54 protein-coding genes and 5 tRNA genes (2 of these 59 only partly in view) are annotated in these 55,837 nt (G+C 70.2%); 25 read left to right on the top strand and 34 right to left on the bottom strand.

Translation table 11 applies throughout. From position 1 onward, the window contains the following. Positions 1-983, top strand: partial view of an MFS transporter gene (locus WBK31_RS38510; protein ID WP_406673999.1) — the 3' portion only. The gene continues 487 nt to the left of window position 1, outside the view; only the last 983 of its 1,470 coding nucleotides appear in the window; its start codon lies off the left edge, out of view; it ends in the stop codon at positions 981-983. On the opposite strand, the gene WBK31_RS38505 is transcribed toward WBK31_RS38510, so the two are convergent. Together WBK31_RS38505 and WBK31_RS38500 are read right to left on the bottom strand one after the other, a co-directional pair. Further along, positions 944-1,690, bottom strand: a complete 747-nt coding sequence (locus tag WBK31_RS38505; protein ID WP_378785529.1) for a methylenetetrahydrofolate reductase — start codon at positions 1,688-1,690, stop codon at positions 944-946. The genes WBK31_RS38510 and WBK31_RS38505 overlap by 40 nt on opposite strands. Positions 1,691-1,700: 10 nt before the next feature. Further along, positions 1,701-2,354, bottom strand: coding sequence for a TetR family transcriptional regulator (locus WBK31_RS38500; RefSeq protein WP_364064729.1), 654 nt, complete (start codon positions 2,352-2,354; stop codon positions 1,701-1,703). Positions 2,355-2,425: 71 nt separating this feature from the next. Between WBK31_RS38500 and WBK31_RS38495 the strand changes: the two genes are divergently transcribed. Then, a complete protein-coding gene (locus WBK31_RS38495) occupies positions 2,426-3,841 on the top strand; it encodes a DHA2 family efflux MFS transporter permease subunit (protein WP_364063353.1) in 1,416 nt (471 codons plus the stop codon). Here WBK31_RS38495 and WBK31_RS38490 read toward each other — a convergent pair. Beyond that, positions 3,802-5,682, bottom strand: coding sequence for an ABC transporter ATP-binding protein (locus tag WBK31_RS38490; protein WP_364063356.1), 1,881 nt, complete (start codon positions 5,680-5,682; stop codon positions 3,802-3,804). The genes WBK31_RS38495 and WBK31_RS38490 overlap by 40 nt on opposite strands. A gap of 34 nt (positions 5,683-5,716) precedes the next feature. Then, positions 5,717-7,798, bottom strand: a complete 2,082-nt coding sequence (locus WBK31_RS38485) for a PhoX family phosphatase (RefSeq protein WP_364063359.1) — start codon at positions 7,796-7,798, stop codon at positions 5,717-5,719. Between the two features lie 185 nt (positions 7,799-7,983). On the opposite strand from WBK31_RS38485, the gene WBK31_RS38480 reads away from it, so the two are divergent. Further along, positions 7,984-8,421 (top strand): sterol carrier family protein, encoded by a 438-nt coding sequence (locus WBK31_RS38480; RefSeq protein WP_364063362.1) that lies wholly within the window; start codon positions 7,984-7,986, stop codon positions 8,419-8,421. Positions 8,422-8,796: 375 nt separating this feature from the next. Here WBK31_RS38480 and WBK31_RS38475 read toward each other — a convergent pair whose 3' ends face one another. Continuing rightward, positions 8,797-10,668: a hypothetical protein gene (locus tag WBK31_RS38475; RefSeq protein ID WP_406673998.1), complete on the bottom strand. Its 1,872-nt coding sequence runs from the start codon at positions 10,666-10,668 to the stop codon at positions 8,797-8,799. A gap of 259 nt (positions 10,669-10,927) precedes the next feature. On the opposite strand from WBK31_RS38475, the gene purF reads away from it, so the two are divergent. Next, positions 10,928-12,364 carry an amidophosphoribosyltransferase gene (gene purF / locus WBK31_RS38470; protein WP_364063368.1) on the top strand — a complete coding sequence of 479 codons (1,437 nt, stop codon included), beginning with the start codon at positions 10,928-10,930 and terminating at the stop codon, positions 12,362-12,364. Continuing rightward, positions 12,361-13,386, top strand: coding sequence for a phosphoribosylformylglycinamidine cyclo-ligase (purM, locus tag WBK31_RS38465; protein ID WP_406673997.1), 1,026 nt, complete (start codon positions 12,361-12,363; stop codon positions 13,384-13,386). Before purF ends, purM begins: the two co-directional genes overlap by 4 nt. A 212-nt stretch (positions 13,387-13,598) precedes the next feature. Here the strand turns inward: purM and WBK31_RS38460 are convergent, their stop codons facing one another. Both WBK31_RS38460 and WBK31_RS38455 read right to left on the bottom strand, forming a co-directional pair. After that, positions 13,599-13,829, bottom strand: a complete 231-nt coding sequence (locus WBK31_RS38460) for a DUF3073 domain-containing protein (protein WP_364063374.1) — start codon at positions 13,827-13,829, stop codon at positions 13,599-13,601. A gap of 151 nt (positions 13,830-13,980) precedes the next feature. Next, complete coding sequence (locus tag WBK31_RS38455) at positions 13,981-15,060, bottom strand: Glu/Leu/Phe/Val dehydrogenase dimerization domain-containing protein (RefSeq protein WP_364063377.1); 1,080 nt, start codon at positions 15,058-15,060, stop codon at positions 13,981-13,983. Positions 15,061-15,169: 109 nt separating this feature from the next. On the opposite strand from WBK31_RS38455, the gene WBK31_RS38450 reads away from it, so the two are divergent. Both WBK31_RS38450 and bldC read left to right on the top strand, forming a co-directional pair. Continuing rightward, complete coding sequence (locus WBK31_RS38450; RefSeq protein ID WP_364063380.1) at positions 15,170-16,033, top strand: hypothetical protein; 864 nt, start codon at positions 15,170-15,172, stop codon at positions 16,031-16,033. Positions 16,034-16,354: 321 nt separating this feature from the next. Beyond that, the gene (bldC, locus tag WBK31_RS38445; RefSeq protein ID WP_013133571.1) at positions 16,355-16,558 is read left to right on the top strand and encodes a developmental transcriptional regulator BldC; all 204 of its coding nucleotides are present in this window, start codon (positions 16,355-16,357) and stop codon (positions 16,556-16,558) included. Positions 16,559-16,818: 260 nt separating this feature from the next. On the opposite strand, the gene WBK31_RS38440 is transcribed toward bldC, so the two are convergent. After that, entirely contained in the window at positions 16,819-17,415 is a 597-nt protein-coding gene (locus WBK31_RS38440; protein ID WP_364063383.1) for a TetR/AcrR family transcriptional regulator, read from the bottom strand. A 220-nt stretch (positions 17,416-17,635) separates the two neighbouring features. On the opposite strand from WBK31_RS38440, the gene WBK31_RS38435 reads away from it, so the two are divergent. The 4 genes from WBK31_RS38435 to WBK31_RS38420 all read left to right on the top strand — a co-directional run bounded on the left by WBK31_RS38435 (position 17,636) and on the right by WBK31_RS38420 (position 21,629). Then, positions 17,636-18,685: a LacI family DNA-binding transcriptional regulator gene (locus WBK31_RS38435; protein ID WP_364063385.1), complete on the top strand. Its 1,050-nt coding sequence runs from the start codon at positions 17,636-17,638 to the stop codon at positions 18,683-18,685. 118 nt (positions 18,686-18,803) lie between these two features. Then, positions 18,804-19,052, top strand: coding sequence for a hypothetical protein (locus WBK31_RS38430; RefSeq protein WP_364063388.1), 249 nt, complete (start codon positions 18,804-18,806; stop codon positions 19,050-19,052). 88 nt (positions 19,053-19,140) lie between these two features. After that, positions 19,141-20,040: an N-acetylmuramoyl-L-alanine amidase gene (locus WBK31_RS38425; RefSeq protein WP_364063391.1), complete on the top strand. Its 900-nt coding sequence runs from the start codon at positions 19,141-19,143 to the stop codon at positions 20,038-20,040. Further along, the gene (locus WBK31_RS38420; RefSeq protein WP_406673996.1) at positions 20,037-21,629 is read left to right on the top strand and encodes a beta-N-acetylhexosaminidase; all 1,593 of its coding nucleotides are present in this window, start codon (positions 20,037-20,039) and stop codon (positions 21,627-21,629) included. Before WBK31_RS38425 ends, WBK31_RS38420 begins: the two co-directional genes overlap by 4 nt. 14 nt (positions 21,630-21,643) lie before the next feature. Here the strand turns inward: WBK31_RS38420 and WBK31_RS38415 are convergent, their stop codons facing one another. The 3 genes from WBK31_RS38415 to WBK31_RS38405 form a co-directional block, all read right to left on the bottom strand. Further along, positions 21,644-22,204 (bottom strand): GNAT family N-acetyltransferase, encoded by a 561-nt coding sequence (locus WBK31_RS38415; RefSeq protein WP_364063396.1) that lies wholly within the window; start codon positions 22,202-22,204, stop codon positions 21,644-21,646. Between the two features lie 115 nt (positions 22,205-22,319). Then, positions 22,320-23,372: a quinone-dependent dihydroorotate dehydrogenase gene (locus WBK31_RS38410; protein WP_378785544.1), complete on the bottom strand. Its 1,053-nt coding sequence runs from the start codon at positions 23,370-23,372 to the stop codon at positions 22,320-22,322. Between the two features lie 6 nt (positions 23,373-23,378). Beyond that, entirely contained in the window at positions 23,379-24,029 is a 651-nt protein-coding gene (locus WBK31_RS38405; protein WP_364063401.1) for a response regulator transcription factor, read from the bottom strand. Between the two features lie 18 nt (positions 24,030-24,047). Between WBK31_RS38405 and WBK31_RS38400 the strand changes: the two genes are divergently transcribed. From WBK31_RS38400 to WBK31_RS38385, 4 genes are all read left to right on the top strand, one after another. After that, entirely contained in the window at positions 24,048-24,422 is a 375-nt protein-coding gene (locus WBK31_RS38400) for a tautomerase family protein (RefSeq protein ID WP_364063403.1), read from the top strand. 39 nt (positions 24,423-24,461) lie between these two features. Then, entirely contained in the window at positions 24,462-25,841 is a 1,380-nt protein-coding gene (gene lpdA, locus WBK31_RS38395; protein WP_406673995.1) for a dihydrolipoyl dehydrogenase, read from the top strand. Between the two features lie 303 nt (positions 25,842-26,144). Next, the gene (locus WBK31_RS38390) at positions 26,145-26,675 is read left to right on the top strand and encodes a TetR/AcrR family transcriptional regulator (RefSeq protein WP_406673994.1); all 531 of its coding nucleotides are present in this window, start codon (positions 26,145-26,147) and stop codon (positions 26,673-26,675) included. Positions 26,676-26,963: 288 nt separating this feature from the next. Further along, positions 26,964-27,458: a hypothetical protein gene (locus WBK31_RS38385; protein WP_378785551.1), complete on the top strand. Its 495-nt coding sequence runs from the start codon at positions 26,964-26,966 to the stop codon at positions 27,456-27,458. A gap of 100 nt (positions 27,459-27,558) precedes the next feature. Here the strand turns inward: WBK31_RS38385 and WBK31_RS38380 are convergent, their stop codons facing one another. Then, positions 27,559-28,272 carry an HAD family hydrolase gene (locus WBK31_RS38380; protein ID WP_364063415.1) on the bottom strand — a complete coding sequence of 238 codons (714 nt, stop codon included), beginning with the start codon at positions 28,270-28,272 and terminating at the stop codon, positions 27,559-27,561. Between the two features lie 151 nt (positions 28,273-28,423). Between WBK31_RS38380 and WBK31_RS38375 the strand changes: the two genes are divergently transcribed. Further along, positions 28,424-30,106, top strand: a complete 1,683-nt coding sequence (locus WBK31_RS38375) for a S8 family serine peptidase (protein ID WP_378785554.1) — start codon at positions 28,424-28,426, stop codon at positions 30,104-30,106. A gap of 70 nt (positions 30,107-30,176) precedes the next feature. Next, entirely contained in the window at positions 30,177-32,018 is a 1,842-nt protein-coding gene (locus WBK31_RS38370; RefSeq protein ID WP_406673993.1) for a PA domain-containing protein, read from the top strand. Positions 32,019-32,022: 4 nt separating this feature from the next. Here WBK31_RS38370 and WBK31_RS38365 read toward each other — a convergent pair whose 3' ends face one another. Then, positions 32,023-33,000 (bottom strand): helix-turn-helix domain-containing protein, encoded by a 978-nt coding sequence (locus tag WBK31_RS38365; RefSeq protein WP_364063420.1) that lies wholly within the window; start codon positions 32,998-33,000, stop codon positions 32,023-32,025. A gap of 156 nt (positions 33,001-33,156) precedes the next feature. Here WBK31_RS38365 and WBK31_RS38360 point away from each other — a divergent pair, with 156 nt between their 5' ends. Next, positions 33,157-35,205: a cellulose binding domain-containing protein gene (locus tag WBK31_RS38360; RefSeq protein ID WP_406673992.1), complete on the top strand. Its 2,049-nt coding sequence runs from the start codon at positions 33,157-33,159 to the stop codon at positions 35,203-35,205. 149 nt (positions 35,206-35,354) lie between these two features. Here the strand turns inward: WBK31_RS38360 and WBK31_RS38355 are convergent, their stop codons facing one another. From WBK31_RS38355 to WBK31_RS38335, 5 genes are all read right to left on the bottom strand, one after another. Continuing rightward, positions 35,355-36,053 carry a hypothetical protein gene (locus WBK31_RS38355; RefSeq protein ID WP_364063425.1) on the bottom strand — a complete coding sequence of 233 codons (699 nt, stop codon included), beginning with the start codon at positions 36,051-36,053 and terminating at the stop codon, positions 35,355-35,357. 1 nt (position 36,054) lies between these two features. Further along, on the bottom strand, positions 36,055-38,127 hold the full coding sequence (locus WBK31_RS38350; RefSeq protein WP_406673991.1) for a hypothetical protein: 2,073 nt from the start codon (positions 38,125-38,127) through the stop codon (positions 36,055-36,057). Then, the gene (locus WBK31_RS38345) at positions 38,061-40,406 is read right to left on the bottom strand and encodes a hypothetical protein (protein WP_406673990.1); all 2,346 of its coding nucleotides are present in this window, start codon (positions 40,404-40,406) and stop codon (positions 38,061-38,063) included. Before WBK31_RS38345 ends, WBK31_RS38350 begins: the two co-directional genes overlap by 67 nt. A 59-nt stretch (positions 40,407-40,465) precedes the next feature. Further along, positions 40,466-40,846 carry a YbaB/EbfC family nucleoid-associated protein gene (locus tag WBK31_RS38340; protein WP_364063431.1) on the bottom strand — a complete coding sequence of 127 codons (381 nt, stop codon included), beginning with the start codon at positions 40,844-40,846 and terminating at the stop codon, positions 40,466-40,468. Between the two features lie 123 nt (positions 40,847-40,969). Continuing rightward, positions 40,970-41,479 carry a hypothetical protein gene (locus tag WBK31_RS38335; RefSeq protein ID WP_406673989.1) on the bottom strand — a complete coding sequence of 170 codons (510 nt, stop codon included), beginning with the start codon at positions 41,477-41,479 and terminating at the stop codon, positions 40,970-40,972. A gap of 128 nt (positions 41,480-41,607) precedes the next feature. Here WBK31_RS38335 and WBK31_RS38330 point away from each other — a divergent pair, with 128 nt between their 5' ends. Beyond that, complete coding sequence (locus WBK31_RS38330; RefSeq protein ID WP_406673988.1) at positions 41,608-41,928, top strand: hypothetical protein; 321 nt, start codon at positions 41,608-41,610, stop codon at positions 41,926-41,928. Positions 41,929-41,944: 16 nt separating this feature from the next. Here the strand turns inward: WBK31_RS38330 and WBK31_RS38325 are convergent, their stop codons facing one another. From WBK31_RS38325 to WBK31_RS38295, 7 genes are all read right to left on the bottom strand, one after another. Next, on the bottom strand, positions 41,945-42,118 hold the full coding sequence (locus WBK31_RS38325; RefSeq protein WP_364063437.1) for a hypothetical protein: 174 nt from the start codon (positions 42,116-42,118) through the stop codon (positions 41,945-41,947). A gap of 553 nt (positions 42,119-42,671) precedes the next feature. Continuing rightward, the gene (locus WBK31_RS38320; protein WP_406673987.1) at positions 42,672-43,592 is read right to left on the bottom strand and encodes a hypothetical protein; all 921 of its coding nucleotides are present in this window, start codon (positions 43,590-43,592) and stop codon (positions 42,672-42,674) included. Beyond that, complete coding sequence (locus tag WBK31_RS38315; protein ID WP_364063443.1) at positions 43,589-44,128, bottom strand: sigma-70 family RNA polymerase sigma factor; 540 nt, start codon at positions 44,126-44,128, stop codon at positions 43,589-43,591. Before WBK31_RS38315 ends, WBK31_RS38320 begins: the two co-directional genes overlap by 4 nt. A gap of 643 nt (positions 44,129-44,771) precedes the next feature. Continuing rightward, positions 44,772-44,845, bottom strand: a tRNA-Phe gene (locus WBK31_RS38310). Positions 44,846-44,850: 5 nt separating this feature from the next. After that, positions 44,851-44,925, bottom strand: a tRNA-Asp gene (locus WBK31_RS38305). A gap of 90 nt (positions 44,926-45,015) precedes the next feature. Beyond that, positions 45,016-45,088 (bottom strand) — tRNA-Glu (locus WBK31_RS38300). Continuing rightward, positions 45,089-46,594: a metallophosphoesterase gene (locus WBK31_RS38295; RefSeq protein WP_364063446.1), complete on the bottom strand. Its 1,506-nt coding sequence runs from the start codon at positions 46,592-46,594 to the stop codon at positions 45,089-45,091. 87 nt (positions 46,595-46,681) lie between these two features. Between WBK31_RS38295 and WBK31_RS38290 the strand changes: the two genes are divergently transcribed. Further along, positions 46,682-47,032, top strand: coding sequence for a metallopeptidase family protein (locus WBK31_RS38290; protein ID WP_378785567.1), 351 nt, complete (start codon positions 46,682-46,684; stop codon positions 47,030-47,032). Positions 47,033-47,142: 110 nt separating this feature from the next. Beyond that, entirely contained in the window at positions 47,143-48,426 is a 1,284-nt protein-coding gene (locus WBK31_RS38285) for an MFS transporter (RefSeq protein ID WP_364063452.1), read from the top strand. Here WBK31_RS38285 and WBK31_RS38280 read toward each other — a convergent pair whose 3' ends face one another. Beyond that, complete coding sequence (locus WBK31_RS38280) at positions 48,427-48,711, bottom strand: PspC domain-containing protein (RefSeq protein WP_364063454.1); 285 nt, start codon at positions 48,709-48,711, stop codon at positions 48,427-48,429. A 92-nt stretch (positions 48,712-48,803) separates the two neighbouring features. Here WBK31_RS38280 and WBK31_RS38275 point away from each other — a divergent pair, with 92 nt between their 5' ends. Together WBK31_RS38275 and WBK31_RS38270 are read left to right on the top strand one after the other, a co-directional pair. Beyond that, complete coding sequence (locus WBK31_RS38275; RefSeq protein ID WP_364063457.1) at positions 48,804-49,958, top strand: acyl-CoA dehydrogenase family protein; 1,155 nt, start codon at positions 48,804-48,806, stop codon at positions 49,956-49,958. 49 nt (positions 49,959-50,007) lie between these two features. Beyond that, positions 50,008-50,080: transfer RNA gene (locus tag WBK31_RS38270), tRNA-Lys, on the top strand. Between the two features lie 238 nt (positions 50,081-50,318). Here WBK31_RS38270 and WBK31_RS38265 read toward each other — a convergent pair. After that, a complete protein-coding gene (locus tag WBK31_RS38265) occupies positions 50,319-50,723 on the bottom strand; it encodes a hypothetical protein (RefSeq protein WP_406673986.1) in 405 nt (134 codons plus the stop codon). 282 nt (positions 50,724-51,005) lie between these two features. Continuing rightward, positions 51,006-51,167: a hypothetical protein gene (locus tag WBK31_RS38260; RefSeq protein ID WP_378785572.1), complete on the bottom strand. Its 162-nt coding sequence runs from the start codon at positions 51,165-51,167 to the stop codon at positions 51,006-51,008. Between the two features lie 25 nt (positions 51,168-51,192). On the opposite strand from WBK31_RS38260, the gene WBK31_RS38255 reads away from it, so the two are divergent. Then, complete coding sequence (locus tag WBK31_RS38255) at positions 51,193-52,368, top strand: hypothetical protein (RefSeq protein ID WP_378785574.1); 1,176 nt, start codon at positions 51,193-51,195, stop codon at positions 52,366-52,368. 233 nt (positions 52,369-52,601) lie between these two features. Next, a tRNA-OTHER gene (locus WBK31_RS38250) sits at positions 52,602-52,716 on the top strand. Positions 52,717-53,227: 511 nt separating this feature from the next. Here WBK31_RS38250 and WBK31_RS38245 read toward each other — a convergent pair. The 6 genes from WBK31_RS38245 to WBK31_RS38220 form a co-directional block, all read right to left on the bottom strand. Then, on the bottom strand, positions 53,228-53,371 hold the full coding sequence (locus WBK31_RS38245) for a hypothetical protein (protein WP_364063466.1): 144 nt from the start codon (positions 53,369-53,371) through the stop codon (positions 53,228-53,230). A 470-nt stretch (positions 53,372-53,841) separates the two neighbouring features. Further along, positions 53,842-54,153, bottom strand: a complete 312-nt coding sequence (locus tag WBK31_RS38240) for an antibiotic biosynthesis monooxygenase (RefSeq protein ID WP_364063469.1) — start codon at positions 54,151-54,153, stop codon at positions 53,842-53,844. A 72-nt stretch (positions 54,154-54,225) separates the two neighbouring features. Next, positions 54,226-54,576, bottom strand: a complete 351-nt coding sequence (locus tag WBK31_RS38235) for a hypothetical protein (protein WP_406673985.1) — start codon at positions 54,574-54,576, stop codon at positions 54,226-54,228. Continuing rightward, complete coding sequence (locus WBK31_RS38230) at positions 54,528-54,815, bottom strand: TetR/AcrR family transcriptional regulator (protein ID WP_406673984.1); 288 nt, start codon at positions 54,813-54,815, stop codon at positions 54,528-54,530. The genes WBK31_RS38235 and WBK31_RS38230 overlap by 49 nt, the downstream gene beginning before the upstream one ends. Positions 54,816-54,836: 21 nt before the next feature. Beyond that, positions 54,837-55,562 (bottom strand): ABC transporter ATP-binding protein, encoded by a 726-nt coding sequence (locus WBK31_RS38225; protein WP_364063475.1) that lies wholly within the window; start codon positions 55,560-55,562, stop codon positions 54,837-54,839. Next, on the bottom strand, positions 55,559-55,837 hold the 3' portion of the coding sequence (locus WBK31_RS38220; protein WP_364063478.1) for an ABC transporter permease. The gene runs 864 nt beyond the window's last position; the window shows 279 of its 1,143 coding nt (coding positions 865-1,143); its start codon lies off the right edge, out of view — the gene reads right to left on this strand; its stop codon occupies positions 55,559-55,561. Before WBK31_RS38220 ends, WBK31_RS38225 begins: the two co-directional genes overlap by 4 nt.

Here is a 55,837-nt window from a genome sequence, read left to right as displayed (position 1 = left end):
TCATCGCGGAGACGGCCGGCTGGCAGTGGATCTTCTGGGTGAACGTGCCCGCCGGGCTGCTCGCGCTCGGCGTCGGCGCGGCGGTCCTGCGCAGGATGCCCCGGCGGCCCAGGCAGCCGGTGGACGCGCTGGGCAACGTGCTGGTGTTCGCCGCGTTGTCGGCACTGCTGCTGGCGCTGTCGGAGGCGGGCTCGCGGGGTGTCTCCAGCCCGGTCGTGCTCGCGGGGGCGGCGGCGTTCGCCGTGCTGGTGCCGCTGATCGTGTGGGCCGCGCGGCGGTCGGAGAACCCGGTGCTCGACCTGCGGCTGTTCGGCGGGCGGCTGCTGGCGTGCGCGAACCTGGCCTCGTTCTGCAACGCGCTGGCCCGCTCGGCGCTGATCCTGGTCGTCGCGCTGTACTTCCAGGCGGCGCGGGGCGTGGACGCGTTCGAGGCGGGGCTGAGCGTGCTGCCCGTGCCGGTGGGGATCGGGCTGGCCTCGCCGATCGTGGGCATGCTGGGGCGGAAGGTGTCGCCGTACGCGCTGTCCGTCGGCGGCGCGCTGCTGAGCACGGCGGGCCTCGGCACGCTGGTGCTGACGGCCGGCGCGCGCACGCCGTACTGGGTGATCGGGATCGGGCTGTTCGTGGCCGGCTGCGGCAGCGGAACGTTCCTGACCGGCAACACCACCCAGGTGATGAGCGAGCTGCCGGCCGGCAGCCTGGGCGTGGTGAACGGGCTGCGGGTGATGGTGATGAACGTCGGCATCGTGCTCAGCGTCGGCCTGTCGCTCAGCGTGCTGACCTCGTCGGTGGGGCCCGAGCTGCGCGCCCAGGTGTACGCGGGCACGCTGTCGGCGCTCTCGCCGGTGGCCGTGGGGCAGCTCATGGACGGCTTCCAGCGGGCGTACGCGGTGCTGGCCGCCGTGGCCCTGGCGGGGGCCGTGCTCGCCGCCCTGGCGCGGCCTCAGAGCGCGGCGGCCAGCCGCGCCTCCACCTCGCGGTAGCGGGCGACCGGGATAAGGTGCACCCCGGCGAACGCCCCGCTCTCGCGCAGCGCCAGCACCTGCTCGCACGCGGCCTCGACCCCCGCCATCCGGTCGGCCGCCACCGCGCTCACAAGCTCGTCGGGGATGGCGATCTCGGGGATGGCGGCGGCCAGGGTGCGGGCGTGCCGCTCGCTGGCCAGCACCATCACGCCCGCGTAGACCGGCAGATCGACGGGGTGCTCATCGCGCCAGCGGAGCTGGGCCTCCACCGAGAAGCTGACCTGCGAGAACAGGAAGTCGGCTGTGCGCTTCCAGGCCGGCAGCGGGCGCAGCGCCGCCGCCGCGCCCACCTGGAAGCCGGGCGAGAACTCCCGCGCCTCCTCGATCATCGAGCGCACGGTGAGATCGCTCGTACGGTTGCCGCTCGCGGGCTTGTCGCCGTAGACGAACAGGAAGCGCTCGACGCCGTACGCGGCGGCCGTCAGCAGGTCGCGGCGGAACCCGAGGAGGTTGCGGTCGCGCGAGTTGAGGCAGGCGATGCCGCGCCCGCCCATCGCCTCGACCTCGTGCGCCACGGCCACGCTGGAGACGGTGGCGCGGCCGATGTGGTTGTCGGGGATGAGGAAGGCGTGGGCGATCGTGCTCAGCGTGCCGATCTGATGCCTGACGTGCTTCAGATCGGGGCGGGTCGGCGGTTCGATCTCACAGATCAGCTCGAAGGCCATGATCGGGACTCTAACGTCTGGCCGCCAGCGCCTCTATGCCGCTGATGACGAGGTCGACGCCGAAGGTGTCGTACAGGCGGGCGTCGAGCGGGGTCACCAGGAGGTGGGCCATCTCGACCAGGTGGGGGTAGGCGTCGGCGTTCAGCGCCTGCAGCCCGGCCCGCTTGGTCCTGCCGATCTCCTCCACCTCTTCTGGCGTGCGGCCCGCGCGGTGGCGCACGGGCGCGCCGGCGAAGGAGATGGCCGAGTCCAGCAGGTATTTGGTGATGAGGCAGCTCTCCTCGACGCCGAAGCCGGCCAGCCGGGTCAGCCGCAGCGCCGCCTCCCAGACGGTCAGGAAGCTCGGCACCGTGATGGGGTCGATCTGCTCCAGGATGGTCTTCGCGCACGGGTAGGAGCGCAGGGTCCTGACCAGGCCGAGGATGAGCTCGCGGAGCTGCTCCTGCCAGGGCCGCTCGTCGGCCTCCTTGGGGGCGAAGCCGCCGATCAGGTGGTCGGCCATGCCGATGAGCAGCTGCTCTTTGTTCTTGTAGTGCCAGTAGAGGGCCATCGGGGTGACGCCCAGGTCGGCGGCGAGGCGCCGGATGGTCACGGCCTCGATGCCCTCGGCGTCGCCGATCTGCAGCGCCCGCTCCGCGATCGCCTGCGCGGTCAGCTTTCCCATCACGGTTGACAACTATACGGCGTACAAGTTACCTATACGCCGTACAAGTACGGTGTATAGGAGGATTTATCGTGAAGTGGTGGGCGCTGGCCGCCGTGACGCTGGGCGGCTTCATGACCTTCCTGGACAACAACGTGGGCAACGTCGCGTTGCCCACCATCCAGCGGGACTTAGAGCTGACGATCTCGGGGCTCGAATGGATCGTGAGCTCGTACGTCCTGGTGTTCGCCGGGCTCATGCTGGCCGGCGGGCGGCTCGCGGACGTGCTCGGCGCCCGCCGGGTCTTCCTCACCGGGCTGGCGATCTTCACGCTGGCCTCGCTGGTGGCCGGGCTCGCCGTCTCCGGCGGAATGCTCATCGCCGCCCGCGCCGCGCAGGGCGCCGGCGCGGCCCTGCTCGCGCCGGCCACGCTCACGCTGATCCGGCAGACCTTCACCGACCCCGGCGAGCGCGCCAAGGCGGTGGGCATCTGGGGCGCGGCGATGCCGCTGTCCATGGCGATCGGGCCCGCCGCGGGCGGATTCATCAGCGAGCACCTGCACTGGAGCTGGATCTACCTGATCAACGTGCCCATCGGCGTGGTGACGGCCGCGCTCGCGCTGTGGGCGATCGCGCCGGCCGGTGACCGGGTGCGGCACAGCCTCGACCTGCCCGGCCTGGTCACCTCCGCACTCGCGCTGTTCGCTTTGACGTACGCGCTCATCGAGGGCGAAAGCGCCGGCTGGACTTCGGCCCCGATCCTGGCCTGCCTCGGCCTGGCCGTGCTCGCGTCGGCGGCGTTCCTCCTGGCCGAGCGGCGGGCGGCCGAGCCGATGATCGTGATGTCGCTGTTCCGCTCGCGGGTGTTCTCCGGCGGCCTGCTCATCACCGGCGTCTGGACGTTCGGCGTGTTCGGCGTCTACTTCTTCAGCGCCCTGTGGCTGCAGAACGTGCTCGGCTTCTCCCCCACCGCCGCGGGCGCGTCGTTCGTGCCGATGGCGGTGGTGATGGGCGTGCTGTCGGTGCTGTCACAGCGGATCGCGGCGCGCTTCGGCGTCGCGCGCACGGTCGCGCTCGGCATGACGTTCATGGCGGTCGCGATCTTCATGCTCTCCCGCGTCGGCGCGGGCGCCGGCTACGCCGACGTGGCCCCCTGGTTCATCCTGTACGGCCTCGGCGGCGGCCTGCTCGTCCCCCTGACGGCCGCCATCCTCGACGGCATGCCCGGCGAGCGCGCCGGCATCGCCTCCGGCGCGCTCAACGTCTTCCGCCAGGTCTTCGGGCTGCTCGGCATCACCGTGCTCGGCGCGATCCTGAACGCCAGGCAGGGCGCGAGCGGACTGCCGCCGGTCGCCGCCTTCCTCGACGGCTACCGGTTCACGCTGGTCATCGCGGCCGTGGTGGTGCTGACCGGTGTACCGATCGCGCTCTACGCGCTGCGGCGCGACCGGTCCGCCACCGGCGACGCTCAGGCGGCGGCCCCCGTGGCCGTCGGGTCCTCGAACTGAGTGCGGTACAGCTCCTCGTAGCGGCCGCCCGCCGCCAGCAGCTCGGCGTGCGTGCCGCGCTCGACCACCCGCCCGTCCTCGATCACCAGGATCAGGTCGGCCGCCCGCACCGTGGACAGCCGATGCGCGATCACCACGGCGGTCCTGCCCTCGAGCGCCTCGCCGAGCACCGCCTGCACCGCCGCCTCCGACGTCGAGTCCAGCGCGGCCGTCGCCTCGTCCAGGATCACCACGCGCGGCCTGGCCAGCAGCAGCCGGGCGATCGTGAGCCGCTGCCGCTCGCCGCCCGACAGCCGGTAGCCGCGCTCGCCCACCACCGTGTCCAGCCCGTCCGGCAGCGACCTGATGAGCTGGGCGAGGCGGGCGCGGGTGAGCGCGTCCCACAGCTCCTCCTCGCTCGCCTCCGGCCTGGCCAGCAGCAGGTTGGCGCGGATGGTGTCGTGGAACAGGTGGCCGTCCTGGGTGACCATGCCGAGCGTGTCGCGGATGGAGTCGGCGGTCAGGTCGCGTACGTCCACGCCGCCGATCCGCACCGCGCCCGAGTCCACGTCGTACAGGCGCGGGAGAAGCTGGGCGATCGTGGACTTGCCCGCCCCCGATGAGCCGACCAGGGCCACCATCTGCCCGGGTTCGGCGCGGAACGACACCCCGTGCAGCACCTCTTCGCCGCCGCGCGTGTCGAGCACGGCCACCTCCTCAAGCGAGGCAAGCGAGACCTTGTCGGCCGAGGGATAGGAGAAGCGCACGTCCTCGAACTCCACCGAGACCGGGCCCTCGGGCACCTCGCGGGCGCCCGGCCGCTCCTGGATGAGCGGCTTGAGGTCGAGCACCTCGAAGACGCGCTCGAAGCTGACGACCGCGCTCATGACGTCCACGCGGGCGTTGGCCAGCGCGGTCAGCGGGGCGTACAGGCGGGTGAGGAGCATGGCCATCGACACCAGAGCACCGGGGGCGAGCTGGCCGCGCAGGGCGTAGAAGCCGCCCAGGCCGTACACCAGCGCCAGGGCGAGCGCGGAGACCAGGGTGAGCGCGGTGACGAACGTGGTCTGCGTCATGGCGGTGCGCACGCCGATGTCGCGCACCCTGCGAGCCCTGCGGGCGAACTCGGCCGACTCGTGCGCGGGCCGGCCGAACAGCTTGACCAGCGTCGCGCCCGGCGCGGAGAAGCGCTCGGTCATCTGGTTGCCCATGGCCGCGTTGTGGTCGGCCGCCTCGCGCCGCAGCCGGGCGATCCTGCCGCCCATCCGCCGCGCCGGCAGGATGAACACCGGCAGGAGCAGCAGCGCGAGCAGCGTGATCTGCCACGAGATGCCGATCATCGCGATCAGCGTCAGCACGAGCGTGACGAGGTTGCCCACCACGCTGGAGAGCGTGTCGGTGAAGGCCCGCTGCGCGCCGATCACGTCGTTGTTCAGCCGGCTCACCAGGGCACCGGTGCGGGTCCTGGTGAAGAACGCGATCGGCATCTTCTGTACGTGATCGAAGACGGCCGTACGCAGGTCGAGGATGAGATCCTCGCCGAGCCCCGCCGACAGCCACCGGTTCAGCAGCCCGAGACCGGCCTCCGCGATCGCGATCCCGGCGATCGCCAGCGACACCACGACCACCACGCCGAGCGGCTCGCCCTGGAAGATGGCGTCCACCACCCGGCCCGCGAGCAGCGGGGAGCCCACGGCGAGGCCCGCGAGCACGATGCTGAGCAGCACGAACCACGTGATCTTCGCCCGATGCGGCCGGGCGAAGGCCGCGATGCGCCGGAGCGTCGCCCGCGACAGCTTGCGACGCTCCGGCCGGTTGTTCATCGAGTACAGCTGGTGCCAGGCCGTCATCTCCATGCTCATGGCATGGACGGTAGGACCTCGACTTAACTTGAGGTCAAGCCCCGATCTTCTTGCCCTTGCCGTGCCAGACCACCGCCACCGCCGGGCGCGGCTGGTCGCCGTCCGGCCAGCGGCTGCCCGGGTTCTCCGGCGAGGCGCCGTCGATCTCGCCCGGGTGCTGCACCGCCACGAACACGCTGCGCTGGTCGGAGGAGACCAGCGGGCCGCACGTCTCCGCGCCCACCGGGACGGTCAGGAACTGGCGCAGGTGCCCGCGCTCCTTACCCTTGACCGGCATCACGAACAGGCCGTCGTTGGAGCCCAGCTCGTTGCCGTCCGTGGAGATCCACAGGTTGCCGTCCTTGTCGAACGTCACGTTGTCCGGGCAGGAGATCGGCGAGACCTTGCGCTTGTCGTAACCGGCGAAGTAGGTGTCCGGGTCCTTCGGGTCGCCGCACACCAGCACCAGCGACCAGGCGAAGCGCCGCTCGCCCGCGTCGCCGCGCCGCTCGGTGATCTCCAGCACGTGGCCGTGCTTGTTCGACGGGCGCGGGTTGGCCTCGTCCACCTGGGCCGGGGTGCGGTTGGTGTTGTTGGTCAGCGCCACGAACACGCCGCCGGTCACCGGGTTGCGCTCGATGTCCTCGGGGCGGTCCATCTTCGTCGCGCCCACCTTGTCGGCCGCGACCCGCGTGTAGACCAGCACCTCGGCCGCCGACATGCCCTTGACGTACGAGCGGTCGCCCGACACCAGCGGGATCCACTCGCCCGAGCCGTCGAACTCCTTGTCCTTCGGCAGCCTGCCGGAGCCGTCGATCTCCTTCTCCGGGCTGTCGCCGGTGAACTTGGCGACGTACAGGGTGCCCTCGTCGAGCAGCGAGCGGTTGTGCCGGTCGTTGCCCGGGATGTAGCGGTCCTTGGAGACGTACTTGTAGATGTACTCGAAGCGCGAGTCGTCACCCATGTAGACGACCAGGCGGCCGTCACGGGCCAGCGTGGTGGTGGCCGCCTCGTGCTTGAACCGGCCGAGCGCGGTGCGCTTGATCGGCGTGGAGTCGGGGTCGAACGGGTCGATCTCCACGATCCAGCCGAACCTGTTGGCCTCGTTCGGGTGCTTGGCCAGGTCGAAGCGCTCCTCCACCCGGTCGAAGCGGCGGTTGTCCTCGGGGGTGCCCGTCGTGATCGTGTAGCGCTCGATGTACGGCTTCTGCTTCGCGGGGACCTTGTCGCCGTTGACGAAGTACTGGTCGATGTTCTCCTCGGCGGTCAGCACCGTCTTCCACGGCGTGGTGCCGCCCGAGCAGTTGTTGAGCATGCCGATCGGCGTGCGGCCCTTCGGGTCGGCGGCCGTCCTGAGCAGCTCGTGCCCTGCCGCCGGGCCGCTGAAGCGCATCTTCGTCTGGGCCGTGATGCGCCGGTTGTAGCGGCGGCGCCCCTTGGTGACCAGCCTCCACTGGCCGCTGCCGCCGACCCGCTCGATCTCCACCACCGAGCCGCCGTGCGCGGCCAGCGCGATCCTGATCTGCTCCTCCGTGGCCTCGGCGCCGCCCGTGTAGCCGCGGAACATCAGGCTCTCGTCGGTGTACTCGTGGTTCACCCACATCAGCGCCCGGTCGCGGCCCAGCGGGAACACCGTCACGTAGTCGCAGTTGTAGCCAAACTGCTTGGCCTGGGCGTCCGCCGTCTGGTTCTCGAAGTCGAACTCCGGCGCGTCCGGCAGCACCGGGTCGCCCCAGCGCACCACCACCGAGGACTTGTAGCCTTCGGGGACGCGCAGCGCGTCCTCCTTGTTCGGCGGCACCGGGGTGAAGCGCAGGCCGGAGCCGCCGCCGGGACGGCTCGCCGTCTCCGCCGCCGCCCCCGCCGTCGCCGCCTGCCCGTCCGCGTGCGCCGGCGCCGCCCCCGCGATGCCCGCACCCGCGACCAGGGCGCCGAGCGCGCCCGCCCGCAGCACGCCGCGTCGCGACAGGGCCTCCTTCACCACGTCGCCGAAATAGGCGTTGTCCGTGGTGTTGGCGACGTCGTGCGCGCACGCGTTGCCGCAGCGGAACTGACAGGTCAGCGCGGATCGGCCACCTTTGTGCGGGGTCGACAGCAGCGGCAGCAGCCGACGACCTCCCGCGTTGGGGTTCGCCACAGGTCCTCCAGAAAAAGTGCGCAGTTGTACGGCGGGGAGGCTACGGGCGGCGTCGAAACCGGAGGTGAACGAAACTCTCCGTCTCGATGAACGCGTCTCGATGAACGCGTCTCGATGAACGCGTCTCGATGAACGCGTCTCGATGAACGCGTCTCGATGAACGGTTGCCGCGAGACAATGGAGGGGTGCCACCACGCAAGCTCGACCCGGAGAAGCTGAGAGCCGCGCTCGACGGCCAGCTCGTCGCCCTCGACTCGCCCCCGTACGACGGGCCGGCCTCCGCCCTGCCCGACGCGCTCGTCGCCGCCGTGCTCGCCGCCTACGACCGCGGCCTGCGGCCCGAGCGCGACGCCGCCAGGCTGGCCGTGCGGTACCTGCTGGACAAGCTCGCCGCCGCCGCGCCCGGCCGCACCGTCGAGGTCCGCGTGCCGCCGTACGCCGCCGTCCAGGCCATCGAAGGGCCCCGGCACACGCGCGGCACGCCGCCCAACGTCGTCGAGATGGACGGTCGCACGTGGCTCGAGCTCGCGCTGGGGCGGCTCACCTGGGACGAGGCGGTCGCCAAGGGCGCTGTCTCCGCCAGCGGCTCCCGCGCCGACCTCTCCCCGTACCTGCCCCTCTGACCCGCCCCGCCACTCGGCCCCGCCGCGTCCCACTCGGCCCGGCCCCCCACTCGGCCCCGCCGCATCCCACTCGGCCCGGCCCCCCACACGGCCCCGCCGCATCCCACTCGGCCACGCCGCATCCCGCCCGGCCTTCCGCGACCCCGCCGTCTCGGCCCGGCCACTGACGACCTGCCGTCCGGCCCGCCGCTCGCGGCCTGACGCAGCCGCAGCCACTCCCCCTGGCACTTACGCGCCCTCAGCGACTCCGGCATCGGTGCCGCCCTGCGGCCGTGGCGGCCCTCCGGTCGCGGCCCCCGGTCGCGGCCCCCGGTCGCGGCCCCCGGTCGCGGCCCGGCTCTGAGCGGATAAGGCCTCCGCAGCGGGCCGGCCTGGTCACTCGGTGCCGGTCATCCACGGGAACTTCGACTCGAAGCAGCGATCGGCGGCCGGGCTCGGCAGCTGGGCGCATTCCTGCACCACGTTCCAGAACCAGATCGCCACGATCGCGAACAGGATCAGCGACAGGACGCTGATCACGATGCCGGCGATCGCGCGGCCCCGGCCCGCGCCCTTGGCCAGCGCGACCCAGCCGAAGATGATCGACAGGATCGCGGTGATCAGGCCCGTGAAGCAGACGAAGACCAGGAACGGGCTGGCCACGCCGAGCACGAGCGAGGCCGTCGCCAGGCCATTGCCCGGGCGGGGCGGCTGGTACTGGCCGTAGCCGTACTGGCCGCCTCCCGGGCCGTAGGGCGCGCCTGGAGGCGGAGGCGGCGGGTAGCCGGGCGGGCCGCCGTACGGGCTTGACGGCATCGTGCCGGGGATCGTCTGGTCCTCGTCGCGCCCGCCCTGGTACGGCTGCCCCTGCCCGGACGGGTACTGCCCGGACGGGTACTGCCCGGGCTGGTGACCCTGGCCCGGCTGCTCCCCTTCGCCCGGCTGCTGCCCCTGGCCCCCTGGCCCTTCGCCTGACTGCCAGCCCTGGCCCTCTTGCCCTTCGCCTGACTGCCAGCCCTGGCCCTCTTGCCCTTCGCCCGGCTGCCGGCCCTGGCCCTCTTGCCCTTCGCCCGGCTGCCGGCCCTGGCCCGCCTGCGCCTCACCCGGCCGATAGCCCTCACCCGGCCGATAGCCCTGGCCTGGCTGGTAGCTCTGGCCCTGCTGTCCCTCGCCCGGGAGGCAGATGCCGCCCGGCTGGTCGCCCTCGCCCGGCATGCAGACGCCGCCCGGTTCCTCGCCCTCGCCGGGCTGGTAGCCGCGGCTCTGCTCGTACTGACGGCCCTCCCGGTACGCCTGGTCGCGCTGCTCCTGCTGCTCGGCCGGGTGGGCCTGGTCGCCGCCTTGCTCGCCCGCGTGCGGCGGTGTGCCTGCCGGGCCGGCTCCGGCGGGTGGTGTGCCCGCTTGGCCGCCCTCCCAGCGCGAGCTGCCGCCCGGCGGCGCGAAGTGCGGCTGGTCCGGCTGGTCGCCCGGCTGCTCGTAGCGCGAGGGCTGCGGCCTGGCCGGGGGCTCCTCCTCCTGCGATGTTCCGCCCCACCCCGGGTAGGTCGGCCTGCCGCCGGGGATCGGGAACACTTGCGTCTCCTCGGCGTCGCCGCCCGAAGGCCGCTCCGGCGGACTCTTCGGTGCTCGCGGCTCCTCCCCCGTGTCCTCACCGCGAGCGGGTCGCAACCTCCCGCCCGTGTCCTCGCCCCCGGCTCCGGGCTCGCCCCCGGACGGGCCTTCCCCGCCCCCGGCCGGCTGCGACGGCCCGGACGCGCCGGCGCCGCCGATCGGTCCCGGCACCTCAGGCGCGGTCGGCAGGTCAGGGTGAGACGGCCGCTCGGGCGACGTCCCGCCGCCCACCGGAGACGGGCCCCTGCCGCCGATCGGTCCCGGCACCTCAGGCGCGGTGGGCAGGTCAGGGTGAGACGGCCGCTCGGGCGCGGTCCCGCCGCCGACCGGCTGCGAGGTCTCGGGTGAGGTCGGCAGGTCGGGGTGTGACGGCCGCCCGGCCGGTCGGGGCTCGTGCGTCGGCGGCACATCGGGCGGCGGCACCACGGGCGGCGCCGGTGCGATCGGCTCCTCACCCGGCTGCCTGGGCTCACCGGGCTCCTCGCCCGCACCTTCCTCGCCCGCACCTTCGTCGCCCTCGCCCGGCGACCGGCCGGGCGGGCGGTCGTCGTCGGGCAGGGCGCCCTCGTTCCACCACTCGGGTTCGGGCGTGTCCTGCTGCTCTCGACGCTGGTCCTGCCCCGGGCGGGGCTCGTTGGGGTCCCCAGGTGTGGTCACGTCTGCGTCTCCCGACGGGTCTGCATGCCGGATACCTCACCCTTTCGCGGAGAGCGACCGCTAAACCGCGCGACACGGTAAGAGAGCCCTCATCCTTGGGTCACCGTGTGACAAAACGTCAGAACGTGAGTAAGGGAGCGGGCGATCGGCAGGCGGAGGCCGTACCGACGATAAGGACGAAAGCGGGCAGGTCACCGCAAGTCCGCTGAGTCACCCCCAGGTGTGCAAGCACGTACGCGGCCAACCTAGACTGAGGCATGTGCTGAAGGGCGACGGCCGGCTCGGCCATGACCTGGACCCTAACGACCGCGCACCTAAAGACGCCTGTGGCGTCTTCGGCGTCTGGGCTCCGGGCGAGGAAGTTTCCAAACTCACCTACTACGGGCTGTACGCGTTGCAGCACCGCGGGCAGGAGTCCGCGGGCATCGCGGTCAGCGAGGGCAGCCGCATTCTCGTCTATAAGGACATGGGCCTGGTCGCCCAGGTCTTCGACGAGTCGGTGCTCAGCACCCTGCGCGGCCACCTGGCCATCGGACACTGCCGTTACTCCACGACCGGCTCGAGCGTGTGGGAGAACGCACAGCCCACGCTGAGCTCCACCGAAGTGGGCGGACTGGCGCTGGCCCACAACGGCAACCTCATCAACACCCCCGAGCTGGCGCAGCGCCTCGCGCCCGGCTCCATCCGCGCCACCACCGACACCGAGGTCCTGACGTCGCTGCTCGCGCAGGACCGCAGCAGGTCCGTCGAGGACGCCGCCGCCGAGCTGCTTCCGCAGGTCAAGGGCGCGTACTCGCTGGTCTTCATGGACGAGCGCACGCTGTATGCGGCCCGCGACCCGCAGGGCATCCGCCCGATGGTGCTCGGCCGCCTTGAGCGCGGCTGGGTGGTGGCCTCCGAGACTGCGGCGCTCGACATCGTGGGCGCCACGTTCATCCGCGAGATCGAGCCCGGCGAGCTGCTGACGATCGACGAGCGCGGCGTCAGGTCCCGCCGCTTCGCGCTCGCCGACCCCAAGGGCTGCCTGTTCGAGTACGTCTATCTCGCGCGCCCCGACACCACGATCGCCGGTCGCGGCGTGCAGACCACCCGCGTCGAGGTGGGCCGCATCCTGGCCAGGGAGCACCCGGTGGAGGCCGACCTGGTCATCCCCACGCCGGAGTCGGGCACGCCGGCCGCGGTCGGCTACGCCCAGGAGAGCGGCATCCCGTACGGCCAGGGCCTGGTGAAGAACTCGTACGTGGGCCGCACGTTCATCCAGCCGTCGCAGACCATCCGCCAGCTCGGCATCAGGCTCAAGCTCAACCCGCTGCGCGAGGTCGTGGAGGGCAAGCGGCTGATCGTCGTGGACGACTCGATCGTGCGCGGCAACACGCAGCGGGCCATCGTGAAGATGCTGCGCGAGGCGGGGGCGCGCGAGGTGCACGTCCGCATCTCCTCGCCGCCGGTGGCCTGGCCGTGCTTCTACGGCATCGACTTCGCCACCAGGGCCGAGCTGATCGCGGGTTCGCTGACGGTGGAGGAGATCAGGGCCTCGCTGGGCGCCGACTCGCTCGGCTACATCTCGCTTGAGGGTCTGACCAGGGCCACGACGCTTCCCGCCGACCGGCTGTGCCGGGCCTGTTTCACGGGCGAGTACCCGATCCCGATCGACCAGGACAACGTGGGCAAGTTCGTGTTGGAGAGCAAGGCGTGAGCACGTACGAGGCGGCCGGCGTCGACATCGAGGCCGGCGAGCGGGCCGTCGAGCTGATGAAGGACAAGGTGGCGCGCTCGCGGCGGCCGGAGGTCGTGGACGACGCGAGCGGCTTCGCCGGTCTGTTCGACGCCTCCGCCCTGCTGCGCTACAAGCGCCCGCTGCTCGCCACGTCCACCGACGGCGTCGGCACCAAGGTGATGATCGCCCAGCGGTACGGCAAGCACGACACGATCGGCATCGACCTGGTCGGCATGGTCCTCGACGACCTGGTGGTGTGCGGGGCCGAGCCGCTGTTCATGACCGACTACATCGCCTGCGGCAAGGTGGTGCCCGAGCGCGTCGCCGAGATCGTGGGCGGCGTCGCGGAGGGCTGCCGGCTGGCCGGGGCGGCGCTGGTGGGCGGCGAGACCGCCGAGCACCCCGGCGCGATGGGCCCCGACGAGTACGACCTGGCGGGCGCCGGTACCGGCGTCGTCGAGGCCGACAAGATGCTCGGGCCCGACCGGGTCGCGGCGGGCGACGTGGTGCTGGGCCTCGCGTCGTCCGGCATCCACTCCAACGGCTACTCGCTCGTACGCCACGTGCTGCGCGAGGCGGACCTGTCGCTCGATGCCGTGCTGCCCGACCTGGGCCTGCCGCTGGGCGAGGAGCTGCTGGAGCCCACCCGCATCTACGCGCTCGACTGCCTGGAGCTGGCCAGGCAGGTGGAGGTGCACGCGTACGCCCACATCACCGGCGGCGGCATCGAGGCCAACCTGTCGCGCTCGCTGCCCGCGCACCTCGACGCGGTGCTCGACCGCTCGTCGTGGACGCCTCCGGCGATCTTCGGCGTGCTCGCGGGCCACGGGCGCATCGCGCAGCCGGACATGGACAAGACGTTCAACCTCGGTGTCGGCATGGCCGCCGTGCTGCCGGCCGGCGCGGCGGACACCGCGATCAGGCTGCTGGCCGAGCGCGGGCTGGACGCCTGGGTGCTGGGCGAGGTCGTCCCTGGCGAGGGCCGGGCCCGCTACCGCTGACCGTCCAAAGCCCGCCACGCACAGATGGCCCGGCCGTGAGAACGGCCGGGCCATTGTTCGTTCGGGCCCGCTGGAAAATGTGACGAGAGCCCCACGGCAGCCCGTGGGGCCCGAAGCGTGAGCGAGGATCCGGCGCGTCCGCAGGGGACCCGCGCCGGGCCCTCGTCACATCAACCGGTCACATCAACCGGTCACATCGACCAGAAGAACGGCTATCGGCGGCCGGACCTGCGGCCGTCGTCGTCGTCACCGGCGGCATAGTCATCGGCGTAATCGGCATAGCGATCCGCCAGCTCATCGGTGAGGTCGTCGGCGTCGTTGTTGCGGCTGGAGTCTCCGACCCCGAGTTCGTCGCGAAGACGGTCAAGATCCGTGCCACCGCTGTTGTACTTCAGCTGGCGAGCAACCTTGACCTGCTTGGCCTTTGCTCGGCCGCGCCCCATTGGCTCGACCCCCTCGTGTGGGGTCGTCCCCGACCCCTCGTCGCTAACGCACCACACACTGACGCCGCCTGACTTCGGGCGTCAGCCTATCGTTCGCCTATTACCGTACCTGTTTTGTGCCCAGCTCGGTACGCCGTATGGGCGCGGGGCGTCAGTGGCCCAGCCAAATGGACCGAATACGCCCGACTTCCGACATTCTGCGCTCGGCCAGCCTATCCGCTGCGACGGCGGGAGGAACGCCCTCGTCGGCCGCGATCGAGAAGATCTTCAGAGTCGTGTCGTAGATCTGGGCGGCCTTCGACCTGGCGCGCTCCATGTCGAAGCCGCCGATCTCGTCGGCGACCTGGATCACGCCGCCGGAGTTGACGACGTAGTCGGGCGCGTACAGGATGCCGCGCTCGGCGAGCTGCTTCTCGACGCCGGGGTGGGCGAGCTGGTTGTTGGCCGCGCCGCAGACGATCTTGGCGCGCAGCTTCGCCACCGAGTCGTCATCGAGCACGCCGCCCAGCGCGCAGGGCGCGAACACGTCGATGTCGGAGGTCATGAGCGCGCTCGCGTCCTCGACCACGTCGACCTCGGGGTGACGCTGGCGCACCCGCTCGATCGCCTTGGGCGAGACGTCGCAGATCACGACCTCGGCGCCGTCCTCGCGCAGCAGATCGACCAGGCGGTGGCCGACCTTGCCGACGCCCTCGACGCCGACCCGCTTGCCGTGCAGCGACGGCGTGCCGAAGACCCGCTCGGCGGAGGCGCGCATGCCCTGGAACACGCCGAAGGCGGTGAGGATCGACGAGTCGCCCGCGCCGCCGTTGGCGACCGTGCGGCCGGTGACGTACCGGCACTCGCGGGCCACGATGTCCATGTCCTCGCTGTAGGTGCCCACGTCGCAGGCGGTGATGTAGCGCCCGCCGAGCGACTGGACGAACCTGCCGTACGCGCGCAGCAGCGCCTCGCTCTTGTCGCGGGACGGGTCGCCGATGATGACGGCCTTGCCGCCGCCCAGGTCGAGGCCGGCCAGCGCGTTCTTGTAGGCCATGCCCTTGGCGAGGTTGAGCACGTCGGCCAGGGCCTCCTGCTCGCCGGCGTACGGGTAGAACCGCGTGCCGCCGAGTGCCGGGCCCAGGGCCGTGTTGTAGATGGCGATGATGGCACGAAGGCCGCTCTGCTCGTCGGCGCAGAAGACGACCTGCTCATGTACGTCCTTGTGGGACGCTCCGAAGACGTCGGTCACGGTAGTGACTCCCTGTCCGGTCCACCGCTCCTTTGCGGCGGAGATAACCTCACAGCGTAGTAAGACACACGACGATGCACGCGAGTTCGCTTCGTGACACGATGCCTCCGTGCTGCCCTATGCCGCCTACCTCCGTGTCTATGAGCCACTGACCGCGTTCGCCGAGTCCGAGCGCAAGGTGTGGGCCGAATATGCCGAGTCACGTGACCGCCCGCGACGCGCGAACGCGCTCAATGCGGAGCATGGCGAGTCGCTCATGCGTCTGCTCGGCACGCCCCCTCAACCAGTTCCCGCCCAGGAGAGCCCCAACGCCTATCTCCGGCGCGTTGAGGACCGTCTCTATGTCTGCCCCTGGCAGACGCGCCTGCGGTCGTGGCTGGCCTTCTCACGGCTTCGTGGCACCACTCCCACGAAAATCATGGACCATCTGGTGCCCAAGGCGATCGCCGACCAGGTGGCCGACGACTTCGACCGGTACAAGAGACAGGCCGGCTCGGCCGCGTTGCGGACCCACATCCGCACCACGGCGTGGCACGTGCCGCCGTCGTGGTTCGTGCCGTTTGATGGGAACGAGCGCTGGCTGGTGCTCGGCTCCGCCAACCCGGGACAGGACGTGACGACCACGACCGGCCGCAACCTCATTTACGTCACGTCCATGGCCCAGGCCCGGAGGCGGACCGCCCGCGCGCTCAACGTGCTGCGCCGCCACCTGGGCGACGCGGCGGCCAATCTGGAGGTCGAGGACGTCGCCAGGTGGCTGGAGGAGTTCCATCCGCACTCGCTGGTGGAGCTCGACTACGGCGGGCTGGTCCACCTGATGGACGACGACGCCCTGCAGGCCGACCAGTCGGTTGCGGAGCTTTCTGCCGCTTTGACGGGCCTGGACACGGGTCAAGAAGAACTTGCCTATGCCATGTACCAGAGGGTCATCCTGCGGTGGAAGTCAATGCAACTGCTGGAATCTGCCAACTGAGCCCCAATACGGCCGTCTGACCTGCATGAGTAGGTCACGTCTCGCGGCTGCTCTCTTCTGCGAACTGAGTAGTTTGCCGTTTTCACTGCGATACCACGAACCGTGTCGCTAGAATCACCGAGCGTGACATGGCCACGGGGGCGGGCAGCTGGGTCAAAGAAGGGCTCGCCAATCGCTCTGAGTGGCGGTATGGTCACATCGGGTGATGCCGCATATGGCTCAGAAAAGCCGCACGCTCTGTGCCATAGGGGGACATCCGTGACACGCGCAAAGGCAGTCACAGGATCGCAAGCCGGTCCACACGGAGGAGAGGCCGCACAAATGTCAGCTCGTACACCCGAGGCCGAGCCACTGCTCACGCCCGCTGAGGTCGCGACCATGTTCAGGGTCGACCCCAAGACCGTTACGCGGTGGGCCAAGGCGGGCAAGTTGACGTCGATTCGTACCCTCGGCGGTCATCGGCGTTACCGGGAGACCGAGGTTCGGGCGCTGCTCGCGGGCATCCCGCAGCAGCGTTCCGAGTAGCGGGAAGGTCGTCACGGACCTCAGGGGGGTTTGAAGGGGTGGACCGGGTCGCCTTTCTGGCCGGGTCCACCACTGTGACGACGAGACGTCGGATGGAAGTTGGCGCCGCCCGCCCGGCGCCACTCTTCCGTGTCGTCCGCTGCGTCTCTTCCGTGTCGTCCGTTGCGTCGTTCACCGTGCCGTCCGCTGGCGTCGTCCGCTGCGTCGTCCGCGGTGTCGTCCGCTGCGTCGTCCGTGGTGTCGTCCGCGCCCCTGTGCCGTCACGCCGGCCGTTCGAGTAGACCGGCGACGTCGCCGTCATGTGACGCGGCGACGCGAAGCAGCGCGACCATCTGGTCGACCAGCAGCTTCTCCAGGGTCGGCCGGTCGATGTCGCGATGCTCGAGCCAGTCGAGCCCGGCGGTCTCGACGGAGGCGATCCACGACCTCAGCGTCGTGCGCAGCACCGGGCTGGGCTCCTCGACGCCCATCTGCTTCTGGATGAGGAGGAAGAGCCGCCGGCGCACGCCGTCGACGATCTCGCCCACCTCGCCCGTCCTGTTGGCCGGGCCGCCGCGCAGCAGCGCCGCGAAGCCCGCCGCGTGCTCCTCGACGAAGTCGAAATAGCGCTTGAGCCCGGAGGTCAGCTCATCGAGCGGCCTGCCGCCCTCCTGCGGCTGAAGCCGGGACTCCAGCTGCTCCGCCGCGCTTCTCAGTGCGGCCACGTAGAGCTCCTGCTTGCCACCGAAGTAGTGGTAGACCAGGGCCCGCGAAGCCCCCGCCTTCGAGGCGACGTCATCGATCGACACGTCTTCCGCGTCACGGGTGGAGAACAACTCCAGCGCCGCCGCCATCAGCTCTTCCCTGCGGCGGTCCACACTGAGCCTGCGCCGAGCCGGTCGCGCCGTCTCGGCTGACTTCCCGGGTGTCACATCTGCACAGTATCCGACCGGTCAGGGCTGTCTTCCCCCATGGCGGGCGCCGGAACGCGGGCCGCCGGGCGACTCGATTACGGCAATCCGTGACGCAAGCCGTACCCTGCGGTCAACTCGATCGTTTGGTCAGACAGGTGCCCATATCCGCATCGCGGGGAGACACATGTCAGGACCGCCCGTCAACACTTCCACCGTCACTGAGCTAAGAGAGGTAGACGCGCTGCCTCGGCCCAGACCGACCATCCGTAATGTCGCTGAACGAGCCGGCGTGTCCAAATCGCTGGTCTCACTCGTGCTGCGCGGCTCCCCGCACGTGAGCGAGCACCGCCGCCAGGCCGTGCTACAGGCGGCCCGCGAGCTTGGCTACCGGCCCAACGCGGTCGCGCGGAGCCTGGTCGAAGGACGTACACATCTGGTGGGCGCGCTCGTCGCCGACCTGCACAACCCGTTCTACGCGGAGTTCCTCGACGGCCTGCAGGAAAGCCTGCACGGCGACGGGCTGCGCATGCTGATCGGAAACAGCCAATGGGACCCCGCGTTCGAGGACGAGGCCGTCGAGGCCTTCCTGGAGCTCCGGGTCGACGGGCTGGTCCTGCTCGGCATCGCCCCGACCAGCGAGACGCTGATCGAGGCCACCTCCTACACCCCCACCGTGGTCGTGGGAGAGCGCGACATCCAGCTCGACGGCGTCGACATCGTGGTCGACGACGACCAGCACGGCGCGCGGCTGGCCATCGACCACCTGGTCGAGCTGGGCCACAAGCGCATCGCGCACATCGAAGGCCGGCGGGCGTCGCGCTGCGAGGGCTACCTCGTGGCGATGCGCAGGCACTCGCTGGCGCCGTACATCATGGTCGAGGCCGCGGAGTCCACGGAGGACGGCGGCAGGGACGCGGCGGTGGCGCTGCTCACCCGCGACCCCAGGCCCACGGCGATCTTCGCCGCCAACGACACGGTCGCGCTCGGCGTGCTCTCCGCCGCGAGAGAGCTGGGCCTGCGCGTCCCCGAGGACCTCTCCGTCGTCGGCTACGACAACACCCACCTGTCGGCGTCCCGGCACATCTCGCTCACCTCGGTCGACCAGCCTCGCCGCACCATGGGCAGGTCGGCGGCCGCGCTGCTGAGCGACAGGATCGGCGACCCCGGCAAGGGCTCACGCCTGCGGGAGGTGCACCCCGAGCTGATCGTCCGGCGGACCACGGGACCCGCCTGAGAGCCTCAAAACCGGGTCAAGCCGTGTGGCGTTGCCGCCACACGGCGGTTTACTCGGCAGGGTCATGCTAGGAGTGGCCGGATCCGATCCGGCCACGGTCTGATCCGGGGGAACAGCTATGCGTGATCCGGAACTGGTGTCCTGCGCCCAGCGCGCCGCGGCTGAGCTCGAACGCGCCTGGGGGCAGTGGCGCGCGGGCAGAGGACGGGGCACCGACGGCGCCGCCGAGTCGGTCGCCAGCTACGTCGCCCACTCGCTCGACCATCCGTGGGGCCGTCCCCGCGTCGTCCTCGGCCTCGACGCCGAGGACGCGCGGGAGCTGGCCGCCCTGCTCGAACGTCAGGAGGCCGGGGAACGCGTCTGGTGAGGACGTACGGCGTGCGACGCTCGCAAGCGGCACGCCACGCTAGGCATTTGTCGAGATCGAGTGCGTAGATTGCCGTAAGTTGGACGGCATGCGTGCTCTACCAGCCACAGTCCTCGCCGTCTGCGGCCTGATCGCCTCCGCGTGTGGCGGCACCGGCACCGGTGACGCCGCGGCAGGTCAGGCCGCCCCAGCGACCGCGGCGGGGCAGGCGGCGGCCACAGCGCCCACCAAGGAAGGGCCCGCCAAGGAAGGGCCCGCCAAGGAAGGGCCCGCACAGGAAGCACCTGCGAAAGAGGCGCCCGCGAAGGACGCGCCGCCCAAGGCCAAGCCGCTCGAGGGCAAGGTCGTCGTCATCGACCCCGGCCACAACGGCGGCAACTGGCGCGCACCCAAGGCCATCAACCGCAAGGTCAACGTGCTGACCCAGATGAAGGCCTGCGACACCACCGGCACGTCCACCAACGACGGCTACAGCGAGGCCGCCTTCACCTGGGACGTCTCCAAGCGCCTCACCAAGATCCTGGAGAGCCGCGGCGCGACGGTGAAGCTGACCAGGAGCGGCAACGACGGCGTGGGGCCGTGCATCACCGAGCGGGCCGCGATCGGCAACAAGGCCAAGGCCGACGCCGCGATCTCCGTGCACGCCGACGGCTCCGCACCGGCCAACCGCGGCTTCCACGTCATCATGCCGAAGAAGATCAACGGGCCGGTCGACAAGGTCGTCGGCGCCTCCAGCAGGCTGGGCGTGGCCGTGCGCGACGCCTTCCGCAAGGGCACGGGGCTGCCGTACTCGACCTACATCGGGCGCAAGGCCCTCGACTACCGCAGCGACCTGGGCGGGCTCAACCTGTCGACGGTGCCGAAGATCTTCGTGGAGTGCGGGAACATGCGCAACGCCACCGAGGCCGCCAAGTTCCGCGACCCGAAGTTCCGGCAGAAGATCGCTGTGGCGCTGGCCAACGGATTGCAGCACTATCTGCAAGCATGATTCCTCGCCCAGAGCTGCTTCGTGACCTTTCCTCCTCCTTCGAGCTGACGCCGTCGCCCACGGTCTCCGGCGACTTCATCGCCTCCGTACGCGCGGCGCTGGCCGGGCTGGACCCGCTGCCCGGCGACAACGGCGAGATCGACGTGCGCCGCGACCCGGCGCTGAGCGAGGAGGCGTACCGGCTGACGGTCGGCTCGCGGGGCGTGGAGATCGTCGCGGGCGGCCCCGCGGGCGCGTTCTACGCCGCGCAGTCGCTGCGCCAGCTCCTGCCGCCGGCCTCCTACCGGTTCTCGTCCGGCGCCGCCTGGCCGGTGCGCGGGGTGCGGATCGAGGACGCGCCCCGCTTCGCCTGGCGGGGCCTGCACTTCGACGTGGCCCGCCACTTCTTCCCCAAGCGCGAGGTGCTGCGGCTGATCGACCTCATGGCGGTGCACAAGCTCAACCGGCTGCACCTGCACCTGGCCGACGACCAGGGGTGGCGGGTGGAGAGCCGGGCCTACCCGCTGCTGCACGAGGTCGCCTCGCACCGGCCGCGCACGGCTATCAACCACCACCGCGAGCCGGACGCGTACGACGAGGTGCCGCACGGCGGCTACTACACCCTCGACGACCTGGCCGAGATGGCCGCCTACGCGCGCTCGCGGCACGTGACGATCGTGCCGGAGATCGACGTGCCCGGCCACGCGTCGGCGATCCTGGCCGCCTACCCGGAGTTCGGGGCCACCGGCGAGCGGCACGACGTGCTGGACCGGTGGGGCATCTCCCCCGCCATCCTGTCGCCGCTGCCGAAGACCGTGGAGTTCCTGACCACGATCTTCGACGAGCTGCTCGGCGCGCTGGGCGAGACCCCCTACGTGCACATCGGCGGCGACGAAGTGGTGCTGGACCGGTGGGCGGCGTCGCCGGAGATCACCGCGTACCGGGAGTCGCTCGGGCTCGGCTCCGTGGCGGAGCTGCAGGCGCACTTCCTACGCCGGCTGGCCGACGTGCTGGCCGAGCGGGGCGCGCGGGCCGTGGTGTGGGACGAGGCGTTCGTCAGCGGCGAGCTGCGTAAGGACACGATCGTCATGCCGTGGCGGGGCATGAACGTGGGCCGCAGGGCCGCCGCGGCCGGTCACGACGTGGTGGCAACGCCGGTGTTCCCGCTCTACTTCGACTACGCCGAGGCCGGCTCGCCCGACGAGCCGATGGCGATCGGCGACGCGATCACCGTGGCGGACGTGGCGGCGTTCGAGCCCGCGCCTGCGGACTGGAGCGAGGAGGAGCGGGCGCGGGTCATCGGCGTGCAGGCCCAGCTCTGGACCGAGCGGGTGCCCGACCCGAGGACGGCCGACTACCGCATGTGGCCGCGCGCCTGCGCGCTCGCGGAGGTGGCCTGGGCGGGACGGGCCGGCGATGACTTCGACGGCCGGCTGGCCGGGCACCTGGCGCGGCTGGACGCGCTCGGCGTGGAGTACCGGCCGGCGGCCGGGCCGCGCCCGTGGCAGCGCCGCCGTCCGCACCGGCCGAGCGCCGTGCGGGTCACCGAGGTGATGGCCCGCATCGACGCCATGACGCACGACGCCGCATCCACCAGGCCCAGTATTTGAGCGCCGCATCTGATCTAGAACGAGAACGCGGGGCGGTCGTTGAGTATGCGCTGCCACAGCAGGTGGTGCTGCCAGCGGCCGTCGATCTCCAGATAGTCGGGCGCGGTGCCGTACGGCTCGAAGCCGCTCTTGCGCAGCACGCTCTGCGAGGCGGCGTTGTCGAGCAGCGTGCCCGCCGCGACGCGGTGCAGGCCGATCTCCTCGTCGGCCAGCCGGCACACCTCGCGTACGGCGGCCGTGGCGATGCCGCGGCCGTTGTACGCGGCATCGACCCAGTAGCCGAGGTCGGCGCTGAGCCAGGGGCCGCGCACGATGTTGCTCAGCGTCATGCGGCCGACCACGCGCTCGCCGTCGAGCAGCAGCCAGGGCACCGCCTGGCCCCTCTCGCACGCCTGGAGCTGGCCCTTGAGCCCCTCGGCCTGCGCTTTGAGGGTGTAGAACGCCTCGGAGCGGCGCGGCTCCCAGCGCTTGAGGTGGTCGCGGTTGCGGGTGTAGGCGTCGAGCAGCGCCTCGGCGTCCCGCTCGGTCGCCAGGCGCATGACCACGCCGCCGGGAAGGGTCACGGGTCGGATCACTCGCCCCACCTTAGAGGAGCCGCCGCTCTAGCGGAGACCCGATCACTTTCGAGGGGACGCCGGCCACTTTGGACGCCGGTCACTTTGGACGCCTGCCACTTTGAGGGGACGCCGGTCACGCCGTACGGCCGATGGCCTCCGTGATCGAGGTGAGCCCGTGGCGGCGGACCCGGCGCAGCAGCCGCCGGTGGATGTGGGAGGCCCACAGCGGGCCGCCGTAGATCCAGCCCGTGTACGCCTGGACGAGCGTCGCGCCCGCGAGGATGCGCTCCCAGACGTCGTCGACGTCCTCGACGCCGCCGACCGAGATCAGCGTGATCCGGTCGCCGACCTTGGCGCGCAGCCGCCGCAGCACCTCGAGCGAGCGCTCCTTGAGCGGGCGGCCGGACAGCCCGCCGCGCTCGCCGTCGTGCTTGATCGTGGTGTTGGTGGCGATGATGCCGTCGAGCCCGAGCTCCATGGCCAGCTCGGCGACCGCGTCGACGTCCTCGTCGGCCAGGTCGGGCGCGATCTTGACGAGCAGCGGCGTACGGCGCGGCGTCGAGTCGCAGACCTCCTTGACCGCGGTGAGCAACGGCCGCAGGAGGGAGACCGCCTGAAGGTCGCGCAGCCCGGGCGTGTTGGGCGAGCTGACGTTCACCACCAGGTAGTCGGCGAGCGGGGCCAGCTCCTTGGCGCTCGCGACGTAGTCGGCGGCGGCGCCCGACTCCGGGATCACCTTGGTCTTGCCGATGTTGACCCCGACCACGACAGGGACGCCGCGCGGGCGGCGCAGCCTGCGGGCCGCGGCGTGGGCGCCCGCGTTGTTGAAGCCCATCCGGTTGATCAGCGCCCGCTCGCGGAAGCGGCGGAACAGGCGGGGCCGCGGGTTGCCCGGCTGGCCGTGCGCGGTGACGGTGCCCACCTCGACGTGGCTGAAGCCGAGCGCGGCGATGGCCTCGGCGCACACGGCGTCCTTGTCGAAACCGGCGGCGAGACCCAGCGGCCCGGGGAAGTGCACGCCGAACGCGCTCACGCGCAGGGCCGGGTCGTGCGGCGCGTACGCCCGGTGCAGCAGCCGCTTCAGCAGCGGCAGCCGGGCGAGGAGCGCGAGTGCGCTCACGGTGAGTCGGTGCACGGCCTCGGCGTCGAAACGCCGCAAGACCTGCGTGAACACGAGGCGATACATCACGCGTCAGGCTACCAAGCCGGCCTCGTGGGCGATGATCGCGGCCTGTACGCGGTTGCGCACGTCGAGCCGGGTGAGGATCGCGCTCACGTACGCCTTGACCGTGCCCTCCACGATGTGCAGCTCACGCGCGATCTCCGCGTTGGACAGCCCGGCCCCGAGCAGCGCCAGCACCTCGCGCTCCCGCTCGGTGAGCTGCTCGATGCGGTCGCGCGCCGCCGCGCCACGCGCCATGCGCCCGCCGGACAACTGCGCGATCACCCGCTGGGCGACCTTCGGCGACAGGTACGCCGCCCCGTCGGCCACCGCGTGGATGCCGGCCAGCAGCTCGCGCGGGTCGCCCGACTTGAGCAGGAACCCGCCGGCCCCCACGTCGAGCGCCTTGGCGATGTAGTCGTCCTCGCCGAACGTGGTGAGCATCACCACCGCCGTGCCCGGCGCCGCCCTGCGGATCTCCGCGGCGGCGGCCAGGCCGTCGAGGCGCGGCATGCGGATGTCGAGGAGCGCGACGTCGGGATGGTGGCTGATGGCCAGATCGACCGCCTGCCTGCCGTCGCCCGCCTCGGCCACGACGTTCAGCTCGGGGTCTGATTCGAGGATCGCCCTGACCCCCGCTCTGATCATGGCCTCGTCGTCGGCCAGGAGTATGCGGATCACGCCCTCTATAGTGACCGCATGGCGCAGGTGAAGGTGTACGGCCGCAGGGACGTCTGGGCCGACCGGCGGCGCGAGCTCTCCGACCTCATCCAGGCGAGCCTGGTGAGCGCGTGGGGTCTGCCCGAGGACAAGCGGTTCCACCGCTTCCTGCTGCTCGACGCCGACGACTTCATCTGCCCGCAGCGCAGTGAGCGTTATCTCATCATCGAGATCATCTGCTTCTCCGGGCGCAGCGACGCCGCCAAGAAGGCGCTGATTCGCGAGATCTACGACAGGTCGGGGTACGATCCCCAGGACGTCGAGATCACGATCATCGAGATGCCTCCGCAGAACTGGGGCATCCGCGGCGTTCCCGCCGATGAGCTCGCGCTGCCGTACAAGGTGGAGGTCTGAGGTCAGGGGCAGGTACGCCCGGGCGGTATGGTCCGACACATGAGCACTCACTATGACGTCGTCGTACTCGGCGCGGGTCCTGGAGGGTATACGGCCGCCGTCCGCGCCGCCCAGCTCGGACTGCGCACCGCGGTCGTCGAGGAGAAGTACTGGGGTGGCGTCTGCCTGAACGTGGGCTGCATCCCGTCCAAGGCGCTGCTGCGCAACGCCGAGCTTGCCCACATCTTCAAGAACGAGGCCAAGACCTTCGGCATCAACGGCGAGGTCACCTTCGACTACAGCGCGGCCTTCCAGCGCAGCCGCAAGGTGGCCGACGGGCGGGTCAAGGGCGTTCACTACCTGATGAAGAAGAACGCCATCACCGAGTACAACGGGCGCGGCACGTTCCTGGACCCCAACACGCTCCAGCTCAACGGCGAGACCATCACGTTCTCTCACTGCATCATCGCCGCCGGCGCCACCACCCGGCTGATCCCGGGCACGCAGCTTTCCGAGCGTGTGGTGACGTACGAGGAGCAGATCCTCTCCGAGGAGCTGCCGAGCAGCATCATCATCGCGGGCGCCGGCGCGATCGGCGTCGAGTTCGCGTACGTGCTGCACAACTACGGCGTCAAGGTGACGATCGTCGAGTTCCTCGACCGCATCGTGCCGCTGGAGGACGAGGAGGTCTCGGCCGAGCTGGCCAAGCGCTACAAGCGGCTCGGCATCGAGGTGATGACCTCCACCCGCGTCGACTCCATCGAGGACACCGGCTCCTCCGTCAAGGTCACCGTCACCCGCGGCGACCAGACGCAGGTGCTCGAGGCCGACAAGGTGATGCAGGCCATCGGGTTCCAGCCGCGGGTCGAGGGCTACGGCCTGGAGAAGACCGGCGTCGAGCTGACCGAGCGCGGCGCGATCGCCGTCGACGGCCGCTGCCGGACCAGCGTGCCGCACATCTTCGCCATCGGCGACGTCACCGCCAAGCTGATGCTGGCGCACGCCGCCGAGTCGATGGGCATCATCGCCGCCGAGACCATCGCGAACGCCGAGACCATGGAGCTCGACTACGTGATGATCCCGCGCGCGACCTACTGCCAGCCGCAGGTGGCGAGCTTCGGCTACACCGAGAAGCAGGCCCGCGAGAAGGGCTTCGACGTGAAGGTGGCGAAGTTCCCGTTCACCGCCAACGGCAAGTCCCACGGCCTCGGCGACACCACCGGCTTCGTGAAGATCATCAGTGACAACACCCACGGCGAGCTGCTCGGCGCCCACATGATCGGGCCCGAGGTCACCGAGCTGCTGCCCGAGCTCACGCTGGCGCAGCAGTGGGACCTGACCGTGCACGAGGTGGCGCGCAACGTCCACGCGCACCCGACGCTCGGCGAGGCCGTCAAGGAGGCCATCCACGGGCTCGCCGGCCACATGATCAACATGTGAGCACCCGGTTTCCCTGACGCACACGCGTCTTCCCTGCGTCACAGCCGTCTGTTCGATGTCTTCGATGTCACAGCCGTCTGTCCGATGTCGCAGCAGTCTGTTCGATGTCACAGCCGCGACCGGCTCGGCCTGCGTCCCCGGGCCGGCTGGTGCGGCCGGGTCACCCGCGAGAGGCGCGCTTCGCCCGTCTCGTGGGTGGCTTACGGGGGTGTGACCGGCTGCAGACTTTAAGCACCGCTGGGGATGTCCCGAGCCGGGGCGTGGAAGTGTGCATCCATGGGGGTCCCCGCGAGGCGCCTGCCGGTGTCCGAGGCGCGCCGGGCGCAGATCACGTCCGCCACGATCACGGTGCTGGCGCGTCGGGGGTACGCGGGCACCAGCTTCGAGGCCATCTGCCGGCAGGCCGGGCTCAGCAGCAAGCGGCTCATCTCGTACCACTTCGCCGACAAGGAGGAGCTGCTCGCGACTGTGGCGCGGGTGGTGCGGGAAGAGGAGGCGGCTTTCGTACGGCGGGCGGTCGAGGCCGCCGGCGCCTCCGACTTCGCGGCTCGGCTGGCGGCGTACATCCGGGCGCGGCTCGACTTCGCCGCCGCGCGGCCCGAGCACGTACGGGCGCTGCGGCAGATCGTCTGCAACACCCGTGAGGCGGCCTCCGACGGCTTTCCCGCCGGGCTGTTTTCGGAGGGGCAGCGTGAGGGGGCGTTCGGTGCGTTCGACGCCGAGGTGATGAGCACCGCGCTCCGCGCCTCCATCGAGGCCCTGGCCCTGTCGGCCGATCCCCGTCGCGGAGCGGACGACCTGGTACGGCTCTTCGAGCGCGCTACACGTCTCTGAGGGGCCTTACAACACTCCTGACAGCACTTCCAGATCTTCACATTTCACCCTCCACCCCGACCGGCCCAAGCCCTCTGACGACCCGTACCAGCACCCCTGACAGCACTTCTCACCAGATCATCACATTCCACCCTCCACCCCGACCAGCCCAAGCCCTCTGACGGCCCGTACCAGCACCCCTGACAACACTTCTCACCAGATCTTCACATTCCACTGAGAAATATCTGAGGATCCCCCGAGACCGTGGTATCGACGAAGACCCCTCGTACCGGACGGTGGTCCCCGCACATGACCTCAACCACTCCTCGAACGACCGCACGGTCCAGCCACCGCCGCGGGCCCGTCGGCGCCGCGGCGCTGCGGCTCGGGCTGCTCGCCCTCGTCGCGATCGGCATCGTGGGCGCCTCGCTCGAGCTGGCCTTCGAGCGGCACTGGCAGAGCCCCGTCCAGCTGATCCCGTGGGTGGCCATAGCGCTGCTCGCGGTCGCGCTGCTCATGCTCGCCGTGCGCGACGCGGGTCCGGCGCTCACGGTGGTGCGCGTGCTCGCCGTGATCGTGCTGCTGGCCTCGGCGTACGGCGTCCTCATGCACGTGGTGGCCAACCACGGCATGGGCGCGATGGATCCCGATTGGGACTCGATGTCGCCGCTCGCCCAGTGGTGGTCGGCGCTGACCAAGTCGGTCGGCGGCGCGCCGCCGCTCGCGCCCGGCATGCTCGCCCAGGCCGCGCTGCTCCTGCTGCTGGCCAGCGTGACGCCGAAGCGCAAGGAGCCGCTGGCCTGACCTAGGGGCACCAGCGGTGACCGGCCCAATGGGTGGGGGGCCGGTCACCGCCGTCCCATGCCCGGGTCCCGGCCGCCCCATGCCTCCCCGAGGCGCCGTCTCAGCCCCCGTGCGGGCCGGAGCGCAGTCGTTCCGGCAGGGCGAAGACCGACTTCAGCCGCCGCTCGTCCGGCACCGCCGCCCGCCGGTCGGGGTCGATGAGGAAGGCCGGGATCCCGTGCCGCTCGGGCCCGGCGAAGTCGGGTTCGTAGGTGTCGCCGACGAAGACCGCCGATGACGCCTCGATGCCCAGCGTGTCGAGCGCGGCGGCGTAGATGCGGGGGTGCGGCTTGCGCCAGCCGACCTCGACGGAGGTGACGACCGCGTCGAACGCCTCCAGCACCCCCATCGCGGCCAGGTGCCCCGGCACGAGCGACGGCGTGTGCGTGTTGGTCACGACGGCGAGCCGGTGCCCCGCCGCCAGCTCGCCCAGCAGGTCGGCGAGGCCGGGCAGGTAGCGCACGCCGGTGTTCCACTCGGCCAGGTAGCGGGTGACGAACTCCTCCACCTCTCCGTCGCGCGGCGCGCGCCCCAGCGCCTCGCCCAGGTAAGCCGCGCCGCACTCGGTCATCGAGAACTCGCTGTCGTCGGCGTCGCTGCGCCGGTCGAAGGCCGCCGACGTGCGCGACCATCCGTCCAGGAACTCCTCGTACGACAGGGTCGCGCCGAGTTCGCGCAGCAGCGCGTACGAGGAGTCGTAGCCCTGCTCGGTGCGGCTCGGCGAGTAGTCGACGAGCGTGCCGAAGAAGTCGAAGAGGATGTGGGTGCGCGGCATACGTCTCATACTGCCCGTCCCCGCCCGATTCCCCTCGCGGCTGTCATTTTCACGACATGTCGTCATTTGACCAGGCGGTTTGCGCCCTGCGGACCGCCGGGATCCTCCATTCTCATGAGCGGGTAAAGCCGCACGAAAGATCGGTTTTTTCATGAGATGGATCCCACTCTTCGCCGCCACCGGCGTGGGCCTGGCGCTGCTTGCGGCTCCGGCCCAGGCCGCGGAGCCCGGCCCTGAGGCCGGCGGGGAGCTGCACCGGGTCACGTTGATCACCGGTGACGTGGTCACCGTACAGGAATTCGCGGGCGGAAAGCGCGCCGCGACCGTGCACCCCGCCAAGGGCCGTGAGGATGTCAGGTTCTTCACCCGCGAGGAGGACGGCGAATTAGTCGTCACGCCCGCCGACATGGTGCCCTACCTGTCGCGCGGATTGGTGGACGAGCGGCTGTTCTCCGTCAGCGACCTCATCGAGCAGGGCTATGACGACGACAGCAGCGACGTGCTGCCGCTCATCCTGTCCTACCAGGACAAGGGCGCGAAGGGCGTCACGCTGCGCAGCGTCAACGCGACCACGATGCGCGCCGAGAAGGACGACCTGCCCACGCTGTTCAGCGCGTCGTCGAGCGAGCCCAGGCTGCGCGATGGGCTCGCCAAGGTGTGGCTCGACGGCAAGGTGCACGCGACGCTGGAGAACAGCGTCCCGCAGGTGGGCGCGCCGCAGGCTTGGCAGGACGGGTACGACGGCAGCGGCGTGAAGGTCGCCGTGCTGGACACCGGCATCGACGAGAACCATCCCGACGTCGCCGGCAAGATCGCCGAGGCCAGGAACTTCACCGCGGACCCTTCGGTGAAGGACGAGCACGGCCACGGCACCCACGTCGCCGCGACCGTGGCGGGCACCGGCGCCGCCTCCGGCGGGCAGCGCAAGGGCGTGGCCCCGGGTGCGCAGCTCGTCATCGGCAAGGTGCTCAACAGCCAGGGCAGCGGCACCGAGTCGGAGGTGCTGGCCGGCATGGAGTGGGCGGCGCGGGAGAGCGGCGCCGACATCGTCAGCATGAGCCTCGGCGGCGACCCGACCGACGGCACCGACCCGCTGAGCGTCGCCGTCGACACGCTCACCGAACAGACCGGCACCCTGTTCGTCATCGCGGCGGGCAACGCGGGCGACGAGTACACCGTCGGCTCCCCCGGCGCGGCCACCTCCGCGCTGACCGTCGGCGCCGTGGACGGCAACGACCAGCTCGCCCCGTTCTCCAGCAGGGGCCCGCGCCTCGACGAGGCCATCAAGCCGGACATCACCGCGCCCGGCGTGAACATCACCGCCGCCAGGGCCGAGGGCACGATGATGGGCAACCCGCTGGACGACCGCTACACCCGGTCGAGCGGCACCTCCATGGCCACGCCGCACGTGGCGGGCGCGGCGGCGATCCTCGCCCAGCGGCACCCGGACTGGACGGCCGGGCAGCTCAAGGACGCGCTGGTCTCGACGGCCAAGACGATCGACGGGCAGACCCCGTACGAGCAGGGCGGCGGCCGCCTCGACGTGGCCCGCGCGCTGCGCCAGACCGTCACCGCCACCTCCTCGCTCAGCCTCGGCGTGTTCGAGGACGGCGCCACCGGCACCCCCTCCGGCACCATCACCTACACCAACTCGGGCGACTCCCCCGTCACGCTGACGCTCACGCCGACGCTGTCCAACCTGGACGGCGACGCACCCGGTGAGGGCGCGCTGACCCTGTCGGCCGCCTCCGTCACCGTCGAGCCGGGCCAGAGCGCCACCGTGGACGTCCAGGTGGACCTGACCAAGCTGGTCCACGGCCGGCACGCCGGCTGACGTCACCGCGACCACCGCGGACGGCTCCGCGTTCGCGCACACCACGCTCGCGCTGACCACCCGCGGCAAGATGCACAAGGTGCACTTCACCGGGATCGAACGCGACGGCTCGCCCGCCCGCGTCCCCGTGATCATGATGCAGAGCGCGTCCAGCAGGGACGACGCGTTCGGCTACATCCTGGACGAGCAGGCGGGCTGGACCGTCGAGGTCCCCGAGGGCGTCTACCACACGCAGGCCGTCATGGGCGAGTCGCACGACGAGCTGCCCGTCGACTCCCTGATCCTCTTCCCCGAGCTGAAGGTGGACCGGGACCTGGAGGTCGTGCTCGACGCCAGGAAGGCCGTGCCGATCGAGATCAGGACCTCGCAGCCGGTGATGCAGGACGGCATCGCCACCTACTTCACCTACCGCACGATCGGCAACAGAAGGCTCGCCTTCGGCGCGATGAACTTCCCCTCCGTCGAGGCCCTGGCCGTCACCCCGACCGCCCAGGTGCAGGAGGGCACGTTCGAGTTCTCCTCCCGCTGGCAGCTCGCCGCGCCCCGGGTGACCGTCAAGGTCGGCCGCGACACCCTGCTGGTCCGTCCGACGATCAGGTCGCCCGAGATCTCCGGCACCAAGCGCTGGAAGCTCGCCGACGGCGACGCGGACGGCAAGCTGAAGGGCAAGATCGCCGTCATCACCAGCAAGGAGCAGGGCGACTGGAACAGCAAGTTCGACGGCCTCAAGGAGCGCGGCGCGGCCGCGGTGATCGTGGTCGGCCCCGACGGCTCGCCGATGTGGCAGCCGTGGCAGCCGACCGGCGACCGTGACCCGCTGCCCGCCCTGATGATCACGCATGATCGCGGCCAGGTGCTGCTCGACCGCCTGCGCAAGGGCGGCGGCACGGTGGAGGTGACCGGCCGGTTCCAGACCCCGTACCTGTACGAGGTCATGCAGGTCTCCTCCGGCCGGGTGCCCGAGAAGATCGTGCACGACGTGAACTGGCGCAACACCGCCCTGGTCGACTCCCACTACCCGGCGACCGGCAGCGATCGGTACGCCAAGGACCAGCGCTTCGGCTGGCGGCCCTGGCAGATCTACAGCCTGGACGCCCAGATGGAGACGCAGCGCGTCCTGCCGACCGCCAACCGCAGGGCCGAGTACGTCAGCTCCGGCGACACTCAGTGGCAGCACATCGTGCAGCACATGCACACCTGGGAGTCCAACTCGCGGCTGCGCGGCGGCCTGACCGACGGGCCGCGCTCGTACCGGGCGGGTGAGACGGTCAAGGAGCGGTGGTTCGCCCCCGTCGTCCGGCCGGCCGTGACGAGCGCCACCCGTACGGGCGACGTGCTCGCGATCCAGGTGCCCGAGTTCGTGGACGCCGACGGCCACACCGGCTACGCCGGCGGCAGCGACACCACGGACACCGTCAAGGCCCGCTTCTACCGCGACGGCAAGCTGGTGGAGGAGCGCGACTCGCTGCGCGGCACGTTCACCGCGGCCGAGCGGGACGCCGAGTACCGCATGGAGCTGTCCACCGCCCGCACGTCGGAGACCTGGCGCTACGCCACCGCCACCGAGTCGGCGTGGACGTTCAGGTCGGCCCGCACGCAGGGCACTCAGGCGCTGCCGCTGCTCGGCGTGGACTACGACATCCCCGCCGACCTCGAAGGCAGGGTGCCGAAGGGGCTCCCCGTGCCGCTCGGCTTCACCGCCAAGGGGGCGAAGACCTTCAAGGCCGAGCTGTCGTACGACGACGGCAAGACCTGGAAGCCCATCCCGGTGCTGCCGCTCGGCCAGGGCCGCTACACCGCCCTCGTCGGGCACAAGAAGACCGAGACCGGCGTGTCCCTGCGGGTCACCGTGACGGGTGACAAGGGCAGCCGGTTCGAGCAGACCGTGACCAGGGCGTACGGCGTGCGCTGACCGGTCACAACCAGCGCTCGCGGGCCGCATGCCAGGCAAGTTGCATCCTGGTCTGCGCGCCCGCGAGCCGCATCAGGTGGTAGACGCGGCGCTGCACCGTACGGAGGCTGAGCCCGAGCTGGCTCGCGATCGTCTTCTCCGGCACGCCCGCCACCAGCAGCGACAGCAGGTAGAGCTCGTCGGCGTCCAGCGGGCATGACCCGGTGTCGGCCACCTGGCCGTCCTCGGAGAACCTGATGGGCGTCGCCCGCTCCCACTGCGCCTCGAACAGCGCGATCAGCGCCTCCAGCAGGCTGCTCTCCCTGACCAGCGCGGCCGTCAGCTCGGCGATCCCGCCGACGTGCTGCACCAGCGGCAGCAGCGCCGTCTCCCGGTCCACGATCATCATCCGCACCGGCAGCGCCCGCACGGCGCGGGCCTGCTCGCCGAGCTTGATGCCGTACGCGACGTTCTCCACCATGCCGGGCTCCTCCAGCAGGGCCCGCTCGTAGATGACGCGGTAGCTCACGCCCCGGCCGAGCGCCTCCAGCTCCTCGTCGTTGTCCTGCGACGGCATCACCACGTGACCGGCGCGGCAGAAGTACAGCACCTCATCGCGCGCGCGGTCCTGCAGGTGGCGCACCTGCTCGCGCAGCGCGGCCCGGCTCGGCAGCACCTCGATCAGCCGGTGCGCGTCCCGCCTGCGCACGCTCGCCCGGTACTCCTCAGAGAGCTGCTCGACCGCCTGGCGGGCCCAGTCGATGGCCTCCTGGCCGCGTACGAGCCGCGGGCCGAGCGCCACGTCCGGCGCCACCGGCGCGTACCTGCCCGCCGCCACCTCCCTGACCAGCCCCTGCTCGCGCATCCCGGCCAGCGCCTTGGCCGCCTCGTCGTCGCTGATGCCCAGCTCGGCGGCCAGCCCGGCGACGTCGCCCTCCCCCGCTCGTACGAGTGCCCGGTAGGCCCGCTCCTCCGTTTCGTCCAGTCCCGCAGCCTCCAGCATGCGCTCCATCATGGCATCCGAGGCATTTCATGAAAGTTTCAGCCGCGATTGACGGGCGTGAGGCGACCCCTGATGATCGCCTTGCTTCCTGGTCAGGAGGAGGCGTCGAGTGAATCCCCCGCCTGAGTCCCCCGCCGTCCAGCACGAGGTGCGCCGATGCCGAAAGTCCCGTTACGAGCCGCGCTGGCCGTCCTGCTGACGCTGGCCGCGTTCAACGCTCCAGCCACCACCGCGTACGCATCAGACGACGAGCCCGTACACGTCGCCGTCAACGCCCGAGCGGGCCTGGCCACCGTCCCCGAGACCGGCATCGGGACCAACCACGCCATCTGGGACACGAACCTGGGCACGAACGAGACCGCCGACCTGCTCAAGGACGCCGGCGTGAAGTTGCTGCGCTACCCCGGCGGCTCCTACTCCGACATCTACCACTGGGAGACCCACACCGCCCCGGGCGGCTACGTGGCGCCGGACACCGACTTCGACACGTTCATGAACGGCGTGCGCAGGACCGGCGCGCAGGCCATGGTGACCGCCAACTACGGCACCGGCACCGCCGAGGAGGCCGCCGGCTGGGTCCGCTACGCCAACATCACCAAGCGGTACGGCATCAAGTACTGGGAGATCGGCAACGAGATCTACGGCAACGGCCACTACGGCGCCGAGTGGGAGGCCGACGACCACCCCGACAAGAGCCCCCACGAGTACGCCCGCAACGTCGTCGCCTACGCCGACGCCATGAAGGCCGTCGACCCCACCATCAAGATCGGCGCGGTGCTGACCACCCCCGCCAACTGGCCCGACGCCATCGTGGCCGAGGGCGACAGCGGCTCGTGGAACCAGGTCGTGCTGTCCACCGCCGGCTCAAAGATCGACTTCGTGATCCTGCACTGGTACCCCGGCGCCCTCGACAGGACCGGACACATCTCCGACATGATCCAGCTCACCCGCGAGCAGATCGCCACGTACGCAGGGCCCGGCTCCGAGCGGATCGGCATCGCGATGACCGAGTTCAACACCGGGTCGAGCAGCAACGGCACCAACACCCAGCCGGGCGCGCTGGCCGCCGCCGACTCGTACGCGACCCTGCTCGCGAACGGCGTCTTCACCGTGGACTGGTGGAACGTGCACAACGGCATCGGCGAGGTCACCGAGGTCGCGGGGCACACCGACTACGGCGACTTCGGCCTGCTGTCGAGCGCCTCCTGCACCTCCGACGGCAGCGTCTGCGAGCCGCCGCTCAACACCCCCTTCGCGCCCTACTACGCGCTGCAGATGGTCGGCAAGTTCGCCAGGCCCGGTGACCGCTTCATCCGCGCGGCCACCGACCGGCCCGAGGTGGCCGCGCACGCCGTACGCCGGCCCAACGGCGACCTCGCCGTCCTGCTGATCAACACCTCGGAGGACACGTCGTACCCGGTTGAGCTCGACTACACCGGCTTCGCCCCCGCCGCCGGCGCGCCCACCGTACTGACCCACACCAACGGTGCCACCTCGATCACCAGCGGCTCCACCGGCACCCCGACCGCGCAGACGCTGCCGCCGCTGTCCATGACCACCGTCATCCTGCGCCCCGCGGACCCCCAGGCCGACCGCCCTGGCAGCCCGGGACAGCCGAAGCTCACCGCCGTGACCGGCACCACCGCCACCCTCACCTGGCCCGCCGCAAAGCCCGGCACCCGCAAGATCGCCAAGTATGAGGTGGTCCGCCAGCACGGCGCCGTCACCGAGCAGCTCGGCGAGACCTCCGGCACCACCATCACCGTACGCAACCTCAAGCCCGGCACCCGCTACACCGTGAACGTGCTGGCCCGCGACACCGGCGGCGCGCAGTCCTGGCCGTCCGCCCCGCTCACCTTCACCACCGGCACCCCCGCCGACAGCTCGTGCAGCGTGAAGCTGACCGTCCAGTCCGACTGGTCCAGCGGCTACGTCGGCTCGCTCGACATCACCAACCACGGCGCCCCGCTCGACGGCTGGACGCTCTCCTTCACCTGGCCACGAGCCTGGCAGAGCCTGGACAGCGGCTGGAGCGCGGTGTGGACGGAGGACGGACGCGAGGTGCGCGCCGTGAACGAGGCCGCCAACCCGACGCTGGACACCGGGGCCACGGCCACGATCGGGTTCGTCGGCAACTACTCCGGGCCGAACGTCCTGCCCACCGTCTTCACCCTGAACGGCACCACCTGCACCACCGTCCCCTGACCTGCGCCGACCTTCGCGTCGAGCCGGGCCCGCCGTCAGCACGGGCCCGGCCCATCAGCCGGGCGGCTCGGCCTCCCCTTCACCCGCCGCTCAGGGGGTGATTCACCCGCCGCTCAGGGGGTGAGCCCGGCCTGCTCTTCGTCCTGCGTTCAGCGGTGCCAGAGGAGGACGGCGGCGGTCAGGGCGGCGCGGTGGTAGGGCGGCAGGTCGTCGCCGGTCCAGTAGACCTCCACCTGCGGGTCGGGCTCGTCCATCTGATCCATCTCGGTCTGCGCCTCAGCGGTCAGCTCCCAGGCGGCGACGCCCGGATCCACCTCCGCCAGGTAGACGCGGTGCGGGGCTCCCGAGCCGTCGAGGGTCGCGCGCCAGGCCCGCCGTACCGTCACGACACCCGCGCGCTCGCTCAGCGCGTCCACCACGAGGTGGTCGGTGAGGTCGAACAGGTCGTCCTCCAGGTCGGCCGACTCAGGAGGGACCCCGCTGCTCAGGTCGAGCCCTGGCGGGATGCGCGGGGGACGTACCGAATCAGGAGAGAAGGCGTATCCGGGGGCTTCCGTGCCGTCCTGCGGCGGCACGGCGGCCGCCCCGGCGGGTTCGCCGTCCAGGCCGAGTGCGGCGAGCACGTCGCGCAGGAGGTCGAGGTCCCCGGCCGTCAGCGAGACGCCGTTCTCGGCCGCCGCGAGCGTCAGCATGTCGGGCAGGTACGCCAGGTCGCCCGCGGCCAGCATGGTCCTGGCCCGGGTGACGACCTCGTCGGGCAGCCGCCCGGCCAGGCGGATCAGCAGCCGGTGCACGCCGGCGTACAGCCGCCAGGCCCGGTCGTCCAGCGCGCCCCATGGGGTGCTCACGTCAGCCTTCCTCCATCACGATGATGTCGTACGAGCGCGGCACCTCCGGGATGACGCCTCGCTCGACCATATCGGCCGCCACCCGGTCCACCTCCTCGCGCAGCCGCGCCGCGAACTCCGGATCGTCCACCCTGGTCATGCGCGAGCGCGGCGGGAAGACGGCCTCCTGGTCCTCGGCGAAGGAGGAGAAGACCGAGATGTCCTTGGCCTGCCCGCCAGTGAGCCGATAGGCCACGATGACCTTATGGTCTCCCGCCGGGTTCTCGGCCATGAACCTGATCGCGACCTCAAGCAGCCTGCTCACGCTGAGAAACTCGCGGGCCATTCCGTGCGGATAGAACGGCGCACCGTAGATGGGCCACTGCGCCGGCGACAGCCAGTCCCCCCGATAGGCGATCACGGGCCGCTCCGGCGAGCCCACCCCGGGAAGCTGCATCATCGCGTCGTGCACCATGTCGGCGTGCCAGCGCATCTCGTCCCACAGCCGCGGGACGACCCGGCCGACGTGTTCCTTCAGCGCATCCCATGCGTGCTGCCGGTCCCTTCTGGCCGCCCGCATGTCCTGGCTCGCCTGCCTGGCGTCGTCCCTGCGGCCCTCGTCCCTGGCCTGCTTGAAGCGCTCGGCGGCCTCGTCCGATCGGCGGACGGCGTCCACGTACGCGTCGGCGAGCGGGTTCAGCGGCGACTCCGAGGTGAGGTGGCCGGCGCCCTCGTGCAGCATCGGGCGCAGGGCCAGCGGCAGCGGGAGCGCCTTGGTGCGCGCGGCGATGTTGTCCAGGTAGTTGCCGACGAGCTGATCGACCTTGGCCGCCATGCGGTTGCGCACCAGCGACTCGGAGATCCCGTCGGTCCAGAGCTGGAAGCGCGTGACGTTGTTGATCAGGTAGTGGCTGTGCCTGGTGTACACGGTCAGCGCCATCACGTGCGCCGGTGACAGACGTTCGCCCAGCGCCCGGACGGCGTCGGGGTTCCCCGGGTCGATGCCGGAACGATCGAGCCACGCCGCGAGGTCCGGGTCGGTCACCCGGCCGCTTTCGAGCTGCGGCCACAGGCGATCGACGGTATCGATCACCTTGTGGTGCTGAGTCTCGGAGAATCCGGCGATGTCCCTGGCGTTCGTGTAATAGCGGGACTCGTGCGGGAACATCCCGTCGGGCAGCACCTCGCGCCGCAGCGTGGCGAGGTCGATGCCGGGCAGGTTCCGGTAAAAGTCCACGGCGGTGGGCCGGGCGCCGGGCTCCAGCCGCATCCCGCCCACGCCGGCGATCTGCGCGCCCCTGGCGATCTCGAACAGCGAGTGATCCCGGCCCGGCAGCATCCACCCCATCAGCGCGCCCAGGAACCGCTCCGTCATCGCCGGCCCGAGGTTGAGGAACTTGACCGCCGTCAGCATCTTCGCCGTGGTGCCCGAGACGCCGTCGATCACCGGGAAGCCCTCGCTCGCGACCTTGCGCGCCCACCGGCTCGACGTCGTGTCGTGCATCGTCACGCCCTCGCGCCACGGCAGCGGCGTGTCCGGGTCGAGCCGGCCGCCGGTGTGCTGCTCCGCGTACGCCCGCTCGTACCTGCCGAGGGGCGTGCCCAGCCGCTCGTAGTGCGCCGGCGTCGTGTTGAGTCCCAGCTCCTGGATCTCGGTTTCCGTACGGTCGCGCCTGCTGTACTGGCTCGACACCATCTCCACGACGTCCCTGGCCCCGCGCTCCGACATCATGCCCACGTTGCCGGTGCCGAACGGGTCGCGGGTGAACGTGTAACTGCCGTCCATGAACCTCCACTCGAGCCGCCCCAGCACCGGACGGTGCAGCCGCTCGTCGAGCTGGTGGTGCGCGCGGCGCACCGCCTCGACGTCGAGCCCTGCCTGCCGGGCGCGGTCCCAGCCGCCGGTGTCCATGATGTCGAGCAGCGCGTTGCCGAAGATGCCGAGATTGTCGCGGTTGTAGTAGGCGCCGTTGTAGAACGCCGTCACCAGCTCGCGGAGGTTCCCGTGCGCGAGCAGGTCGTCCACGGTCAGGCCGGCCCGCGTACCGACCTGGCCGGCGCTGGCCGGGTCGTCCTTGAAGAAGACGCTCTCCACGCGGCGGGCGAACGCCTCAGGGGTCTCATCCGGCCGTCTCGGGGTGAGCTCATGAGGACGTCGCGCATCTTGGCGAGCGCGGCCCTGGCGGCGTCCAGCGTTCGGGGGTCGTTGAAGTAGTACGCGCCCAGGCGCTGCTCGAACCTGGTGGCCTCGTCGTACCAGCGGGGGTCGTTGTAGAACCGCTCGAAGTCGAACGGCACCCGCGCCGCCCGCGGGCCGCTCTGGCCGGCGCCCCCGGAGTCCTCCCCTGGCCGCGCTGGGGGTGCACCGTCGCCGGTGGGTTGTGGTGTGGCGGCGCGGCCTTGCGGTTGCACGGCTCCGTTCGCCTGGGGCGGTGGTGGCGTGCCTTCCCCCGGCCGGTCCGTCACCGCGCCCTCGGCGCGGCTCACCGCCCGCGTGGGCGGCGCGGAGTCGGGTTCGGGCAGGTGGTTGAGCAGCCGCTCGATCCTGCTCGGCCCCGGTGCCTCGCTCGGCCTCGGGCCCGGCACCTCGCCCGGCCTGGCGGCGGCCGACGACTCATCCGCCCTGCTGGGTGACAGCGCCTCGCTCGGCCTGATGGAGGGCGGCGCGTCCCCGGCCGTCCCAGCAGCCCTGGTCGCGCCCGCCGTACCGGTCGCCGCGGCCGAAGTGCGGTCGGACGGTGCGGACGCACGATCGGACGGTGCCGCGGCGCGGTCGGCGGGTGCGGAGGTGCGGTCGGACGGCGCCGCAGCACGATCGGACGGTGTCGCGGCCGGTTGCTCCGGTCTGCCGCGTTCCGCCGAAGAGGCGGATGCGTGCCGAGCAGCGGAAGGCTCCGGCGTGGTGCGGACCGACGCCTCCGACGCGGTGCGGACCGACGACGCCTCGGGCGTGGTGCGGGCCTGCGACGCCTCCGGCGTTCTGGAACGTGGAGCGGCCTCGCCACCCTGGCCGGGTGTGGTCCGCTGCTCCGGCCCGCCCTGCTGCCGGACCTCCCCCTGCGGCACGTGCGCTTGCCGATCGAGCCCCGGGTACGGCGCGGCGGAAGCCTGACGGGCACCTTCCGCACCAGCGCCAGCACCGGCACCGGCACCGGGGTCACCTGCCTGGCTCAGCGTGGCGCCGCCGTCAGCGACGGGACCCGGCCCGGCGACAGTCGACGGCGCCCCTTGCACGGACACAGTGCCCGGCCCGCCGCCGGAGCCGTCGTTCCCCTGCGTCTCAGATCCGGAACGGGAGCCAGGAGCGGCCCCCGGATCCTGGCCATCCCGCGCACCCGCGCCCGAGGTGACGTCGGGCCGGGAACCAGGACCGGGATCCGGGACGGAGCCATGGCCAGGTCCGGAGCCAGGGCCGGGGCCGGAGCCGAGGGCGGGGCCGGTGAGCGAGTCGCCGTACGAGGACGGGACGCGACGGCCGGGAAGCGTCGTGGTGAGGTGCTGCCCGTCGGCGCCGAGCGCGCTGGACGTGATGCCCTTGGCCAGCATGTCCCAGTCGAAGTCGCCCTGCGCCAGCATGGTCCCGGCCGTGGTGATGCCGCCGGTCAGCGCGTACTGGGCGGCCTGCCCGTACACGGACGAGTGGGCGGCCGCCAGCAGCCGCTCCATGGTGGTCATCTCCGCCTTCGTCAGCCCGGCGCGCAGGGCGGGCGTGGCGAGCCGGGTGAGCCCGCCGCTCAGCAGCCCCATGAGCCCGCCCATGGCGCCGCCGCTCAGCGCCGACACCCCGATCTGCCGCAGGTCCAGCTCGTCCCTGCGGCCCTTGGCGATCTGCGCGAGCTGGACGCCCGCGTCCATGCCCGCGACGATCCCGGCGAAGATGGCGATGTTCTTGAGTGCCAGCTTGGCGATCTGCGCGATGGTGAGGCGGGCGATCTGTACGCGCGGCCCGATGAGCAGCAGGCTCGCTCCCTTGGTGGCGACGGCCATCGCCAGCAGGTACGAAAGCTGCGCGACCAGCAGCCAGACCGTCATCTCGATCATGTACTTGGCGTACTGGATCTGCACGCCGACGCCGTTGAGCGCGACGGCGGCCTTGATGAGCCGGTCGACCAGCTCGGCGGCCCGGCCTCCGACTCTCTTCGCGACGTGCTCGGCGAAGGCGAGGTGGGCGGCGCCGTCCCAGTCCGCTCCGATCTTGTCCGCGCTCCACGGCTGATCGGCGGCGGTGCCCTCGACGACGCGGTGCGCGGCGGTCACGCACGCGTCGGCGAGCCGGAAACACCCGGTCTCGTCGCCTTCAGGCCAGTCCATGCCGACGGCCCAGCCCACGTACGGCTTGGCCCAGTCGGGAACGAGGAACCCGTCGAACCCCATGAACCGTCAGCCCTGGAACGTTCCGGCGCCGGCCGCTCGGAGGCGGCGGATCAGAGCGTTCATGCGCCGGGATCCACGGTCGGGGGCACGAACGCGTCGAGCGAGACGCGCTCGCCGAAGACCTGCTCGTACGGCAGCCCTTCCGGCAGCAGCGGCTCCATGAGCCGCCGCCGCTGCTCGTCGACGTCCGCCGTAGCCCTGCGGATCTGCACCATGATGGCGTCGGCCAGCTCGGACGCGGAGAGCTTGCGGTAGACACGCGGGTCCAGGCGAAGGTCGCGGAGCTGCCCCTGCGACCCCACAGTGACGCTGATCATGCCGTCGGACGAGGTCTTGGTGGCCTCCACCGCGTCGAGCGCCCCGTACGTCTCGCGTACGCGCGAGATCTGCTCGTTGACCTGCTCTGCCAGTTCCTCGACCGAAGCTTCGAAATTGTTCATCAATCTTACTACCCCCGTAAAGGACAGTTCATACCACATTCAACATTGGTTGCAGAAGCGCCAGAAGCCACATAGGGGGCTGAAGTCCATGTTGTACAGGTGAAAGATCGCGACATCTCGTGATCATTCACCCTCCCAGATCGACTTGGAGGCGTGCGGCAAGAACGGGCAGAGTGGCACGGCGTACCGGCGATGCCCGTGGCGCGCGGCGGCCGCAGGCAGCGGAATCCGTGCGATCGCGCGTACGGCACGGCAAAGAACGCCGACGCCCTCCGCACGGGAGGACGGACGGTTCGAGCAAGAATGACACAGCCGAAGGAATGCGGGACAGGTTGTGACGTTTCCCCAGCACTCTCCGCCGCCGCGCCGCGTCTCGCCGGGCGGGCGTTCATGGGCGCGGTGGATCGTGGTCGCGGCAGGTCTGGCGGTGCTCGTGGTGTCGCTCATCGCCGCCGTGGGACCGTACCGGCAGACCACGGAGTTCCGCGAGATGATGGCCTGCGAGCGGAGCGGCGGCGGCTGCTTCGGCGCCGAGGGCGGCACCATCGCCGACCGGCGCACGTACACCACCACCGAGACCACCACCCACACCGACGCCGACGGCCGCACCCGCACGTCCACGCGCACGATCACCCACCACGAGATCACCTGGCAGCGGGCCGACGGCACCCGGCAGGCCCGTGACGTGGACGCGCGCTTCTACGCCAAGGCCGAGGACAGGCCAGGCCACGCTCCGGCTCTGGCGCGGGGAGGTCGTCGGCGTGGAGGTGGCGGGAGGCGCCGCGTGGTTCCCGCCCGAGGTGAAGGGCTCGCTCGCGTACTGGCTCTACCTGGCCTTCATCGGCCTGGGGGTGCTGCTGTGGGGGCTGCTGCCCGTCCGGTGGGACGGGGTCCTGATGCTCGCCTACCGCGCGTTCTGCTGGACCGCCATGGGCTTCCTGCCGGTCCGCATGGCGGCCGACGCCCTCGCCGGGAACCTCGGCACCGGCCTCGCACTCACCGCCGAGATCGTCGGCTGCCTGCTGATCGCCGCGATCACCGGCACCATGCTGGTCCGCTCCCTCACCCGCCGCCGGCCGTGACCATAGCGCGCCCGGCTCAGGCGTCGATGCCCGCGACGAAACCGCGGATCGCGCCCGCCAGCGCCTCGGGGGCCTCCATCGCGACGTAGTGGCCCACGCCGTCGAGCAGCACGGACGTGACCTCGGCCGACGCGGCCTGGGACAAGGTGTCCGCCGTGAAGGAGCCGCCGCCGGCGCCGACCGCCGGCACGGACGCCCGCGGCCCGGGGGGCGAAGCGATCTTCGACGAGCTACGCGAGCGGTGGGCGGCAGATCGGCACCGCCGAGCTCGGAGCCCTCGAAGCGCACCTGACGGAGCTGGTGGGCAGGCAGCCCGTACGCTTCGACACCCCGGCAGGCTCACCCGCGACCTCGGCGATCCAGGCGACTGACTCCCCGCCGCCCCGGGAGGTCTGACCCGTACGGGCGTGAGCGGGGGCGCTGGTGTCAGCGCTACCGTCACCACTTCGCCGGGACCTGCGACATCGTTGAGTATGTCCTCATGTCAGTGACCGAGTTCGCGCGCGGCCGCCTCCCCTGAGGCCCCGCCGGGGCAGGTCGGGCTGTTCGACTGGGACGGCACCGACATGTTCATCCTGGACACCTTCATCCTGCGCTTGATCTTCCACGCGCCGCGAGCAGCGGGGACCGTACATGCGAAGTAGTGCGTGTGGCGGCGTTGCTGTGCTTCCCGGCTGTGCAGCGGACGACAGCAACGCGCTCGCGCACTGTCGAAGGTGCGGCCGTGCAGGCGTGAGGGCCACTCAGTGCGGGTCGGCAGCGGGCCGGGGCGCGACGATGAGCCTTACCGTGCCCTTCTCAGGACCGCCCAATGCCTCATGCACGTACCAGGTGTCGGGAACGTCTTCGGCTTGGAGAGGGTGCTCGGTCACATCCAAGCCTGAGCCGCCACGACCGGCGGGCTCAGGAGGTGCCTTGTAGTAACGCGAGACGGTTGCATGCCGCTGCTGAAGCATGATCCTGACTTCACCCACCGTCTTGTTCGCCGGCTTCATTCCTTCCAGGATCTCGCCGCGAGCCGTCGGATCTCCTGTGATCTCATACCGTTCGCCAGGCAGAGCGGCCCGCCCGAAGGTGACTTCGAAAGGGCTGTGCAGATCGACAGGAATACTCACCCCGGCCAGACACCATGTCCGGCCGCAGTCCGTCCCTTCGATTTTCTTGATTCTGCGGCTATTAGTTCCGTCCTTGATTTCGAAACCGTCGCCGTGGAACACCACCATTCTTTGGGGAGCCGAGACAGAGACCAGCGCGCCGACAAGGCTGGGCGACGCGGGTTTCATCTTCAAGTCGACGCTCAGGCCATACGCCGCGAAGTCCTGCCGGTATCGCTCGGGGTCGGCATCCGGGTCCAGGATCCTGACGTCGATATAGTCACCGTTCCTGGTGAACGCCAACGCTTTGGCCGGTCCCACGGTCATAGGACCGATCTCCTCGGGGTGCATGATGACCGGCGCGAAGACCGCTGCTCCGACCAGGAGTGCCGTGACGGGGATGAGGGTGAGCCACTTCTGCCAGGACCGTGTGGTCTTGGGGGATTCCCGTATCGACGCAGCGATGACGCTTTGGAGAGTGGCGGACATCACGAGAGGATCCGCTCGGACATGGCCGGCAGGGTCGTGCGTCTTGAGCGTAGCCGTCAACTGCTTGAGAGGATCGGTCATACGGCATTCCCCTGGCAGGAAGGCTGGCGAGCAGCGACGGTTTGCGGTTCTTCTCCGAGCAAGCGCCGCAGCCGTTTGCGCGCGCGGTGCAGTCGCATGGCAGCCGTAGGCCGGGAGCAGCCCACCACCTTCGCGGCTTCGCGGAGGTCGAGTCCTTCCCAAGACATCAAGAGCACCAGTTCCCGGTCGTCCTCGCTCAGGCTGTTCAGCGCGGCGAGCGCCGTTTGGCGTGCGACGACTGCGGTCGCGTGATCTGCTTCGGCACAGTGGTGCGTCAAACCCTCGCCTAACGGCCCTGCGAGTGCGTCTCGCCGGTTGTCTCGTCTGATCAGATTCAGCATGAGATTCCGGGCCGTCGCGTACAGCCAGGGCAGCGGATGTTCCCGGGGCAATCGCTCGTACTTCTCCCAGGCGATCTTGAACGTCTCGGCGGTTATATCCGGAGCGTCCGCAGGACCGACCCGCCGCCAGGCGTACCGCAGAACCGCCTCGTAATGGTCCTCGAACATGCGGGTGAAGCTGTCTTCATCGCTCACACGCCGCCTCCCCTCCACCATTGCGGTGCACGTTGTGCCTTCCACCTGGTGAATGTCGCGCAGCCGTCAGGTATCACTCACCGATGACCAAAACGCCCTGATGTGAGGGAGCTCACAGTCGCTTTCTCACAGGGCGTCGGTGAGGTCGGCTTGAACACCTCCTGGGCGGCTTGAAGGGCACCCACATGACTGGGCATCCCTCACGATGTCGAGCGCGTGGGCGACGTCGGCCGCGACCGCCCGGCGACCGGCTGGCGCAGGCGGGCTGCCCTGATGGACGTGAAAAGTTGCTTTCTGGCCCGACCGTCGTTGTGTCTACTGAGGTTCGAAAGCTACTGCTTGTACGGCTGGGCGGTGGGTGGTGCCTGGCCTTCAGGCCGTTGCAGCCCGATCAGGGCGGGGCGCCCTGTCCTCGCGATCGGTGAACCATCGCACGATGGCCGTTGCGATTCCTGTGCAGCTTCAGCCGCCACCTGAATCCGGCCGCTTCGGCACTTGCGTGAGGCGGATTCACTGGTCGGCTGCGGTCAACCTTCCCGCCCACCCGCCTGAGGCGCATCGTTGCTGTCGCTGTTGCTGTCAGCGGAGATCAAAAAGCCCCGAACGACGATTCCGTCCGGGGCGTTTCTGATGGTCGTTCTTGTGGTCAGGGGCAGGGTCGAACTGCCGACCTTCCGCTTTTCAGGCGGACGCTCGTACCAACTGAGCTACCTGACCCAGAGCGGTCCTGACGGGATTTGAACCCGCGGCCTCCACCTTGACAGGGTGGCGAGCACTCCAAACTGCTCCACAGGACCTTGCGTTTCTTGCTGTTTGCGCTCGCTTAGCTTACCAGCTTTCCGGAGGTCTTGGACCAGCCGTTTTGCGGGTGCGCTAGGCGCTCGCAGTGCCCCCAACGGGATTCGAACCCGTGCCGCCGCCTTGAAAGGGCGGTGTCCTAGGCCGCTAGACGATGGGGGCTCAGGATTCCCTGTCGCCTTCCGTCGGAGACCCCTGAAGCATAGGGGACGATTGCCCCTGATGCCAAAGTGGCGTACCGGCGGTCGATGACCCGGTGCCTTTGATCGATCCCGTTGGCGACGGGGCGTTCTTCGGCTCCGGGGAAATCATACGTTGCGGGTCGGGCTCCACGTGACGCTGGATGTACACCGACTGCTCGCCGAGCCCGCCGAGCGTGATGTCGTCCCAGGCCCGCAGGCGTCTGGTCTCTTTGTCGAAGTACAGGACGGACGCCTGGACGGGGGTGGGCTGGGCGTGTTCGAGCGCGCGCAGGCCGGCGCCGCCGGTGGAGCCCTGGATGAGCAGGCGGGTGCCGGTCGGGAGCATGTTCGTGCGCCGGTCGTGGGTGTGCCCGGAGAGGATCATGGGGGCGAGGCCGGAGAAGCCGCGCCCGGCGTCGGGGTCGTGTACGGCGATCAGGTCGGGTTTGCCCACCTTGCCGAGGTGGGCGCGGGCGAACTCGCGGAGCGATTCCGGGTTCGAGTAGGCGTCGGTGGTCTTGTCCGGGGTGAAGCGGGGGTCGCCGAGGCCGTAGATGGTCAGGCCGGCGACCTTTTTCGTGGTGTCGTCGAGGACGATCGCGTTCTTCTGCTTGGCCACGGCCTTCTGCGTGGTCATCGAGTCGTGATTGCCGCGTACGTACACATACGGGACCTTGAGCTTGCCGATCTCCTCGACGAACTTGTTCTCGGCCTTGGTGCCGTGGTCGGAGATGTCGCCGGTGTCGACGATGAAGTCGACGCTGAACTGGTCCGTCAGCGAGTGGATGACGTTCCAGGCGATGGGATTGATGTGGATGTCGGAGACGTGCAGGACTCTGATGGTCTTCGTGTCGGCCTCGTACAGGGGCAGGGTGGAGACCGTGTCGTAGAGCTTTGAGACGTTCGTCACGAGTTTGGTGAGCTGCGCCCGGTACGACTCGAAACGCGTCACGATCGACTCCGCGCTGCCGACCAGCGACGGCGCGGCGGCCACCAGGCCCGAGTAGCGCGGCTCCACAAGCGAGTTGGGGCGGAAGGTGAGGGCCGCCAGGGCCCCGGTGGCGGAAAGGGTCACAGAGGCCGCCAGAAGGCCCATCAGGGCCGTTCTGGGGCGCCGGTGAACGAGGATGACGGCGACCATGGCCCCGGCGCCCGCACACAGCAGCGAGCGGATGAGGAGCGCGCGCACGCCGTCCAGGAGATCGTCCTCGATCATCTCGGGCAGCCGGTCGGCCACCCGCGGGTCCTCGATGAGGGCTTTGGCGCGTTCCTGGTCGATGTTCTCCAGCGTGATGCGCAGCCTGAGCGGCGCGCTGTGCGTGCGGAAGGTCAAGGTGCCGAGGGGGCTCGCGTCCACGACGGTCTCGCCGGTCCAGGCGGGCCGCAGGGACATCCCGGCCTCCACTGGGCCGACGCGCGCGGTCTCCGTACCGCTGAGAAAGATGCCGAGCCACGCGCCCACGGCGGCCACGAAAAGCACGGCCACGGCCTTCGCGGCACGTGACCGGAGAATGGCCTTTGACCAGTGCACGAACTTCATACAGATTCTTGCTTACCTGACCGGCGGGGCAGAATGGCAAGTGTGATCGAGGTATCGCGGCAGAGATTCGAGGAACTCGTGGCCGAGGCATTGGACACGATTCCGCCCGACCTCACGCGCGCCATGAGCAACGTGATCGTCACCGTCGTCGATGACCCGCCTGAGCCCGACCTGCTCGGCCTGTACACCGGTGTCCCCCTCACGGAACGCGGCGACTGGTACTCAGCGGTTCTGCCCGACCGCATAGAGATCTACCGCAACCCGATATGTGAGATTTGCGATACCGAAGAGGCAGTGATCGAAGAGGTGCGCATCACGGTCGTCCATGAAGTCGGGCATCACTTCGGCATCGATGACGCCCGACTTCACGAATTGGGCTGGTAACCCTTTGCGTTTGGTTGGCTGCTTCCGGTTGCGGACGGCGGGCACTCTCGGGCACCTTAGGTGACATAGCGAACACCCTGAGTCAGGCACAGCGGAGTCCAATGGGGGCCATGCGGGCGCGACGGCACCCGGGACGGCATCGCCGTGCCGGGGAAGCCACACAAGCCACATACCGGGAAGTCATCGCCATCCGGGAGTTCAGGGCCCTCTGGTACGGCCAGGGCCTCTCGCTTCTCGGCGACCAGCTGGCCCAGGTGGCGCTCGCGGTGCTCGTCTTCGACCGCACCGGCTCCCCGCTCGCCACCGCCGCCGTCTACGCGCTGACCTACCTGCCCTCCATCCTCGGCGGGCCGCTGCTCGCCGGCCTCGCCGACCGGTTCGCGCGCCGCGGCGTCATGCTGACCTGCGACCTCATCAGGGCGGCGCTGGTGGCCGTGATGGCGGTGCCGGGCGTGCCGTTCTGGGCGCTGTGCGCGCTGGTGTTCCTGGTCGTGCTGCTCAGCGCCCCCTTCTCGGCCGCGCGGGCGGCACTGCTGCCCGAAGTGCTCGAAGGCGACGCGTACGTCATCGGCTCCGCGCTGCAGAACATGACGAACCAGGCCGTGCAGATGCTCGGCTTCGCGGCCGGCGGAGCGCTCATCGCCGGCATGGGCCCGTACCGCGCGCTGGCCATCGACGCCGCCACCTTCCTCGGCTCGGCGCTGATCCTCGTCTCCGGCGTACGCCGCCGTCCCGCGCCCCAAGGCGAGGGCGCCAAGCCGTCGATGTGGCACATGACCACGAGCGGCGCCCGGCTGGTGTTCGGCTCGCGGAAACTGCGGACGCTCGTCCTGTTCGCCTGGCTCTGCGGCTTCTACATCCTGCCCGAGGGCATCGCCGCCCCCTACGCGGCCCGCCTCGCCACCGACGAGCTGCCCGCCGCGGTGATCACGGGGCTGCTCATGGCCGCCATGCCGGCCGGGACGGTGGTGGGGGCGTTCCTGTTCAGCAGATTCGTCTCGCCCGCGCGCCGGCTGCGGCTCATGGGATGGATGGCGATGCTGAGCTGCGCGCCGCTCATCATCACCGCGATCAAGCCACCGCTCGCCGTCGTGCTCGCCGCGTGGGTCCTGTCGGGCATCGGCGGTGCCTACCAGCTCGCCGCCAACGCCGCGTTCGTCCAGCACGTGCCCGCCGAACGTCGCGGCCAAGCCTTCGGCCTCGTGCAGTCGGGGCTGATGGCCGTCCAGGGGGTGGGGATCCTGGTGGGCGGGTTCGCCGCTGAGAGACTCGGCCCCGAGCCCGTGATCGCGATCGCGGGGCTCGCCGGGTTGGTCAGCGCCGCCGTGCTCTCCATGATCTGGGCCGAGTCCCGCGGCAAGAGCGGCCGGGTACGCGCCCAGGCGCCCGTCTGATCACGGCTGCGGCTTGTGCTCGCCGCTCCAGTCCGTCGTCGTGGCTCTGCTCTGCTGCTGCTTGGCGATGAGGTCCTGGACGATCGAGGTGTCGTGCTCCTCGTCCGGCATGAGGAGCCAGCCGATCGCGTAGATGCCGACGCCGAGCCCGCCGAACAGCGTCGAGATCGCCAGCGCGATCCGCACGAGGTTGGCGTCGATGCCGACGTACTCGCCGACGCCCGAGCAGACGCCCGCGATGATCCGGCCTTTGTGGGTCCTGCGGAGTTTCTTGTATTCGCTCATGCCCCAAGACTGCCCGGCGGCCCGATGTTCGCACATCAGGATTGCCCCTGGTAGAACCCTGGTAGTCCCCTATGTGAGGAGAGGACCCTGTGATGGACGACCTGCTGCGCCTGGACGATCAGCTCGACGCCGACCAGCGACTGATCCGCGACACCGTCAGGTCCTTCGTCGCCGACCGCATCCTGCCGCACGTCGGGGACTGGTTCGAGGAGGCGGTCTTCCCCGCGCGCGAGCTCGCACCCGAGCTCGGCTCGCTCGGCCTGCTCGGCATGCACCTTCAGGGGTACGGCTGCGCCGGCACCGACGCCGTCTCCTACGGCGTGGCCTGCCGCGAGCTCGAAGCGGGCGACTCCGGGCTGCGTTCCTTCGTCTCCGTGCAGGGCTCGCTCGCCATGTTCCCCATCTGGAAGTACGGCTCCGACGAGCAGAAAGAGGAATGGCTGCCCCGCATGGCCGCCGGCGAGGCCATCGGCTGCTTCGGCCTGACCGAGCCCGACCACGGCTCCGACCCGGCCGGCATGCGCACGTACGCCAAGAAGGACGGCTCCGACTGGATCCTGAACGGCTCCAAGATGTGGATCACCAACGGATCCGTCGCCGACGTCGCGGTCGTGTGGGCGCAGACCGACGACGGCATCCGCGGCTTCGTCGTCCCCACCGACACCCCGGGCTTCAGCGCCCCTGAGATCCGCAAGAAGATGTCCCTGAGGGCCTCGGTCACCTCGTCCCTCTACTTCGACGACGTACGCCTGCCCGCCTCCGCCGTCCTGCCCGGCGTCACGGGCCTGCGCGGGCCGCTGTCCTGCCTGTCCGAGGCCCGGTACGGCATCGTCTGGGGCGTCACCGGCGCCGCCCGCGCCTGCGTCGAGGCCGCCGTCGACTACTCCAAGACCCGCGTCCAGTTCGACAAGCCGATCGGCGCGTTCCAGCTCACCCAGGAGAAGCTGGCCTGGATGTACGTCGGCCTCGCCCAGGCCGGCCTCACCGCCCTCCACCTCGGCCGGCTCAAGGACGCCGGCACCCTGGAGCCCCGGCAGATCAGCTTCGGCAAGCTGGCGAACGTACGGGCCGCGCTCGACATCGCCCGCCAGGCCCGCTCCATCCTGGGCGGCAACGGGATCACGCTGGAGTACCCTGTGATCAGACACATGAACAACCTCGAAAGCGTGCTCACCTACGAAGGCACCCAGGAAGTCCACACCCTGGTGCTCGGCGAGGCGCTGACCGGGCTGTCGGCTTACCGATGATGGTGGCGTCGCGGACAGCGCGGTAATCTCTGTACCCTTGCTGTTGCTAGGGGCGTTAGCTCAATTGGCAGAGCTGCGGACTTTTAATCCGTAGGTTCCGGGTTCGAGCCCCGGGCGCCCTACTATCCTCCACCTCGGATCATGCCCCTGAGCTGGGGCTTTTCCCTTGCCGGGCTTCGGGCTGGTAGGCAGCCGTACGCCGCTGGACGCCGCCGGATGCCACCCTCCGCGGAATACACGGAATGGATCTTGGCGCGTTTTCCCAGGTCACAGCGGCAATCCGGGAGTCGTTACCGGGCCATTCCGCGGCAACGACGAAGGATCCCGAGACGCCCCGGGGTCCTGTCCTGAAGGTGCTGGTCATGCGGCATTGAGCGCGGCCAGGATGCGCTGGTTCGCCACCTCGCGTTGACCGTCGATGCACTTGGCATAGACGCGTAGGAGCACATCGACGCCGTGCCCCGCCCGTTCGGCCGCCTCGGGAGCGTGCACGCCCGCGTTGAGCCAGAGCGACACGGCCGCGTGCCGAAGATCGTACGGGCGAGCCGCCAGCGGTGAGGCCACCTGGTCAGGGGTCAGCGCGTACGTACGCGCCTCGCGCCAGACCTTCGAGACGGTCGAGCCGGGGAAAGGCTTGCCCGATCCCGTCCTGAACAGCCGACCGTCCTCGGCCACCCCGAACCGGTCGATGTGCTCGCGCAGGATCTTCACCAGTTCGGGCGGGATCGGCACCAGGCGTGTCGCCTTCTGGTCCCGATGCTTCAACCCCCGCTCATCGTGGCTCTCCCCGAGTCGGTGTAGCGCCTATTGCTCTCCGGGCGGGTCTTCTCCAGCGTGAGCATGCCCCATCCCTCGTCGGGGAGGTGACAGTCCTTCCTGCGCAGGCTCGACGCCTCGCCCGGCGAAGTACATGCAGGCGAACATCGCCACCATCATCGGCCCCCTCCTCTTGCCGACGTAGCTGACGGCGGCCAGCAGCGCGCGTGCCTGCTGCGGATTGACCACCGCGCGCCGATCCACTTCGCCACTGACCTTGACCTTGCGGAACTAGACCTTGTGCAGCGGGTTGGCGGACAGCTCCTCCGCGATCTCCGGAGTCGGAACGGGACGCCGGTCTTCAGGCAGGAAGGAGTACGTCAGCAGCGCGCTCCACGTACAACTGCCAAAGTCAGAGACCTCCTCCTGGCCACTGCCTTCTGCTCTTGGCATCTCTCCCATACGGCAGAATGCCGCCATGCGCTTGGGTTGGGACGCCCTGCACGGCTACGACTGGTCGCGCTTGTCGCACGCGTATGGGAGGGCGGTCGATACCCGGGGTCATTTGATGCGGCTACGAAAAAACGATGAGGCCGGCTGGGTCGAGGCGATTGAGCACCTCTTCGAGTCCGTCGTCCACCAAAGCTCTATCTACTCCGCCACCGCACCAGCAGCGCTCGTAGTCGCAGGCCTACTGGAAGATCCTCGATTCGATCGGCCGATCTCGATCTTTGGGTGGTCGACAGAGCCAGTACGCGCCCACCTACTCGGCTTCCTTCACGCAGTGGCCGAGGGCACCGAGCCCGACAGAACCGAGAGCGAACTCTGGCAGGCCTACTGCACGATCTGCGACCGCGATACCTCGGGAGGTGAGGACAAGGAACTGGATACCGAGGACTACGACGCCATCATCCATTGCCGGGTCGTCGCCCCCGTCCTGGTCGATCCTGTTCTCCGGTGCGTAAGCCACAAGGAGCTGCAAACTCGGGTACAGGCTGCGGATGCAGCGGCGATGCTATGCCAGGTACCGACCGTCGCAAACCGACGAACCGAGATCATCACCCTGCTCGAAAGCCGAGCACGCGACGCCGACACCTACTACGAACGAGCCAAAGCCCTCTTTGCACTCGACCGGCTCGGCGCCGTAAATCGAGCGTTTCTCTTCGACCACGATACAAGGATCCGGGTCAGGGCCGCCTTCGCATCCAACCTCGCGGACGACCCGGACGGAACACAGGTCATCCTCGACGCGATCGCCAATCCGGACCACATCGCCGGCTGGTATCCCGACTCGGACCTGCAAACGCTCCCCGACGACTATCCGGATCGGCTGATCATTGAGGCCATCCGGCGAGTGCCAGACTTCGCCGAACTACTGCCGACAGCGCTTGCGGTGGCATCCAGGTCGAGCCGTTCCACCGGTTATCCGGACTGGAGCATGCTGCTGCAAGCCGCCTTTCCCACACCATTCTCGACGACCGGTTCGCTGAACGATGCTCAGCGTGCTTACCTCCAAGCTCTGCTGGAGAACGACGAGATCTGGAACCTGTCGCCCGTAGAGACGTTCGGGCTGCCGCCGGACATGCTGTTCGCCCTGTTAGGGCTGCCCTACGACCGTCAGCTCCTGTCGGCCATTGTGAACACAGGCAGCTGACACAGCGTCGCGCGCTGACTTGATCGTCATGCCAGATGCGCGCCAGAACGGGCGGCGATCGGCGGTGAATTACGAGGACTCAGCCCGAGGCCCCGCCCGTTAACGTGCGATCGACCCCGCCGCCTGGACGACCATAGCCGCTACAAAAAGGCGTTCGGAAGTGATTTTCCGTAGGCCGCCAGGCACCGGGCAACGCAGTGTGAGCCGTCCCAGTTGCAGTTCCATGCCGTTCAGGGGCGTTCAAGGGGGACCGTGCATGCGTCCTGACCTGCAATGAACTGTCTGGAACCATGATCGGCCGAGCTGATAATCCGTAGGTTCCGGGTTCGAGCCCCGGGCGCCCTACCAGCCGAAACGCCCTCGGAACGATCTTCGTCCGAGGGTGTTCGCTAACGGATCTGCTAAAAGGCGTGCCTCGATGCCGCCTCTCCACGACTCCACTCGGGACAGGTCCCCCAGTCGCCGGGAACCCGGACCGGGAAACCTGTCCCCCAGTCGTCACAGCAGCTTGGCGCGTGGAGCACCCCAAGGATCAGGGCCAGGCTGCCGGCGAAGGCCCCTGCGCCCGCCATGAAGCACTGAGAGACGCTTGCTCCGTCGATGGCGACCAGAATGCCCGTCGTCTCTCCGACGATGGCTCCGATGAGTGCTGCGGGCGGCACGCTCGTGCTCGCCCCGCAGTCCGGCGACGTCTCCGTCACCGCCGCCGGTGCCTCGGCTTCCCCGAACGCCGGCACCACCACGGCCGCATCACCAACGCCCTCAAGAACACCGGCACCGCCGAGCCGGCCATCCACGCCACCACGTCCAACGGCGACATCACCGCCCGCAGGCTCTGAGCCACGGCCGGACCGAAGGGTCAAGGAGCGGGCTCGACGCGGGAGTGCCGCGCCTGGAACCAGTCGGCGGCGACGTCCGTTCCCGTGACGCGGCCGATCAGCGCCAAGGCCGAGCTGACGCTCTCGTCTATCTCCACGAGCTCGTCCGGGTCGTCGCACTGCATGCCGTCACCTCGTCCGGGCAGGGACGCGCTGGAAGTACAGCCGCGGACCGGCACCCGTGGGGTCGCTGCATGCGAACCAGGAGTCCCGCTGCTCGGGCGGCAGGCTGCGGCTGTAGTCGTCCCAAGTGGCGATGCCCTCAGGCGGTTCCGGCGGGACGTACCCCAGCACCTCGCATCAGAAGCGGCCGACACGCTCAGATGAAGTGCAGTCGAAGGCGACTTGGATCCCTGACGGATACCACCGGAATTCCTCCTATAGAGCACCACGCGTGCCGCGAGCGCCCACCGTACACCCCGGCGGATTGGAGAAGTCCTGAATTTCCGCGCCCGCGGGGGTGCACGTCAAGAACGAGGACGTCATCGCGGCCGGCTCCGCGACCACGATCGAAGTGATCGCGACTCTGCTGCGCCGGCGAGCTGGGACGCACCCGGTCTCGTCGCTTCCGGGTAGGGCGGCCGCGATGAAGCCGTCAAGGCGTGGCGGAGAAGTCCTCCAGGACGTCGAAGAGCTCGATCGCCGAGGGGGCCTGCATGCCGGGTGCGTCGGCGTTGGCGTGCGCGGCCTTGAAGGAGTCGGACTTCATCCAGGCGCGGAAATCCTCGGCCGAGTCGAACTCCATGGTCGACACGTACGGGTCACCGGGCTTGGCCGGGCGCATCAGCAGGCTGCGCCGCAGGCCGGGCACCCCGGCGAGCGTCGCGCGCATGCTGGCGCTGAAGGTCTCCTCGAAGGAGGCGGCCTGTTCGGGAGCGACTTCGATGCGGTTGTGCACGACGTACATGGTGTTCCTCCGAGGATCGAGCCTGCCGGTGCCGCCATTTTACCGACATAGCGTCGGCAAACCCTCAGGCGCTCAGGGCGTCGTCTGCTCCGAGGCGCGGACGAACGGCTCCAGCAGGCCCCGTGCCGACTCCCAGACGGTGTGCAGGTCGGTGCCGGACTCGATCAGCCGGGACCCGGTGAACACGATGGCGTTGATCATCTCCGCCGTCTCCGGCACCGCGGGAACTCCGAGGAGGCGCAGCGTCTCCACGAGGGGCTCCAAGAGCTGCGCGTGCATGGCACGGGTCTGCTCGGCGACGGTGTCGCCCGGCACGACCTCGGCGAGGACGGTGGCCAGCGCGTGTTCGCCCTCGGCGATGAGCTCGAAGTTGGTCAGCACGTAGGCGAGTACGCGGTCGGCAGGGGTGGCCGCGGCGTCCATCGCCGCTGCCACCCTCGCCGACCAGCGGGGAAGACGTCTTCCACGACCGCGTTGAGCAGGTCTCCCGACGACCGGAAGTACTGGTAGAGGCTGGACCTGGCAAGCCCGGCGCGCTCGGCGACCCTGGCCAGCGTCGGTGGCCGGCCGGTCTCCGCGAGGATCTCCCTGGCCGCGTCGAGCAGCGCCCGGCGCTGGGCGGCCCGATGCTCGGCGACAGTAGGGGCTTGAATGCGCGGCACCTGCCCTCCCCCATGGTCGGCCTACTCCGACAGTCTCCCATCCACCATCGACAGGACGCGATCGCAGTGGTCGAGCACCTCGTGATCGTGAGTGACCATGATCGTCGCGACGGCGAACTCGTGCGCCTCATGCGCCAGCAGCTTCACGATATCGTCGCTGCGGGCACGGTCGAGCGCGGCGGTCGGCTCGTCCACCAGCAGCACGGCCGGGCGGGTGACCAGCGCGCGGGCGATTCCCACGCGCTGCCGCTCGCCACCGGACAGCTGGTGGGGGCGGTGCCCGGCGCGGTGTCCCATCCCGACCCGGTCGAGCAGCTCTCGCGGATCGTGACCGCCGCCTGCGCGCTTGCCCGCTATGTCGAGCGCGAAGCGGAGCTGGTCGAGCGCGGTGAGTGCCGGGATGAGGTTGCCGGACTGGAAGACGAACCCGATCCGTTCGCGCCGGTGGCGCGCCTTCTCTCGCGAGCTCGCCTTGGTGATGTCGACGCCGTCGATCAGAACCCTGCCGGTGTCGGGTGTGGTGAGCGCGCCGGCGACGGCGAGCAGGCTCGACTTGCCGGCTCCTGACGGCCCCACGATGGCGACGAACTCGCCGGCCGCCACGTCGAGGTTGACGTCATCGAGCGCGGTGACCGTGGCGTCGCCGTCGCCGAGTGACAGGGTGACGCCCTCCATCAGCAGGCCGCCGCGCTCTTGGGCACCGGCCAGGCGGGAGTCCGGACGCTGGGACCTGGAACGAGTGGTCATCGCTGCCCTCCCAGGGCTACGAGCGGGTCGACGCGGACGATGCGGCCCACGGCCGCCGCGGCACCGGCGAGGCCGAGGCCGACGAGGATCAGGGCGGCGAGGACGAGCGGGCCCGCCTCCAGGGCGAACGGCATGGGCGTGGTGGTGAGCATCGCGCCGCCGCCAACCCCTATCAGGAAGCCCACGGCGGTGGACACGGTCAGGATGACGGCCGCCTGGATCATCGTGTCCCGCATGAGGTAGCCGGTGGAGGCGCCCATGGCCCGTACGACGGC

Source organism: Nonomuraea sp. N2-4H (assembly GCF_045291505.1).
GTDB lineage: Bacteria > Actinomycetota > Actinomycetes > Streptosporangiales > Streptosporangiaceae > Nonomuraea > Nonomuraea fastidiosa.
Note: the sequence above shows the minus strand (reverse complement) of the source record. Positions and strands in the feature narration are given on the sequence as shown.

Excerpts from the sequence above, each read along its gene's own strand:
- lpdA (WP_406673995.1), top strand. The coding sequence starts at position 24,462 with ATGAGCACTCACTATGACGTCGTCGTACTCGGCGCGGGTCCTGGAGGG.
- WBK31_RS38360 (WP_406673992.1), top strand. The coding sequence starts at position 33,157 with ATGCCGAAAGTCCCGTTACGAGCCGCGCTGGCCGTCCTGCTGACGCTG.
- WBK31_RS38260 (WP_378785572.1), bottom strand. The coding sequence starts at position 51,167 with ATGCCAAGAGCAGAAGGCAGTGGCCAGGAGGAGGTCTCTGACTTTGGC.
- WBK31_RS38235 (WP_406673985.1), bottom strand. The coding sequence starts at position 54,576 with ATGGACGCCGCGGCCACCCCTGCCGACCGCGTACTCGCCTACGTGCTG.
- WBK31_RS38275 (WP_364063457.1), top strand. The coding sequence starts at position 48,804 with ATGGACGACCTGCTGCGCCTGGACGATCAGCTCGACGCCGACCAGCGA.
- WBK31_RS38225 (WP_364063475.1), bottom strand. The coding sequence starts at position 55,562 with ATGACCACTCGTTCCAGGTCCCAGCGTCCGGACTCCCGCCTGGCCGGT.
- WBK31_RS38380 (WP_364063415.1), bottom strand. The coding sequence starts at position 28,272 with ATGCCGCGCACCCACATCCTCTTCGACTTCTTCGGCACGCTCGTCGAC.
- WBK31_RS38420 (WP_406673996.1), top strand. The coding sequence starts at position 20,037 with ATGATTCCTCGCCCAGAGCTGCTTCGTGACCTTTCCTCCTCCTTCGAG.
- WBK31_RS38240 (WP_364063469.1), bottom strand. The coding sequence starts at position 54,153 with ATGTACGTCGTGCACAACCGCATCGAAGTCGCTCCCGAACAGGCCGCC.
- WBK31_RS38460 (WP_364063374.1), bottom strand. The coding sequence starts at position 13,829 with ATGGGGCGCGGCCGAGCAAAGGCCAAGCAGGTCAAGGTTGCTCGCCAG.
- WBK31_RS38505 (WP_378785529.1), bottom strand. The coding sequence starts at position 1,690 with ATGGCCTTCGAGCTGATCTGTGAGATCGAACCGCCGACCCGCCCCGAT.
- WBK31_RS38375 (WP_378785554.1), top strand. The coding sequence starts at position 28,424 with ATGAGATGGATCCCACTCTTCGCCGCCACCGGCGTGGGCCTGGCGCTG.
- WBK31_RS38400 (WP_364063403.1), top strand. The coding sequence starts at position 24,048 with ATGGCGCAGGTGAAGGTGTACGGCCGCAGGGACGTCTGGGCCGACCGG.
- WBK31_RS38255 (WP_378785574.1), top strand. The coding sequence starts at position 51,193 with ATGCGCTTGGGTTGGGACGCCCTGCACGGCTACGACTGGTCGCGCTTG.
- WBK31_RS38245 (WP_364063466.1), bottom strand. The coding sequence starts at position 53,371 with ATGCAGTGCGACGACCCGGACGAGCTCGTGGAGATAGACGAGAGCGTC.
- WBK31_RS38500 (WP_364064729.1), bottom strand. The coding sequence starts at position 2,354 with ATGGGAAAGCTGACCGCGCAGGCGATCGCGGAGCGGGCGCTGCAGATC.
- WBK31_RS38285 (WP_364063452.1), top strand. The coding sequence starts at position 47,143 with ATGCGGGCGCGACGGCACCCGGGACGGCATCGCCGTGCCGGGGAAGCC.
- WBK31_RS38280 (WP_364063454.1), bottom strand. The coding sequence starts at position 48,711 with ATGAGCGAATACAAGAAACTCCGCAGGACCCACAAAGGCCGGATCATC.
- WBK31_RS38340 (WP_364063431.1), bottom strand. The coding sequence starts at position 40,846 with ATGAACAATTTCGAAGCTTCGGTCGAGGAACTGGCAGAGCAGGTCAAC.
- WBK31_RS38430 (WP_364063388.1), top strand. The coding sequence starts at position 18,804 with ATGCGTGATCCGGAACTGGTGTCCTGCGCCCAGCGCGCCGCGGCTGAG.
- WBK31_RS38410 (WP_378785544.1), bottom strand. The coding sequence starts at position 23,372 with ATGTATCGCCTCGTGTTCACGCAGGTCTTGCGGCGTTTCGACGCCGAG.
- WBK31_RS38290 (WP_378785567.1), top strand. The coding sequence starts at position 46,682 with ATGGCAAGTGTGATCGAGGTATCGCGGCAGAGATTCGAGGAACTCGTG.
- WBK31_RS38435 (WP_364063385.1), top strand. The coding sequence starts at position 17,636 with ATGTCAGGACCGCCCGTCAACACTTCCACCGTCACTGAGCTAAGAGAG.
- WBK31_RS38365 (WP_364063420.1), bottom strand. The coding sequence starts at position 33,000 with ATGCTGGAGGCTGCGGGACTGGACGAAACGGAGGAGCGGGCCTACCGG.
- WBK31_RS38320 (WP_406673987.1), bottom strand. The coding sequence starts at position 43,592 with ATGACCGATCCTCTCAAGCAGTTGACGGCTACGCTCAAGACGCACGAC.
- bldC (WP_013133571.1), top strand. The coding sequence starts at position 16,355 with ATGTCAGCTCGTACACCCGAGGCCGAGCCACTGCTCACGCCCGCTGAG.
- WBK31_RS38385 (WP_378785551.1), top strand. The coding sequence starts at position 26,964 with ATGACCTCAACCACTCCTCGAACGACCGCACGGTCCAGCCACCGCCGC.
- WBK31_RS38345 (WP_406673990.1), bottom strand. The coding sequence starts at position 40,406 with ATGGGGTTCGACGGGTTCCTCGTTCCCGACTGGGCCAAGCCGTACGTG.
- WBK31_RS38425 (WP_364063391.1), top strand. The coding sequence starts at position 19,141 with ATGCGTGCTCTACCAGCCACAGTCCTCGCCGTCTGCGGCCTGATCGCC.
- WBK31_RS38490 (WP_364063356.1), bottom strand. The coding sequence starts at position 5,682 with ATGAGCATGGAGATGACGGCCTGGCACCAGCTGTACTCGATGAACAAC.
- WBK31_RS38370 (WP_406673993.1), top strand. The coding sequence starts at position 30,177 with ATGCACAAGGTGCACTTCACCGGGATCGAACGCGACGGCTCGCCCGCC.